The sequence below is a fragment of the Aquamicrobium sp. YD-1-mutant5 genome, from assembly GCF_059509755.1.
The window spans coordinates 1-56479 of record NZ_JCAKKP010000005.1 but is presented as its reverse complement, the minus strand read 5'-3'; the positions used below and the strand labels follow the sequence as shown (position 1 = coordinate 56479).

Genomic DNA, 56479 nt, shown 5'->3' with positions numbered 1-56479 from the left:
GCCGGCGGTTTTGATGCCTTGCAGGATGGCGATGATGCCGTCGGGCTTCACACCAAGGCGATTGAGCCCCGAAACGAGTGTTTGCAGATCGGGGCCGTCAAGCATGGCGACCCGCGCATCGGGCGTGAAGATGCCGATCGCGGTGTCGGGTTCCACTGCCGTGACACCCTTGGAGAAGGGTTCCGGCTGGACGATGCGCGGCGCTTCGGTGATGCGCACGGTCAGCGTTCCGTGGCTGATGGCGACGCGCGAAATGCGCACCTGATTGCCGATGACGATGGTGCCGGTGCGCTCGTCGATCACCACGCGCGCCGGGGTGTCGGACTGGATGACGAGATTTTCGATTTCCGCGTAGAAGCGGGCGACCGATATGTTCTTCGGCTTGCGGATGGAGACGGTGCGGGCATCCTGCTCGGCGGCGACGCGAGCCCCGAAACGCTGGCGCGTATAGGCGTTGATGGCGTCGGCGATGCGCACTGCGGTCGAGAAATCGGGATTGCGCAATTGCAGGGTAAGAATGGCCTGATCGCCGAATTCGGCTGCCACCGAGCGTTCGACGATGGCACCGTTCGGCACGCGGCCGGCGGTCGGAACGCCCTGCGTCACCTGCTCGGCCTGTCCCTGCGCGCTGAAACCGGAGACGATCACCGGACCCTGGCCGACCGCATAGATCTCGCCATCCGCCGCTTTCAGCGGGGTCATGATCAGCGTGCCGCCGGCCAGCGAGGTGGCGTCGCCCATGGACGAGACGGTCACGTCGATGCGCGCGCCGGACTGCACGAAGGGCGGCATGTTGGCCGTGACGATGACGGCGGCGACGTTGCGGGCGCGTGCGCTGCCGCCTTCGGTGGCGATGCCGAGATTTTCCAGCATGGCGCGGATCGACTGCTCGGTGAAGGGCGAGTTGCGCAGCGTGTCGCCCGAGCCGGCAAGGCCGATGACGAGGCCGTAGCCGACGAGCTGGTTGTCGCGGGCGCTCTGCAATTGCGCAACATCCTTGATGCGCGCCGCGATCTGTCCCGGCGGCAGATTGCTGGGAGCGGGGGCGACCTGAAACATGCGGGCGGTTTCGGCCGGATCGTAATCGTCGTCTATCGGTCCGCCTTTCTGGGCGGCGATGGCGCGTTTCTGCTCCCGCGTCAGCCCGTCGGCCATCAGCGGCTGCAACGGCATCAGCACGGCAAGAGCAAGGATGATGGCGCGCTTCATGCGTCCACCCTGACGCTGCCGTCTTCCATCACCGTGCCGGTCAGCACCTTGCCGCTGTCGATGTTGCGCACCTTCACCACATCGCCCGGCGAACCGGGCTGCAAGGTTACCGCGGCGATCGAAATGGTGAGCCCGCCCGCGACGAAGCTCACCTGAACCGTCGCCCCTTGCTCAAGCATCCAGGCGGAGCGCACCGCGGAGACGGGAATGTAGCGGCCGGGCAGCAGGGTGCGACGGGCGACCTTGCCATCGAGCTCGGGAAGCGTGGTGGCAACGGCGGCGGGCTTTATCTTGCCGGGAACCAGCGTCACCTCTTTCAGGGTGCCGGCACTGATCGTTTCGCCCGGATAGATCACGCGGTTCGGGATCAGCACGACCTCCTGCGCCCATGCCGCCGTCCAAGCAGGCACGCAGGCCGCCGTCGCCATGGCGGCGGCGATGACGGTGCGGCGAAGGGCAGACGAGAATGAGCGCGTGGCAGGCATGGCAGCTTACCTGAGATTCCTTGAAACGGTCGAAGCCATTTCGTCGGCGGCCTGAATGACCTTGGAATTCATTTCATAGGCGCGCTGCGCCGAGATCAGTTCCGTGATTTCCTTGACCGGATCGACGTTGGAGCTTTCCAGATGGCCCTGTTCGATGGTGGCGAAGCCCGGATCGCCAGGAACGCCGGTGATGGCCTGCCCCGAAGCGGGCGTTTCCTGAAAGAGGTTTTCGCCCAGCGGCGCCAGACCGGCCTCATTGGCGAAATTGGCGATCTGGAGCTGGCCGAGTTCCTGCAGGGCGGCCGCATCCTCGAACCGGGCAAAGACCTGTCCGGTCTTGTTGACGATGATCTCGACCGCATCCGAAGGCACGTTGATGGCGGGAATGACCGCGGCGCCGTCCAGCGTCACGAGCTGTCCCTCGCCATTGGTGTTGAAGGCGCCGGCGCGGGTGTAGAGCGTGCCGCCGTCGCTGCCTTCGATCTGGAACCAGCCCTTGCCGACGAGCGCGAGGTCGAAATTGTTGCCGGTACTGGTGAGCGGCCCCTGTATGTGAACGTTGCGCACCGCAGCCGTCTTGACGCCGAGGCCGATAGACACGCCTTCCGGCACGATCGAAGCGTTGGCGCGGTTCGGCACGCCGGGCGCGCGGTCGACCTGATAGAGCAGGTCGGAGAACTCGGCGCGGGCGCGCTTGTAGCCGGTGGTGTTGATGTTGGCGATGTTGTTGGCGATGACTTCCAGATTGGTCTGCTGGGCGTTCATTCCGGTGGCGGCGATGGCGAGTGCTTTCACGGTGCGGCTCCTAGATGCTCATCCGGCTGACTTCGAGATAGGCGCTGACGATCTTGTCGCGGATGGCGACGGCGGCCTGCAGCGTCTGCTGGGCGCTCATCACCGCATCGACCACCTGGCGCGTGTCGGCATTGCCCTTCAGTGCCTCGACCGACAGTGCTTCGGCGTTTTCGAGCTTGCCCACGGAACTCGACGCCGCCTTTGCCAGCGCATCGGCGAAGGAAGCGCCGGCGGTCGTGCCGGACTGCGAAAGCGAGGTCGCGGATGTTTCGGAGGTAAGTGCGGGCGTGAGGCGAAGCGCCCCGACAGGACCGAGCATCACGGTGTCCTCATCAGATCGATGGTCATGGAGATGAGGTCGCGGGCCTGACGGATTACCTGAAGATTGGCCTCATAGGAGCGGTTGGCTTCCGTCATGTCGGCCATTTCGATCAGCACGTTGACGTTCGGCAGCTTGACGTAGCCGTTCTCGTCGGCGGCTATGTTGCCGGGCTCGAATTCCAGCCGGAAAGCGCTCGGGTCGCGGTCGATCGCGCCGACATCCACCAGCGATCCGCCGGATGCGCGGTCCATCTCCGAAACGAAGGTGACGGTCTTGCGCTGATAGGGATCGGCACCGGGGAAATTGCCGGTCGACTGCGCGTTGGCGAGGTTTTCCGAAACCACGCGCAGACGCTCCGACTGGGCACCGAGACCCGATGCGGCGATCCTGAGGGTGGCGGTAAGAGGATCCATGTTCGTCAACCTTTCGAGACGGACAGGAGCATGCCGTGGAAGGCTTTGACGATCGCCGTGTTCATTTCAAAGGCGCGGCGCACCTCACCGGCTTTCATCAGCTCGTTTTCGACGACGACGGTGTTCTTCGAGGGCAGGAGCGCGCCGTTGTATTCCTGCGCCTGCGTGCGGAAGGAAGCTTCAGTCGCGCCAAAGCCCATATGGCCGGGCTGGGTCGAGCCCAGCGTCATGCCGGTCCGGTCCAGAACTTTCTCAAATGGCTCGACGTCACGCGCCAGATAGCCCGGCGTGTTGACGTTGGCGATGTTGCCGGCGATCGCGGTCTGACGCACGGCCAGCCATTGCGACTGCCTCGTGGCGAGATCGAACAGGTTGACGGGCTCCATGGGGCTCTCCGGTATTCTTGCCCATGGTAAGCATCCAGTCTTGCGCGGGCCTTGCGCCCGGCGGTCAGTTGGAAAGCTCGATCACCTGGTCCCTGCTGGTCAGCAGGACCCATTTGCCGCTCCGGTTTTCAATGGAAGCGACGCGGCTGGAATCCGGAAGTCGCGAGCCGGTCTGCACCACCCACAGGCCGGCATCGTCCTCGATCATAGCTCGCCCGTTGGCGACGTGGACCAGCCGGAACTCCGTGGCTGCGCCCGGAAATGGCTGCTCATCAGGGCCGGGCGGGTCCGTGATGGCATCGGAGGCGATGGTGGCGGTGCTGAACATGTCGATATCGCCGGGCAGTTCAACGATGTCGCGCAGGGGCACAACGGGGTCGGCGTCGGCGACCAGCCTGCCGGAATTGCTGCCCTGTCCGCCAAGCCTCATGGCCCGGACGCCGAACTGTTCCTGATTGAAGAAAATATACCAGGGAAACAGCGCGCAGGTCAGGCCGAGCGCAGCGCCCAGTGCGGCGATGATGAGGTCGCCGCGCCGGTCGGGCCGCTCGATTCTGGGAAAGGCTGCGGGTGGCGGAGCAGGCCAGCTTTCAGGAATTTTGACAGGCGTTTCAGCCTGTTTCCTGCGCCGTGAGAACAGGCCGTTAAGCAGTGAGGCGCGGCTGGCTTCCGCTTCCTCCTCGGCCCTCGCTTTGGCCAGCAGGTTTTGCAGCAGGGCTTCGGTGCGCTGGCGCTCACTGGGCATGGCTGCCTCTCAGATGGCGCGCCAGATCGGAGAAGGCATCGGCACTGGCCGGATCGGAGGGCGATTGCCGCAGCGCCTCGTAGATCACCGGCACCTGCGTGACGGCGAGGTCCAGTTCCGGATCGGCCCCGGCCTGATAGGCGCCCAGCAGGCGGATATCGCGGGTGTCCTCGAAGCGGGCGATCATGGCCTTCAGCTGCGTCACCAGAACGCGCTGCTCGGGCGTCCATGCCCGCCCGGCAAGCCGCGAGATCGAGCCCAGAGGATCGACGGAGGGCAGGCGGCCCTGTTCGGCGATGGCGCGGTCGAGAACGACATGGCCATCGAGAATGCCGCGCACGGAATCGGCAATGGGGTCGTTGTGATCGTCACCGTCGACCAGCACTGAGATGATCGCGGTGATGGAGCCGGCGCCCTCGGCGCCCGGGCCGGCGCGCTCCAGAAGCCGGGGCAGTTCAGTGAACACGGAGGCGGGATAGCCGCGCGCCACGGGCGGTTCACCTGTACCTGTTGCAACCTCGCGCAAGGCATGGGCGAAACGGGTGATCGAATCCAGAATCAGAAGCACCCGGTCGCCGCGATCGCGGAAATATTCGGCCACGCGCATGGCCGTGTCCGGCGCGCGGCGGCGCATCATGGCGCTTTCGTCGCTGGTGGCGACCACGGCCACGGTCTTGGCCATGTTCGTGGCGCCCAGCGTGTCCTCAAGGAATTCACGCACCTCGCGCCCGCGCTCGCCGATAAGGGCGACGACCACCGTGTCGAAGGCATCGGCGCCGGCCAGCATGGCGAGCAGGGTCGACTTGCCGACGCCGGAGCCGGCGAAGACGCCGAGCCGCTGGCCGAAGCAGAGCGGGGTGAAGATGTCGATGACGCGCACGCCGGTGTGGAAGCCGGTGCCGACACGCTGGCGTTCCATCGCGCCGGGCGTGCGTTCGATACCGCCGGTGTCTTCGGCCCCGCGCAACAGGGGTGCACCGGCATCGATTGGGCGGGCAAGAGCGTCGATCGCGCGTCCCCGCCACGACGGGTCGGGGACGATGGCGAGTGGCCCGCGCCGGAACACTGCGTCGCCGATACCGGCATCCGCGTTGCGCTCGAAGGGGGCGACGACCACCTCGCCGCGCGCGATGTGGACGACCTCGCCCAGTGAACCACCTTTGCGGCCACGATGTTCCACCAGATCGCCGAGCCGGGCCAGTTCGCTCAGGCCGCCGACCTTGTAATGGGTGGACGAGACCTCGCTGATGCGCCCGCCATGGCGGATCAGTTCCGAAGGCTCTTCAAAGCGTTTCCAGATATGTTCGAGCAATGCCAGCCTGTTGACGGGCGAGGGGCCACGTTCGGAAAGCCTGACAAGTGCATGGTCCTGCGTCATGTCCGGTGGCCGCTACTTGGGACCGAGGGCCTTGATCGCCTCATCGACGGAACTGCCCGCCTCGCGGATCATGGCCGACATGTTCTCAAAGGCGCGCTGCACCTGAATGAGACGCATCATTTCCAGCATGGGGTTGACGTTCGACTGTTCCACGAAGCCCTGCGCCACGCCCACATCCTGCCTGTCGACGATGGGCTGCGGTGCTGTGTGAGCGAGGATGCCGGAATTTCCGACACGCTGGAAATCGGGCCCCGGCTCGAAGGCAAACAGGCCAAGCGCTGCCACAAGGCGCCCATCCTGCGTGAGGGTGCCGTCGGCACCGGCTTCGGGCGGCCCGTCATTGGGATCGAGCTGGATGGGCGCGCCACCGGCATCGAGCACCGGATGGCCTTCCACCGTGACCAGCGCACCGGAATTGGCAAGGGTGAAGCGTCCATCGCGGGTCATCACCGTGCCGGCCGGCGTTGCGATGCCGAACCAGGCGTCGCCCTGAATGGCGAAATCCAGCGGATTGCCGGTCTCCACCTTGCTGCCATTGGACGTGGACATGAACGTGGTGCCGGAGGATGCAAAGGAAACAGACCGGGGACCGGTGCCGGAAACGACATCCTCGAACTTCACGCCGGTTGCGCGGAAGCCGACGGTGGAGGCATTGGCGACATTGTCGGCGATGGTGTTGAGCCGCCGCTCCAGTGCAACCTGCGAGGAAAGGGCGACATAGAGGCTGTCCTGCATGGCGTTCTATCTCGACTTCAGCTGTTGCATCGCCATCAGCAGGTCGGTCGAGACGCCGATGGCCGCCGGCTGGGCGAAAAGGATGCTGGCGGCACTGACCGCGGTGGAGGGGTTGGCGGCGTCGTGCAGGCTGGTGAAGCGGGTGAGGAACTTCTCCAGCCTGGCCGGGTTGGCGAAGTCCTCGATGTTCATTCTGGACTCGAACAGCTTCACCTGCCGGTCGATATCGGCCTTGGCGAAGGATTCCGGCAGGCCGAAAGCCGTGCGCACCACGCTTGCCAGCGCCTTGTCGGCCAGCACCTGATACCAGTCGGTGATGTCGCCGGCCTTGCGCTGGAAATAGAGCGCCAGCCGCACGCCTTCATTGCTGTTGCCGGCGTCTTCCTCCAGCGTCTGGCGCAGATATTTGTCGACGACATTCTCCTGCGTCGGCACCCATGTGGTGGCCTTTTCGCCCAGTCCCGCAAAGTCGAACGCGCTGGCAAGGGCAGCGTAGCGCTTGTCTTCCATGGTGTTGGCAAAGCTCGCCGGATCGGACGCGCCGCCTTCCAGGACCTTGCGGATGGTTTCCGGGCTCTCGGTTTCGGGATCGAGCGCATAGGCGCGCAGGGCATAATCGTAGAGCCTTGCATCGGCGAAGAGATCGTCGATCGACTTCACGTCAGCGATCTTGCTCATGTAGTAGTCAGTCTCAGCCTGGACGATCTCCGGATCGACGCTGTCGATGCTGGCCTGAATGGCATAGTTGCCGGTCGTGGCCTGCTGCGCCTTGTTGTAGATCATCGCTGCATCGCCGTGCTTGGCGAAGTTGAAAGTGGAGACGAATTCGGCGTAGCGCTTGTCGGTCAGCTTGTTGGCGAAGCTGTCGGGATCGGTGACGCCTTCCTTCAGCGCCTTGACCATGAAGGCGCGGGCGTAGCTCATGTCCTGAAGGCCGAACGCCTTCATGGCATATTTGAACAGCCGGTCGTCCTTCACGAACTCGTCGATCGAGCTTACCTTGCCGATGTTTTCAAGATAATATTTCGTTTCGCGGTCGACCGTCGGCTGACGCTCGATGCGGTCGATCGCCTTCGGGATGTCCCGCGCAATCAGCTTGTAACTGACGAAAGTGCTCAACACGACATGCCTCCGGCCGAAGCTGCATGGCATGAAGAGTAGGCGCACTTCCTTGCGCGAAGCTGAATCGGCTTTTTCGCCGGTCCGACAGCCCGTGCGTCACGGATTCAAGCCTCACACAAGGCACGCGCGCTAATCAGTGTGCCTGATGTGAGAAGCGGAAGGACGAACCGTGGGCATTCTGATCGGATTTGTGGTCACGCTCGGCTGCGTTCTGGGCGGCTTCATGGCCATGGGCGGTCATCTCCATGTGCTCATGCAGCCGTGGGAGCTGGTCATCATCGGCGGTGCTGCGCTCGGTGCGTTTCTCGTCGCCAATCCCATGAAGACGGTCAAGGACACCGGCCGCGCCATCATGGAAGCCATCCGGCAGTCGGTGCCGAGCGAGCGCGAATATCTGGAGACGCTGGGCGTTCTGCACAGCCTGATGCGCGAGCTGCGCTCGAAGTCGCGCAGCGAGGTCGAGGCTCATATCGACAATCCGGAAGAATCGGCGATCTTCCAGGCATTTCCGACCGTTCTGAAGAACAAGGATCTCACCAATTTCATCTGCGACTATTGCCGCATCATCATCATCGGCAATGCGCGCTCCTACGAAATCGAAGCGCTGATGGACGAGGAAATCCAGACGATCCGCGCCGACAAGCTCAAGGCCTACCATTCCATGGTGGCTGTGGGCGATGCGTTGCCTGCGCTGGGCATCGTCGCTGCCGTTCTGGGCGTGGTGAAGGCGATGGGCGCGCTCGACCAGTCGCCCGAGATTCTGGGCGGGCTGATCGGCGCGGCGCTGGTGGGAACTTTCCTCGGCATCTTCCTCTCCTACGCCGTGGTCGGCCCCGTGGCCTCCAAGATCAAGGTCGTGCGCGAGAAGCAGAACCGCCTTTACATCATCGTCAAGCAGACGCTTCTGGCCTACATGAACGGTTCGCTGCCGCAGGTGGCGATCGAGTTCGGCCGCAAGACGATTTCTTCCTACGACCGCCCCTCCATCGATGCGGTGGAACAGAGCACCATGAATGCTGTCATTGCCGAGAAGAAGGCAGCCTGATGAGCGGCGTTCCGAGCGAGACGGCAACATGAGCAGTCCGGCAAGCCCGGCCGGCACCCGTTCGCTGATCCTGGAACGGCTGCTCGGCGACAGCGGCGACGCCGGGCAGGTCATCGGCGCGGGCCGCTCGATGGCCGAGCGGGCGCTGCCCTTTGTCATGAAGCGGCTGGCCGAGGAGATCGGCGCGCCGGTGACGGTCGATCTGCAATCCGTTGAAGTGGCACGGGTGGCGGAAGCGCGGGCCGTTTCGGGCTCCTGCTACGCCATGACGACGGTGGCGTCGACGATTTCCTCCGATGCCATGACCATGGTGATGGATGCGGCGGCCGTTTCGGTTCTGGTCTGCACCCTGTTCGGTGGCGATCCCGAGCAGCCGGTGGCGACGATCGACAGGGATTTTTCCCCGGTCGAAATCGACGTGGCGACGCTGGTTTTTCAGGAACTGGCCACGGTTCTCAATGGCACCGGACGGCGTTCGCTGGAACTGAAGCTGCCGGTTCCGCGCGCCGTGACGGGGCTGGAAGCGAGCCGGCGGGTGCTGCGCGACGGGCCGGCCGTACGCATCGTGTTTGCGTTGTCGACACCGGCGGAGCGGGGCACGGTTGTCATCACCATTCCGCAGCGGGTGCTGTTGTCGCGCAACCCGGCCGAGGTCGATGCGGAAGACAATTCGCGCTGGCAGGCGCATTTCTCCGAAGAGGTGAAGCGCTCGACCATATCGCTGGAAGCGACGATGCCTCTGGCGCGCCTGACGCTCGGCCAGCTTGCGGGATGGCGCGTCGGCGATGTCATCGAGCTTGGCGACATGGCGCAGACGCAGGCCCGCCTCGCCACCCGCGACCGCACCCTGTTCGTATGCGAGTTCGGCAAGCTCGGGAGCAATTACACGGTGCGCATCAAGCGGCCTCACGACGAGGCGCAGGATTTCATGGATGGGCTCGTGCAGGAGTGATCCGCGCGGGCAGCAGGAGACTATGAGTATGACGAAGGCCAATGCAGAAGCCCTGAACCACGGCCAGAATCCCGGTCAGGACGAGCAGCTCGACCGCGCCATCGAGGAACTGCGCGGGGTGCTTCAGCAGGAGGAGCAGGAACCGCAGGCGGCATCTTCGACGGCCGCTGCTGCCAGCAGTGTCATCATGGATATTCCGGTGGAGGTGCAGATCGTGCTTGGCAGCACCGAAATGTCCGTGTCCGAGCTGATGACGCTGCAGAAGGGTTCCACGGTGGCCCTTGACCGGCGCATCGGCGAGCCGATCGATCTGGTGGTCAATGGTCGCCGCATCGCACGTGGTGAGATCACCGTTCTGGAAAATGATTCCTCGCGTTTCGCCATCCGCCTGACCGAAATCGTCACCACAAAAGGCTCGTGAAGACGGCCATGAGGCATCGCGCCGATAGCAGGCAGGAAGGGACCGCATGACGATGTCGCTGACGCTGACCCGGCCCCAGAAGGCGGCGGCCATACTCGTCGCCATGGGCAAGCCTGCCGCCGGAAAACTGCTGAAATTCTTCAAGCAGGAAGAGCTGAAGTCGCTGATCGATGCCGCGCGCCTTCTGCGCACCATTCCGCAGGCCGACCTCGAAAAGATTGTAGCCGAGTTCGAGGCGGAATTTACCGAAGGTGCCGGCCTGCTCGACTCGGGCGACCAGATGGACACGCTGCTCAACGAGACGCTGTCGCCCGAAGAGGTGAGCGCCATCATGGAAGGCAGGCAGGAGAACAAGCCTGCCGGACCTCTGCCGGTCTGGCCGCAGGTGGAGAAGCTGGACGCCGCGCGCATCGGCGCCTTCCTTGCGGGCGAACATCCACAGACGGGCGCTCTGGTGCTGTCGCGATTGTCGTCGCCGCTCGCCGCACAGGTTCTGCTGACACTGGAAAAGCCGCTGCGCTCGGAGATCATGAAGCGCATGGTCACCATGGCCAGCGCCCCGCAGGCGGCGATGCGGATCGTGGAGAACCAGATACGCGCCCGGCTGCTCGACGGCATGTCCGGCAAGGACACGTCGACCGGACAGGCACGGCTTGCCAGCGTTCTCAACGAGATGGACAAGGCCCAGCTCGACGAGGTGATCCAGGATCTGGAAGCGGCGGGCACGCCCGATCTCGCGGGTGTGAAGGCACGGGTGTTCTCATTCGATGACATGCACCTGCTCACCCAGAAGGCGCGGGTTCTGGTTTTCGACGGATTGTCGAGCGACGTGGTGACGCTGGCTTTGCGCGGCGCGCCGGAAGAGCTGACCGAGGCGGTCCTTTCGTCGATCGGCGCGCGCACCCGGCGCATGATCGAATCCGAGCTTTCAATGGGTTCGGAGGGGATCCCGCTGGCCGACATCATGCAGGCGCGCAAGACGATCGCCTCGGCCACGGTGCGTCTGTCGCGCGAAGGGGCTTTCGAGCTTCCGGCAGCACAGATCCCCGGCGAAGAGACCAGCGGGCAACAGGGATAATCGGCTGAGCCATGGCCGAGGGCGTCGACAAGGATTCCAAAACCGAGGAAGCGACCGAAAAGAAGATCCGCGACACCATCGAAAAGGGCAAGCTGCCCCATTCGAAGGAAACGGCGATCTTCGCATCCTTCGTCGCCATCCTTGCCTTTACCGTGTTCTATGCGCGCGATGCGGCGATGGAACTGGGCATGTTCCTGTCCATGTTTCTGGAAAAGCCGGATGCCTGGCCGCTGGCCACGGAAACGGATGTCATTGAGCTCTATCGCTCCGTGATGATGGAAATCGGCCGTGCGGTGGCCGCACTTCTGGTGCTGCTCGTCGTGGCGGGCATCGTCGCTTCCGTCGGCCAGAACATGCCGCGCTTCGTGGGCGAGCGTATCCGCCCGCAGGCCTCGCGCATTTCGCTCGTGCAGGGCTGGAAGCGGATGTTCGGCGTGCAGGGTTTCGTGGAGTTCCTCAAGTCGGTCGCCAAGGTGGGCTTCGCCATTCTGGTTCTTGTGATCGTGCTCTCCGACAGCGTCAGCCGGATTTTGTCCGGCATGCTCACCAATCCGGTCGAGTTCGCGTCGGTGATCCGCAGCTTTGCCGTCGATATTCTGATCGCCATCGTTTTCGTGATGGGGGCGATCGCTGCCGCCGACTTCATCTGGCAACGCTTCCACTGGAAGCAGGATCTGCGCATGACGCGTCAGGAGGTCAAGGACGAACTGAAGCAGTCCGAAGGCGATCCGATCGTGAAGTCGCGCATCCGTTCGGTGGCGCGCGACCGGGCGCGGCGGCGCATGATGGCGGCCGTGCCACGCGCCACGCTGATCATCGCCAACCCGACCCACTACGCCATTGCGCTGAAATATGTGCGCGAGGAGGATTCCGCTCCTCTGGTTCTGGCCAAGGGGCAGGATCTGGTTGCGCTGAAGATTCGCGAGCTGGCCGAAGCCAACGGGATTCCCGTGTTTGAGGACGTTGCGCTCGCCCGCTCCATGTACAAGCAAGTTTCAGTGGATAGCGTGATCCCGCAGCAATTCTATCAGGCCGTCGCCGAACTGGTGCGGATCGTCTATTCCAACAAGGCCCGACCCCGGCAGGTGACATGATCAGGCAGCCGCACGCAGAAACCCGCGAAAGCATCGTCGCCAGAGCGATCCAGCAGGTCGTCGGCGAACTGCGCCTTGTCGATGTCGCCGACTACATCGCCTTTATCCGGCTGGAACAGTTTGGTTGCGTCTCCGATCTCGTGGATTCGGCTGCCGAACTCTACTTCATGCCCGGGACCCTCAGGCTCGGACACGGCGGCGAAGCCTTTGTCGACTGGAGCGGCAGTCCGCGCATCGTGCTCGATCTGGAGCTCAGGCCGGCCGGGGTGACGGTGTATTTCCAGCTCACGCTTGAAGAAAACCACGCTTCCGTGGTGGTCAACTACGTCGCGTTCGAGACAGCGGCGGAGGATCCGCAGATCAACACGGAAATGCTGCGCAAGGCGGTGGAGCAGGCGCGCATCAGGCCTGCACTCGCGCTCGATTCAGAGGAAAGCCGCTCTATTCGATAAGGCCGAGCCTGAGGGCTTTTGCCACTGCCTGCGTGCGGCTCACGGCATTCAGCTTCTGCGCCGACTGCGTGAGATACTGATTGGTGGTGTGCACCGAAAGCTTGAGAATGCGGGCGATTTCCTCGCTCGTATAGCCGTTGGCGGTGAGCTTGAGGCATTCCAGCTCGCGGCGGGTCATTGCCCGGGTCAGGCTGGCGGAGGCAGGGCGCAGCCGGGTCACTTCCGAAAACAGCGAAAAGCATTTGCTGTGAACTTCGACCAGCAGGTTCTGATCGATATTCGTGCAGGGTCCGGCAAACACCACCAGCCCACACTGGTTCCGCTCGGCGTGGACGGGGAAGGCAATGCCGGAGGTGCCGGCTATGATCGGGTCGATCTGCGTAGCCCAGCAAAGCGCGCCGAGACGTTGCGCGGCCGGGCTTCGCGGCCCTTCGCTCCACCACAGGGGTTCCGTGGAGGTGCGGACATGGCGCACCAGATGATCAATATTGCCGGTCACGCTCTTCGCGAACCCGGCGCCCGGATGATCGGAATCGAGGCAGGGAACCAGCCTGGCCCGCTCCTGCATGAGCGGGGCGAGAAAGACCGCGAATGAGGTGGCATTGATCTCCTGCGCCATCCATCGGCAGCGCCGCACGGCATCGGAAATCGTCAGCGCATGCTCGCCACCCTGCGGCCAGACGATCGCCTGACGCCCGGGCTGGTCGTTAAGAGGCTGTGCGTCGATGTGTGTAAGGGCTGCGTGGATCAAATGATGCCGCTCCTGATCGCGGTTGCGATCGCCATCGCCCGGTTGCTGGCCGAGAATTTCTGAATTGCGTGGGTGATGTAGCTGTTGACCGTGTTGGACGACACGCCAAGAATGACTGCGACTTCATCCGTCGTCTTGCCTTCCGAAACCCAGAACAGGCATTCCCGCTCACGATCGGAAAGAGGGTCCTGTGCCGTGTCGCCGGTCACGAGATGGGCTGCGCGCGACAGCGCATAACAGCATTCCATCTGGGTACGCGCAAGCGCGGCCAGATTGATCTGTCCCGGCTGCTCGGAGGAAAACAGGATGAAAAGGCGCTGGCTGCCCACGTTGAGGGTCAGCGAATAGATTTCCGCGTGACCAAGAACGGTGAGCAGCTTTGCCTCTTCACCGTTGATCAATGCGCCGGTTCCGGGCGCCGCGGCAGAAATCAGGGCCGAAGGGCGCATTCCGGGCGCAGCCGTCCATGGTCCCTGCGCCAGCGTGGCGATAAGCTGCCGGCCGATCAGCTCGATGACGTCGAATTTCCAGTTCGAGGCGACGATGCGGGCCTGATTTCGCGCTTCGCCATGGGAAATCGCTACAAGCATGTAGCTGTCAGCGCCGGTATTGGCGGCGGCATTCATGAGGAAACCGGTCAGTTCCCCGCGCGAGGTGAGGCGGCCTTTCAGCGTGTCGGCTTCCGAAGATGCAGCGGCTTTGTTCATGACAGTCTTCTGGCCAGAATCGGTCGTTCGCCGTGGAGGGACCACGGCGGGCGGATACGCATCACAATCACGTTGGACGCCTGAATTTGGGAACACATGCTGCCGGGAACGCACTGGGCACCGGCAATGCCCGACCGGGCGACTCCGTCGGGGGACGCGAAGGCCATCGCGCCTTGCGGCAGGCATTTCGCCCGCTGCTTCAGACTTCAGATTGCTCGCCCCGCCCCCGCAGGATCGACTGATTCGTGGTTAATCTACCCCCAGTTGAATCCCACATCAAATGGGAATTGACAAAAAGTCGCTTCGGAGTCCTCGTTGCGACTCGCAAGGCCTTCATTTGCGGATTCATACCGTCCGGGAACGTCGGAAAATCGCTTGCCGGGGTGTCTAATGCACCGCCTGACGAGGCCGCTCAACGTTGCCTGCGGAACTTCATCATTCCAGCCTGTAGGGCACCGGTGAGCGCAGATCGTGATCGACGTGCAGGCGCCGTTTGAAGGGCGGGCTGGCGCGCTGGTCGCAACTGGCGCGCTCGCAGATGCGGCAGGAAATGCCGATCGGATCGAAAGCGGCCCGGTTGTTCAGATCGAGGCCGTCCGCATAGACAAAGTCGCCGGCATAAGCGACCTCGCAGCCGAGCGCGATGGCGTAGCGCCTTCGCGACGCGTTGAAGCCGCCGCCGGACTTGGCGATTTCAGTCGCCACGCACAGATAACGCACGCCGTCCGGCGTCTCGGCCAGTTGCCTGATGATGCGGCCGGGCAGCTCGAAGGACTGGTGCACGTTCCACAAGGGGCAGGCGGCGCCAAAGCGGGCGAATTGAAGCTTGGCGGCGCTGTGGCGCTTGGTGATGTTGCCGGCCCGGTCGAAGCGGGCGAAGAAGACGGGCACGCCTTTCATGCCGGGGCGTTGCAGCGTGGAAAGGCGGTGCGCCACCTGTTCGAGGCTCGCGCCGAAACGGGCGGCCAGCAGTTCCAGATCGTGGCGCAACTCGCGCGCGGCGGTGACAAAGCTCTGGTAGGGCAGGGTGACGGCCCCTGCGAAATAGTTGCGCAACCCGATGCGGCAGATCTCGACCGATTCCGGCGAGCGGAATTCGGCGCGGCGCGCGATGGTGTCGATCTCCGTCTTCAGTTCCAGCGAGGCGATCTGGTAGGCCATCTGGAAATGGCGCGTCGACGCGGGCGAATAGGCGTTCAGGTAGAGAAGCCTGGAGGCGGGATCGTAGCGGCGCAGGACTTCCTCGCCTTCCGCCGCCTTGAGAATGCGTACGCCATGGCGCATTTCCAGATGGGCGGCAAGTGCGGCCCCCGTTTCCGCTTCAGGAATGCCGATTGAGTGAGCCAGCTTCTCGCCGGCCATGTCGATCTCGTGGATGTAGTTGTCCATGAAATGGAAGAAGTCCCGCACTTCCTCGTAAGGCGTGGGGTCGGCCAGTCCGCTGGTGCGCGACATCTGGTCGAAACCGGCAAGCTGCTCGCTGTTGCGGCGATAGGCCTGATGGCAGGCGACCAGCGCGTGGGCGAGGCCCGGCGCATTCTGCACCACAAGCTTGAGTTCCTGCATGCCGGGCGAATAGTTTTCAAACAGCGGATCGGCCAGCGCTTCGGAAAGCGCGGACAAAAGCCGGTCGCTGCTGCCGGCCGAAAGCTCCGACATCTCGATCTGGAATTTCTCGGCCAGCGCCAGCAGCACCGTGGCCGAAACCGGGCGCTGGTTGTTCTCGATCTGGTTCAGATAGCTGGTCGAGATGCCCAGCCGTTCGGCGAAGGCGGCTTGCGTGTGGCCGTGGGCGAGGCGGGATTCGCGTACCTTGCGGCCGATATAGAGCTTGCCTGTTGACATGTTCGCATTTTCACAATTCGCAATTTGCAAAATTCTATACTATGCAAATCCACCCGTTCCAGCATTTTCTTGGGGAGCGCCTGGCTCTATCGGAATGGAAACAAAGCCGGCTCAGCCTGCCGGCGAGGGAGAGACCATGCCGACACCGCTTTTCGTGCCTGTTCTCCGCAGCTTTGGGGAGGGCCGCTGATGCGCAACGTTCTCGAGCAACTGGAGGCGCGCCGCGCCGAAGCCCGTCTCGGCGGCGGCCAGCGGCGCATCGATGCCCAGCATGCCAAGGGCAAGCTGACGGCGCGCGAGCGCGTCGAGGTTCTGCTGGACGAGGGCTCCTTCGAGGAGTTCGACATGTATGTCACCCACCGCGCCACCGATTTCGGCATGGCGAGCCAGAGGGTGGCGGGCGACGGCGTGGTGACCGGCTGGGGCACCATCAACGGCCGGCTGGTCTATGTGTTTTCGCAGGACTTCACCGTGCTCGGCGGTTCGCTGTCGGAAACCCATGCGCAGAAGATCTGCAAGATCATGGACATGGCCGTGAAGAACGGCGCGCCGGTGATCGGCCTCAACGATTCCGGCGGCGCGCGCATTCAGGAAGGCGTTGCTTCGCTCGCCGGCTATGCCGACGTGTTCAAGCGCAATGTCGACGCGTCGGGCGTGGTGCCACAGATTTCGGTGATCATGGGCCCATGCGCGGGCGGCGCGGTCTATTCGCCGGCCATGACCGACTTCATCTTCATGGTGCGCGACTCGTCCTACATGTTCGTCACCGGGCCGGACGTGGTGAAGACCGTCACCAACGAGATCGTGACGGCCGAGGAACTGGGCGGCGCGCGAACGCACACGCAGAAATCCTCAGTGGCCGACGGTGCTTTCGAGAACGATGTCGAGGCGCTGGAGGGCGTGCGCAAGCTGTTCGACTACCTGCCGCTCAACAGCCGCGAGAAGCCGCCGGTGCGGCCCTTCCATGACGATCCGGCGCGCATCGACATGAAGCTCGACACGCTGGTGCCGGATTCGGCCAACAAGCCCTACGACATGAAGGAGCTGATCGCGGCGATTGCCGACGAGGGCGACTTCTTCGAGGTTCAGGAAGCGTTCGCGAAGAACATCATCACCTGCCTGATGCGCATCGAGGGGCAGACCGTGGGCGTTGTCGCCAACCAGCCCATGGTGCTGGCCGGCTGCCTCGACATCGATTCCTCGCGCAAGGCCGCACGCTTCGTGCGCTTCTGCGACGCCTTCAACATCCCCCTGCTGACGCTGGTGGACGTGCCCGGCTTCCTGCCCGGCACGGCGCAGGAGTATGGCGGCGTCATCAAGCATGGCGCGAAGCTTCTGTTCGCCTATGCGCAGGCGACCGTGCCGATGGTGACGCTGATCACCCGCAAGGCCTATGGCGGAGCCTATGACGTGATGGCCTCCAAGCATATCGGCGCCGACATCAACTATGCCTGGCCGACGGCCGAGATCGCGGTGATGGGCGCCAAGGGTGCGACCGAGATCCTCTACCGCTCGGAACTGGGCGATGCGGAAAAGATCGCCGCGCGCACGGCCGAATATGAAGAGCGTTTCGCCAATCCGTTCGTGGCAGCCGAGCGCGGCTTCATCGACGAGGTGATCATGCCGCATTCCTCGCGCCGCCGCATCGCGCGTGCCTTTGCAGCACTGCGCAACAAGCGCGTGGAAGGTCCGTGGCGCAAGCATGACACGATGCCTCTGTGAGAGCGGGGCCGGAGGAGCGATGAACAAGCCGAAGCTGACGCCGGAGGCGGCCCGCAAGGACCACTGGCAGATGATGCGCTTCATGGCGCTGAACGCAGCGCTTGGCGCGCTGATCGGGGCGCTGACGGCCATCGCCATCATCTGGCTCGACATCGGCGGCATCGGCGCACGCATAGACCGGGCGGCAAATCCGGTCATCCCGATATTGCTGCTGGTTGCGCCTTTCGCCTTCGTATTTGGGGGTGTGGTCACCGCTTCCGCACTTCTGACGATGCCTTACGAAAAGAAATTCAAAGACTGATTTGGGGACTGGAGACGGGCTGATGTTCAAGAAGATCCTCATTGCCAATCGCGGCGAAATCGCCTGCCGGGTCATCCGTACCGCGAAGAAGCTGGGTATCAAAACCGTCGCTGTCTATTCTGACGCCGACCGCGATGCGCTGCATGTGCGTCAGGCCGATGAGGCGGTGCATATCGGCCCCGCGCCCTCGTCGCAGTCCTACATCGTCATCGACAAAATCCTCGAAGCCATCCGCAAGACAAGCGCTGATGCCGTCCACCCAGGCTATGGCTTCCTGTCGGAAAACGCCGCTTTCGCCGAGGCGCTGGAGCAAGAGGGCGTCGCCTTCATCGGCCCGCCGGTGAAAGCCATCGAGGCGATGGGCGACAAGATCACCTCCAAAAAGCTGGCGGCGGAAGCTGGCGTTTCCACCGTGCCCGGCCATATGGGGCTTATCGAGGATGCGAATGAGGCCGTCCGCATCGCTTCACAGATCGGCTATCCGGTGATGATCAAGGCCTCCGCCGGCGGCGGCGGCAAGGGCATGCGCATTGCGTGGAACGATGCGGAAGCGCGCGAGGGCTTCCAGTCGTCGAAGAACGAGGCCAAATCCTCCTTCGGCGATGACCGCATCTTCATCGAGAAATTCGTCACCCAGCCGCGTCATATCGAGATTCAGGTGCTGGGCGACAAGCACGGCACCATTCTCTATCTGGGCGAACGCGAATGCTCGATCCAGCGCCGCAACCAGAAAGTCATCGAGGAAGCCCCGTCGCCATTCCTCGACGAAGCGACACGCAAGGCCATGGGTGAGCAGGCCGTGGCCCTGTCGCGCGCGGTCGGCTATTTTTCGGCCGGCACGGTCGAGTTCATCGTCGATGGCGACCGCAATTTCTATTTCCTTGAAATGAACACCCGCCTTCAGGTCGAGCATCCGGTGACGGAGCTGATCACCGGCATCGATCTGGTGGAGGAAATGATCCGGGTCGCGGCAGGAGAGAAGCTGCGCATGACGCAGGGCGACGTGACGCTGAACGGCTGGGCCATCGAAAGCCGCCTCTATGCCGAAGACCCCTATCGCAACTTCCTGCCCTCCATCGGCCGGCTGACGCGCTATCGCCCGCCGGCGGAAGGCAGAAGCGACGATGACACCATCATCCGCAACGACACCGGCGTGTTCGAGGGCGGCGAGATTTCCATGCATTACGACCCCATGATCGCAAAGCTGTGCGCGTGGGCACCGGATCGCGTTGGCGCCATCGAGGCCATGGGCCGCGCGCTGGACGATTTCGAGGTCGAGGGCATCGGCCACAATCTGCCGTTCCTGTCGGCGGTGATGGACCAGCAGCGCTTCCGGGACGGGCGGCTGACCACCGCCTATATCGCCGAGGAGTTTCCCGACGGTTTTAGCGGCGTCACGGCAGGCGAGCGTCAGGCGCGCCGGCTGGCGGCGGTCGCGACCTTCATCCATCTGCGGCTTGCGCGCCGCGCGGCGCAGATTTCCGGCGTGCTTGCTAACCATCCCCGCAGCATCGGCGCAGACTGGGTGGCGACGGTTGCCGATCATGAATTCGCGCTCGCCGTGACGGAAGGTGCGGCCAGCGACACGATAGACTTCGCGGATGGCGAGAGCGTCGCGGTTTCGAGCGAGTGGCTGCCCGGCTCCACCCATGCGGTTTTCGTGGTGGATGGCGAGGTGATGGGCGTGAAGATCACGCTCAACGGCTCCTCGATGCGCCTGCGCTGGCGCGGAATTGATGCGAAAGCCTATGTGCGCAGCCCCCGTGTCGCGGAACTGGCTCGGCTGATGCCGGTCAAGCTTCCTCCCGATACGTCGAAGATGCTTCTGTGCCCGATGCCGGGCGTGGTCACCTCCATCGCCGTTCAGGAAGGTGACGAGGTGCAGGAAGGACAGGCGCTGGCCACCGTCGAGGCGATGAAGATGGAAAATGTTCTGCGCGCCGAAAAGGCCGGCAAGGTCAGCCGCGTTGCCGTCGAGCCGGGTGCGAGCCTTGCCGTCGACGAACTGATCCTTGAATTCGAATAGGCAGGGAATTGTGATGAGTGATCCGAAACCCGACCCCAATATCGAGAAATGGCGCGCTCTGGCCGAAAAGGAGGTCAGGCGCGATCCCGACACGCTGGTGTGGAACACGCCGGAAGGCATTCCGGTCAAGCCGCTCTACACGGCCGACGATCTGGAGGGTGTCGGGCATCTCGGCGGCCTGCCGGGCCTGGCGCCCTTCGTGCGCGGTCCGCGCGCCACCATGTATGCCGGGCGTCCATGGACGATCCGCCAGTATGCGGGTTTCTCCACGGCGGAGGAATCCAACGCCTTCTACCGCAAGGCTTTGGCCGCCGGTCAGCAGGGCGTGTCGGTCGCCTTCGACCTTGCCACCCATCGCGGCTATGACAGCGACCATCCGCGTGTTGTCGGCGATGTCGGCAAGGCCGGCGTCGCCATCGATTCCGTCGAGGACATGAAGATCCTGTTCGAGGGCATTCCGCTCGACCAGATCTCGGTGTCAATGACCATGAACGGGGCGGTGATTCCGGTACTCGCCAATTTCATCGTGGCCGGCGAGGAGCAGGGCGTGCCGCGTGAAAAACTGTCGGGCACGATCCAGAACGACATCCTCAAGGAGTTCATGGTCCGCAACACCTACATCTATCCGCCCGAGCCTTCGATGCGGATCATCGCGGACATCATCGAATATACGGCGAAGGAGATGCCGAAGTTCAACTCCATCTCCATCTCCGGCTATCACATGCAGGAGGCGGGCGCGACGCTGGTGCAGGAACTGGCCTTCACGCTGGCCGACGGGCGCGAATATGTGCGGGCGGCGCTGAAGAAGGGCCTCGACGTCGACGAGTTCGCCGGGCGGCTCTCCTTCTTCTTCGCCATCGGCATGAACTTCTTCATGGAAGCGGCCAAGTTGCGCGCCGCGCGCCTGTTGTGGACGCGCATCATGCAGGAGTTCGAGCCGAAGAAGCCGTCCTCGCTGATGCTGCGCACCCATTGCCAGACCTCCGGCGTCTCGCTGCAGGAGCAGGACCCGTACAACAACGTGGTGCGCACCGCCTATGAAGCGCTGGCCGCAGCCCTTGGCGGCACGCAGTCGCTGCACACCAACTCCTTCGACGAGGCGATCGCGCTGCCGACCGAATTTTCGGCGCGCATTGCCCGCAACACCCAGCTCATCCTCCAGCACGAGACGGGCGTGACGAAGGTGGTCGATCCGCTGGCCGGCTCCTACTATGTCGAGAGCCTGACCAATGAGCTTGCCGATGCTGCGTGGAAGTTGATCGAAGAGGTCGAGGCGATGGGCGGCATGACCAGGGCGGTCAATGACGGCTTGCCGAAGCGCCTGATCGAGGAGGCGGCGACCCGCAAGCAGGCGGCCATCGACCGCGGCGACGAGGTGATCGTCGGCGTCAACAAATACCGCCTCGAAACCGAGGACGAGATCGACATTCTCGACATCGACAACAAGGCGGTGCGCGAGGCGCAGATCGCCCGCATCGAGCGCACCAGACGCCAGCGCGACCCGAAGAAGGCCGAGGCAACGCTGGACCGGCTGCGCGAAGTGGCGCGCTCGGGGCAGGGCAACATCCTCGAAGCCGCCGTGGAGGCGGCGCGGGCGCGCGCAACGCTCGGCGAAATTTCCGATGCCATGCGCGATGCCTTCGGCGATCACTCGGCCGTGCCGAAAGTGGTGAGCAAGGTCTACGGCCCCGCCTATGAGGGCGAGCCGGAATATGAGAATCTGGTCGACCGGCTGGATCAGTTCTCGAAGGCGCTGGGCGCTTCACCCCGCATCATGGTCGCCAAGCTCGGGCAGGACGGGCATGATCGCGGCGCCAAGGTCATCGCTTCGGCCTTCGGCGATCTCGGCTTCGAGGTTATCGCCGGCCCGCTCTTCCAGACGCCGGAAGAGGCGGCCGATCTCGCGGTGACGTCGAAGGTGCAGGTCGTTGGCATGTCGTCGCTGGCGGCAGGGCACAAGACGCTGGCCCCGCAACTGGTGGAGGCGCTGAAGGCGCGGGGTGCAAGCGAGGTCATTGTCGTGGTCGGGGGCGTCATCCCGCGTCAGGACTACCAGTACCTGCTCGACCATGGCGTGGCCGCCGTGTTCGGTCCCGGCACCAATGTACTGGATGCCGCGCGCGCCGTGCTCGACCTCATGGAAGGCAAGCGCCGCAACATCTGACCCGACGATACGGGAAAACAGCCGGCGTCAGCTCTTTCGGGCGCGCAGGCGCTTCACCTGCCTGAAGCCGCGGCGAAGGGCGGTGAGGGCGGCGCCTGCGGCAACGATCCAAAGCGCTGCCACCAGCATCTCGTTGCGGCCTTCCCACAGGAATTCAAACACCGAGAGCAGGGCCGCGCCTGTCACCACTGCCATGCGGTGCTGCTTGGCCATGGGGCCGCAGAAGTCGCTGGCCAGGCCATTGGCGCGGCCAAGCTCGCGCACATAGGCGGTGAGCACGGCAAAGGCTGCCGCCGCCCAGCCGAGCGCAGGCGCGCCGATGCCGTAGCCGATGCCGGCGAAGATCATGATGTCGGCGGCGCGGTCCGGGAATTCGTTCCAGAACGGCCCGTCCGCTTCGGCCTTGCCGCCTTCCACCGCGACCATGCCGTCGAACAGGTTGCACAACAGGCGCAACTGGCAAAACAGGGCGGCTGCAAGCAACAGCACGATGCGGCCCGCGCCTTCATGCGCGCCGGAGAAGAAAAAGGCGATGCCGGCCAGCGCGGCCATGACCATGCTGGCCTGCGAGATCGCGTTGGGCGTGATCGACATGTGCACCATGCGCTTTGCCATGGTCTGGGCCCAGCGCGTGTCGCGGCTGGCCAGCGGCCTGCGGTCGCCTTTTTCCATGATGGTCAGTCCTTGCCGGTTGTGGTGTTCCGCGCCGCCTTCATGACAGCGACCACCAGTAGCGCGTGAGGTGGAAGAAGACGGGCGCCGAGAAGACGACCGAATCCAGCCGGTCGATCAGCCCGCCATGCCCGGCGATCAGATGGCCCCAGTCCTTGACGCCGCGATCACGCTTGATCGCCGACATCACCAGCCCGCCGAAGAAGCCCATCATGGCAATGACGAAGGCCATGATGCCGGCCTGCACAGGCGTGAACGGCGTGATCCACCACAGGCCCGCGCCAATCAGAGTTGCCGAGGCGACGCCGCCGACAAACCCCTCGACGGTTTTCGAAGGCGAAAGATTGGGCGCGATCTTCGTGCGGCCGAAGAGCTTGCCCCACACATATTGCAGCACGTCGCTCAATTGCACGACGATGACGAGGAAGGCGATCAGCAGGACGTTGCGGCCCTCGAAGCCCGGAATGTTCAGGGTCAGCAGCGCCGGCACATGCGAGGCGCAGAACACGCAGATCATCAGCGCCCATTGCAGCTCGGCGATGCGGACGAGGAAGTTGTGAGTGTCGCCGCGGATCACCGCGATGATCGGCATCAAAAGGAAGGCATAGACGGGGATGAACACGCTGAAGATGCCGTATTCCTCTTTCCACAACAGGAAATACTGAAGCGGCACGACGACGAAGAAGGCCGTCGCCAGCGCCCAGTGATCGGCGCGTCGGGTGTTGGTCAGCGTCACGAATTCGCGCAGGGCGGCGAAGGAGCAGAAGGCGAACAGCACCAGCACTCCGACGCGTCCGGCGATGAAGGCGATGGCGATGAGGATCGCCATGATCCACCATGCGTTGATGCGCGCGTTCAGGTTCTCGATGGTGCTGTTGGAGCCGTCCGGAGAAAGCCGCCATTGCAGGATGCGCCCGACGAGCGAGGCCAGCAGCAGCACGCTGCCGATGCCGAGCAGCAGCAGGAACATGTCATGCCAGGTGGTGCTCATTGGGCATTGCCCTCCACTTTTGGGCCCTCCGCTTTGGGCGCCAGCGCAAGCAGGGCCGCCTGCGCGCGTTCGATGAAGGCTTCCTTGTCTTCGCCGGCCTGAAGGCGAAGCGGGGCGCCAAAGGTGGTTGTGCAGATCAGCGGAACCGGCACGAACTCGCCCTTGGGCATGACCCGGTTGAGATTGGCGATCCACACCGGCACGAGGTCGACGTCGGGGCGGGCGCTCGCCAGATGAAACAGCCCCGTTTTGAAGGGCAGCAGGGGGAGGTCCGTCTGGTTGCGGGTGCCTTCGGGAAAGAAGATCAGCGAGGCGTGTTCGTCCAGCGCTTGCGCCATCATTTCGATGGGGTCGTTGTCGCGTTCCTCGCGCACGCGCTGAATGAGCACGGCGTTGAAGACATCCTGCCCGATGAAGCGCCTCAGTGGCGACTTCAGCCAGTAGTCTGCGCCGGCGACAGGGCGCACGCGCCGCCGCAGGCGCGGCGGCAGCACCGCCCATATCAGAATGAAATCGCCGTGGCTGGCGTGATTGGCAAAGTAGATCGACTGCCGGCGTGGCGGGCCGTTCTCATCCCAGATCGCCCTGACGGCTGTGATTGCCCTGGCAAACAGCAGAACAACCCCGGCAAAGAGGTCCGCCATGAATGCTTTCATTCTGTTTCCTGCTCGTCGTCCAGGGAAGCGTCTGATGGCGCGGGGGCAACGCCGAAGGAGCAAAACCGGGATCAGCCTCGAATCCGGGTTCGCAACCTATTGCAGAACCCTGCGCCATGCCAAGCGCAAGGGAGGCGTCCTGCACCGGTTTTACGGTTCTTGCCGTCAATGCAGTGGATCTGCAGGCGAGTCTTTTTAACAGCCATCCGTTTTCGCGAGGGCCGGGCTCCGAAACTACGATTGGATTGCAGGATAGCGGATGCGGCACAGTCGGCCACGATCAATGCAAAGCCTGAACACAATGTCCCATATCGCCGCTGCCGAAAACCACAAGCTGAGGCTGTGCCGCGATCCGCGCTGGAAGAGCGCGATCATACTGGCGGCAAGCGTTCTTGCCGCCATCGTGACGGGCCTGCGTCTGCCGCCGGAAATGGCTGTCGCGGCGGGCCTGGGCGTGTTTTGTATCGGCATGTGGGCGACGGCGGCGGTGCCGGAATATCTGCCCGCGCTTGTCTTCTTCGTGGTCGCGATCATCATGCAGGCGGCACCACCACAGGTGGTGCTGGGTGCGTTCCAGTCCTCGACGCTGTGGCTTTTGTTCGGCGGCATGGTGATGGGCAGTTCCATCCGCTTCACCGGGCTCGGGCAGCGCATGGCGTCGCTGCTTGCCGGCATGCTGGGGCGCCGGTACGGCAGCGTGATTGCGGGCGTCGTCACCTTCAGCCTCGTGCTGGCGTTCTTCCTGCCATCCTCGATGGGGCGCATCGTGCTGCTGGTGCCGATCATCCTGTCGCTGGCAGACCACATGGGTTACGGCGAAGGATCGGCGGGGCGGACCGGCATGCTGATGGCGGCGGCTTTCGGAACCTGCATTCCTGCCTACGCCATCCTGCCGGCCAATACGCCCAACATGATCCTCGCCGGCACGGCGGAAAGCCTCTACGGGTTCCGCATCCGCTATTTCGACTATCTGGTGCTGCATTTCCCGGTGCTGGGTGCCGGCAAGGCGGCAGCGCTGGTCGGGCTCATCCTGTGGATGTTTCCCGATCGCGCGCCGCTGCGTACAGCCTCCGAGGGCGGAGTCGCACAGCCGCTGAGCCGGCGTGAACGGCATCTTGCCGTCCTCCTCGTCGTTTCGCTGCTCCTGTGGCTGACCGACGCCTTGCATCATGTGTCGCCGGGCTGGGTCGCGCTGGCGGGAGCAATCTGGTGCCTGTGGCCCGGCAGCGGCCTGACCTCGCCCAAATGCCCCAACGAAGAGATCAATTATGCGACCCTGTTCTTCGTTGCCGGCATCATGGGGTTGGGGGCGGTCATTGCCTCCACCGGGCTTGGCAAAACCATCGTGGCGGCGCTCGGCGAACATGCGGGCTTCGCTCCGGACCAACCATTCCACAACGTCGCCGCCCTTCTGGCGATCTCGTCGCTGGTGGCTGCCGTCACCAATCTGCCGGGCGTGCCGGCGGTGCTCACGCCGGGTGCCGGGCATCTCGCCGCCGTCACCAACCTGCCGCTCGCAACCATCCTGATGACGCAGGTGCTGGCTTTCTCCAGCGTACTGCTGCCGTATCAGGCGCCGCCGCTCGTCACTGCCACCCAGCTCGCCAACCTGGCCCCGCGCGCGGTGACGCGGCTGTGTCTGGCGCTTTTCGCGGTAACGGTGCTGGTGCTGCTGCCGCTCGATCTGGCATGGTGGCATGTGCTGGGGATGTTCCGGCAGGGCTGAACAGCGGTTACGGAGACGTAGGCAGATATGGAGATCCATCAGCTCAAAACTTTCATAGCCGTGGCGCGCGAGGGCAGCATTACCCGCGCATCGGAACGGCTTTATCTGAGCCAGCCTGCCGTCAGCGCTCACATCAAGGCCATCGAGGACACGCTCGGCCTGACGCTCTTCGCCCGCACGCCGCGCGGAATGACGCTGACGCCCGATGGCGAGCGGCTGCTTGCCAGAGCGGAGCAGACCCTGCAGGCACACCGGGAACTGATCGAGGAAGCGACACGCATAAGGGGGCAGCTGAGCGGCAGGCTGCGCATAGGCGGCGGTAGCAATTCGGGCACAGATGCCGTCGGGCGGTTGTTGATGCGGCTATCGGAGCGATACCCCGAAGTCGAGATGGACCTGGAGCATGGCCATTCCCTCGACGTGCTGGAAGGGATTCGAAGCGGCAGGCTGGACGCCGGGTTCTACAACGAGCCGGCAGACCCGCATGAAGATCTGAAAACGATCGAAGTCGGCAGGTTCGCCATTTATCTGGCTGCGCCGGCGGGGCTGTTGCCGGTTTCGGATGAGCCGGACTGGCAGGCCATGGCGGAACTGTCGTGGATATATCCCACCGTCGGCGCATCCTGCTGCGGCCACGCGGCGGAAAGCCTGTTTCGCCGCTATCAGTTCCGGCCGCGCAAGACGATCGGCATCGACAGGGAAAAGGTGACGCGATCGCTGATCGCCGGAGGTGTCGGCATCGGGCTCCTGCATGCCGATACAGCCATGCAGGCGAGGCGGGACGGCGAGGTGGACGTGATCTGTCAGGTGCGTGACGAGGTCAGGGTGATGTTCGCTTTCCTGCAATCACGCGCGCAGGACCCGTTGCTGATCGCCGCGGCAAACCTTCTCGAAGCAGCATGATGGCTTGCGCCGCAGCACAAGCGCACCGCGAGCGCCCTGGTGCTGATTGTCGAAGAAGGTGATCGCCAGACGTAATCCGGCCCCCGACAAGCGCTGCCTGCCAGATGCGCATGGTGAGAAAAACACTCGCCGGATCGGCATCTAATTAGATGCCTGTTCCTTAATCGGGCGCGCGCGCCGGCTATCCTGAGCATGTCACGGAGACGGTCTCCCACCACTCCGTCCACGGACCGAACCGCTCAGGAGACGACAACATGACATCCATTCTCGCTTCCGGCCTGCGCTGGACGAAGCTGGTGACGGCGACCGCGGCACTGGCCACGGCGCTGGTTTCCACCTCCGCCATCGCCGGTCCGACGCTCGACCGCATCAACCAGCGCGGGGCCATCAAGGTCGGCGTCGGCACGACGCCGGGCTTCTTCGCACCGGATTCCAGCGGCCGCTGGCAGGGCTTCTTCATCGACTACGGGCGGGCGCTGTCCATCGCCGTGTTCGGCGATCCGGAAAAGGTCGAGTTCACCTCGTCCTCGCCGCAGCAGCGTCTGCCGGCACTTCAGGCCGGTGAGTTCGACATCCTGCTTTCGGGCGTCACCGTAACCATCACGCGCGCCTTCCAGCTCGGCTTCCATTTCGGCCCGACCATCTTCTATGACGGTCAGGGCCTGCTGGTGCGCAAGGATCTCGGCGTCGAAAAGGCAGCCGATCTCGACGGCGCCACCATCGGCATACAGAGCGGTACGACCGGTGAGCTGAATATCGCCGATTTCTTCCGCAAGACCGGCCATGGCTTCACCCCGGTGACCATCGAAGATACCGGCGAATTCATCGCCGCGCTCGAATCCGGCCGCGTCGACGCGATCACGCAGGACAGTTCCGACCTTGTCGGCAAGCTGACGCAGCTCAAGAAGCCGGACGACTATGTCGTTCTGCCCGAGCGCCTGTCGAAAGAGCCGCTGGCCCCGGCAATTGCGGGTGGCGACGACCGCTGGCTGGAAATCGTCAACTGGACGGTCAATGCAACCATTCAGGCTGAAGAATGGGGCATCACCAGCCAGAATGTCGACGAGTTTCTCAAGAGCGAGGACCCGGCGATCCAGCGCTTCCTGGGCGTTGACAAGTCGCTGGGCGAGGCGATCGGCCTCGATCCCAAATGGGCCTACAACATCATCAAGACGGTGGGTAATTATGGCGAGATCTTCGACCGCCACCTGAAGCCGCTCGGCTGGGAGCGTGGCTATAACAGCCTGTGGACCGACGGCGGCCTGCTCTATTCGCCGCCGTTCCGCTGAGAGCGGCCGAACAGGCGCTCATGGCCACGCATTTCGACATCACACCGGGCCGTCGGCCCGGTGCTTTCAGCAGGCTGGCGGGCTGGTGGGGTCCCCGGCCTCTGGCGCAGGTCGCCGTCATCATCGCGGTCATTGCGTTGTTCTACGGGCTCGGATCGACAATCGCAGCCTCCATGGCGCGCATCGGCGTCAGCCCCGGCTTCGATTTCCTGTGGCGCTCGGCCAATTTCGAGATCGGCGAGCAGGCCATTTCCTTCAAGGCGGGCGACACCTATGCGCGCGCCATGCTGGTGGGCGTTCTCAATACGCTGAAAGTGGCGCTGCTTGGCTGCGTGCTGGCCACCGTGCTCGGCGTCTTTCTCGGCGTTGCCGGTCTTTCCGGCAATCTGCTGCTTGCCGGCATCGTGCGCTGGTACATCGAGCTCGTGCGCAACACACCGCTGCTGCTCCAGCTTTTCTTCTGGATTTCCGTCGCCAAGGCGCTGCCCGCGCCGGGACAGGCGCTGACGCTGTTCGACACCATTTTCCTGAGCGGACGTGGCATTTACGTGCCCGGTCCCGTGGTCGAAGGCGCTTCGGTTTCGACATGGCTCGGCCTTGCCGTCGTGGTGATCGCCTTTGTGGGGTCGCTTGTTGTTTCCGCACGGCATTCGCGGCTCGGTTTGAAACGCGCGCTGCTTGTCATTCCTGGTGCCCTTATCGCTGGGGCGCTTGTGTTCAGGCTCACTGGCTCTGCCGTTCAGTTCGAAGTGCCGAAGCTCGCCGGATTCAACATTCGCGGCGGCTGGAGCCTGTCGCCCGAATTCGCTGCATTGCTGACGGGGCTTACCGTGAAGTTCTCCGCTTCAATCGCCGAAATCGTACGGGCCGGCATCGAATCGGTGAAGCAGGGACAGTGGGAAGCCGCCCGTGCGCTAGGCCTGCATGACGGGCAGATCATGCGTCTGGTGGTGCTGCCGCAGGCGCTACGGGTCATTACGCCGCTGACGACCTCGAACTATCTGGACCTCACCAAGGATTCCAGCCTCGCGGTCGCTATCGGCTATCCCGACCTCGTCAGCGTGGTCAATACTACCGCCAACACCACGGGCCAGGCCTTCGAGGCGCTGATCATCATGATCGCGGTCTATCTGGCGCTCAACCTCGTGCTGTCGGCGCTCATGAATATCTACAACAACCGCGTGGCACTGCGCGGGGGAGGGCCGGCATGAGCGTGATCGAGGCCGAAACGCGATTCGGTGCCGGCCCCGGAACGGTCAGGCCGCCTCTGCGCGCAAGGCTGGCGGACGGGCTGTTCAGCACAAAGCTCAATACGGCGATCACCATCGTGACCACCGCCTTTCTGGTGTGGACGGTTCCCTCCCTGCTGCACTGGACGCTGATCGACGCGACATGGAGCGGCACTTCGGCGGACTGTGCCGCACGCGCCGGGGCCTGCTGGGCCTTCATCGGTACCAAGCTGCGCTTTATCTTCTTCGCCTTCTACCCGCCCGACCTGCACTGGCGGCCGCTGCTCGTCATTCTGCTGCTTCTGGCGCTGGTGACGGCCAGCGTGCTGCCGCGCTTCTGGAACCGGGGTTTGCTGATCGCATGGTTCGGCGCCATCGGCGGCTCGTGGCTTTTGATGAGCGGCTGGCCGGGCGGGCGCTTGGTGCCTTCCAACCAGTGGGGCGGCCTGCCGGTCACGCTGCTGGTGTGGACCGTGTGTTTTGCAGTGGCGATGCCGCTCGCCGTGCTGCTGGCACTGGCGAGGCGCTCGAAGATGGGCGGCCTGCGCACGCTGGCAATCGGCTATATCGAGCTGATGCGCGGCACGCCGATGGTCGCGATCCTCTATGTCGCCATGCTGATCGTGCCGATGGCGCTGCCAGAAGGCATCACCCTCGACAAGACTTTCCGCGCCATGATCATGATCGCGCTGTTCTGGGCCGCCTATCTGGCGGAAGTGGTGCGCGGCGGCTTGCAGACCATCTCGCCCGGCCAGTACGAGGCCGCCACCGCGCTCGGCCTCGGCTACTGGCGCTCGATGCAGCTCGTCATCCTGCCGCAGGCGCTTCGGGTGGTCATTCCAGGCATCGTCAACCTTGCCATCGGCTTCCTGCTCGCAACCTCGCTGCTGGCGGTGATCGGCATCTTCGATCTGCTCAACGCCGCCAAGGCATCCGCCACCGACCCGAAATGGCTGGGCTTCTACGACGAGGCCTATCTGCTGGTGGCGGCAATCTACTTCACCTTCTGCTTCATCGGGTCCCGTTACAGCCGCAGGCTGGAGCGCCGCCTTTCCGGCCGGCCGCAGCATGGCCGTGGGTGATGCGCAGCTACACCATCGAATTCATGCCAAGGAGACGAGAATGACCGTTCACACCACCATTCCAAACCTTCCGGTCGTCGACATCGGGCGCTTTCATGAGGGGCCGGAAGAGCGGGCGAAGTTCATCGACGAGCTGCGCGATATCCTGCACGACCACGGCTTCTTCTACCTCACCGGACATGGCGTTGATACGGACCTGATTTCTGAGGTGGTCGCCACGGCCAAGAAATTCTTCGCGCTGCCGCTGGACGAGAAGCTGAAGATCGAGATGATCCGGTCGCCGCATTTCCGCGGCTACAACCGCGCCGGCAGCGAGCATACGCGCGGCGAGAAGGACTGGCGCGAACAACTCGACATCAACACCGAGGGCGAGGCGGTGGCCAACGTGCCCGAGGACCAGCCATGGCTGCATCTGCGCGGCCCCAACCAGTGGCCGGACCAGGCGCTGCCCGAGCTGAAGCCGCTTCTGCTCGCCTATCAGGCGGAGGTCACGCGCATCGGCATAGACGTCCTCAAGGCCATCGCGGTGACGCTCGGCCAGCCAGAGGACGTGTTCGCGCCGATCTACGAGCCGTCGCCCTCGCAGCTTCTGAAAATCATCCGCTATCCCGGTCGGGATGCGGCCGAGAGCGATCAGGGCGTCGGCGCGCACAAGGATGGTGGTTTCGTCACCGTTCTGCTGCAGGATACAGTTCCGGGCCTGCGGGTGCGCACCGAGGAAGGCGAGTGGATCGAGGCGCCGCCGGTGCCGGGCACCTTCGTCATCAATACGGGTGAATTGCTCGAGCTTGCGACCAACGGCTTCGTGCGCGCCGACGTGCATGACGTGGTGGTGCCGCCGGCCGGCGTCGAACGCTTCTCGGTCGCCTTCTTCCTCGGCGCGCGCTACGATGCCACCATTCCCGTCATTGATCTTCCCGAAGAATTGCAACGCAAGGAGCGCGGCATCAGCGTCGATCCGCTGAACCCGATCTTCCGCGAGGTTGGCATCAACCACCTGAAAAGCCGCCTGCGCTCGCATCCAGATGTGGCTGAGGCGCATCATGCCGCGCTGGTGGAGAAGCTGTTCGGCAAGGCAGGCTGATCGGCACGGCAAGAAAACGGCTTCCACGACAGGGGCTGCGATTAGCAGCTCTTGTCATTGGAGGAGACGATAGGGGGATGGCTGTTCTTTTCCCGGTTCCGGCCGTCCCCGATGATACCAAAATCCGGGGCTCGCGGCGCGACGCCTGTTTCATCGACACCATTGCGGAAGGAGGCATAAATTGGCCCGTCTTTTCCCCATCCTCGATCTTTCCCTCTTCGAATCCGGCCCGGCGGACCGCGCGGCCTTCCTGAGGGACCTGCGCTATGCTGCCCGCGATGTCGGCTTCTTCTATCTCGATGGCCACAACATAACGCTGGATGAAATCGACCGGCTGTTCGAGTTGTCGCGGCGTTTTTTCGATCTGCCGGAACAGGACAAGCTCGGTATCGAGATGGTGAACTCGTCACAGTTCCGCGGCTATACGCGCGTTGCCGGCGAGCGCACCCGCGGGCAGGCCGACTGGCGCGAGCAGCTGGATTTCGGCATCGAACGCGAGCCGGTGAAGCAGAATGGCGGCCAGCCGGCCTGGACGCGGCTGCACGGGCCGAACCAGTGGCCGCAGGCGCTGCCCGAACTGCGGCCGGCCATTCTCGAATGGCAGTCGAAAGTGGCCGAAGTGGCGATCCGGCTGCTCAAGGCCTTTGCCGTTTCGCTGGAACAGCCGCAAGACGTTTTCGAGCCGATCTATGGCGAGGGTGCCAACCACCGCATGAAGATCGTGCGCTATCCGGGGCGCGAGCAGACCGGGGACGATCAGGGCGTGGGCGCGCACAAGGATGGCGGCTTCCTCACGCTGCTGCTGCAGGACAATGTCGGAGGGCTGCAGGTCGAGTATGACGGCAAATGGGTCGAGGTCGAGCCCGTTCCGGGAACGCTGGTGGTCAATATAGGCGAGCTTCTGGAACTGGCATCCAACGGCTATCTGCGCGCGACGCTGCACCGCGTGGTGACGCCGCCGCGCGGCGCGGAGCGCTATTCGGTGCCGTTCTTCTTCGGCGCCCGGCTCGACGCCACCATTCCCCTTCTCGACCTTCCCGAGGATCTCGCCGCCGAGGCGAAAGGGCCTGCCAGCGACCCGGACAATCCCCTGTTTCGCGATGTCGGCGTGAATGTGCTGAAAAGCCGTCTGCGCTCACATCCCGATGTCGCCGCGCGGCATTATCCGGACCTTCTGAAAGCATCCTGAACCACAACGGAAACCACCCCCTTTTCGCACTGGTCATCGGGTGCGGTGTACGTTGAGCCTCCGATGCCCGGCCGGGCCGTTTCAACCTGCGCTGCGACCGGCCCGGCAATGATGGATCATGTTCCGGAATTCTGCCCGGAAATGCCTCGGAATTTCCGATCCATTGCCCCCAAACATACGATTTTTTCTCTTCCGTTGGCGGCCCTAATCTGAAGCAGTCCAGTTACAGGCTGCTGCCCGATGATGTCGCCGGTTGTTTCCACCTTCGCCTCGCGCAAAGCGGGTGCTCTGCCCGAGATCGTCACGGAAAGCCTCGCCGGCGATCATCCGCTTCGGGGGGCCGTTCTCATTCTCGGCAATTTCGATGGCCTGCATGTGGGACATCAGCAACTCGTCCACATGGCCCATGGCATCGCCGGAAAACATCCGGTTTCGGTCATGTCCTGCGAACCCCATCCGCGCAGCTTCTTTGCGACACAGGATGAGCCTTTCCGGTTGGCGACACCGTCCGCCAAGCGATTGCTGATGGCGCCATATGGGGTGGATTTCATCTATTCGCCCCGCTTCAACCGGTCGTTCGCCGGCATGTCGCCTGCCGAATTCGTGGATGATATTCTGGTGGAGGCTCTGGGCGTGCGGCACGTGATTGCCGGTCCCGATTTCCGGTTCGGCAACAAGCGATCCGGGGACATGCGCATGCTGTCGGAGCTGAGCGCGTTGCGCGGCTTCGGTGTCAGCATCGCGCCGGAGGTCGCGCATGCCGGCATTCGGGTCTCTTCGACCCTCATTCGCACTGCGATCCGTTCAGGCGACCTGCGGGGCGCCACGCGGTTTCTGGGAGGGGGGTGGCTGGTCGAAACGAGGCGTCGCGCCGACGGCAGCCTTGAGCTGCATCCCGATCTTTGCAGACCCAGAGCCGGTCGATATGTGGGATTTCCGGAGAGGGCCGGGTACCAGCCGGACAGGATTCGCATTGACATAACGCCGGAGGGCGGCTTCATCCCCCTCAGCCCATACCCTCTCCAAAGTGCGCCCGAGATGTGGCGTCTTGAAACACAGGACTGACCAGCCCCGCCATGACAATGCATTCCAGTGCCGAATTGCGGACCGAGAGAGACATGCTCGGCGCCCGCACCCTTCCTGCCGAATCGCTGTTTGGAATTCATACGCAACGTGCGGTCGAGAATTTCCCGATATCCGGCATCCGCGTCGGTGATTTTCCGGATCTGGTGCGCGCTCTTGCCATGGTGAAGCTGGCTGCTGCGCGGGCCAATCATGATCTCGGCGTTCTGGAAACGGCCAGACTCGATGCGATCGAAGCGGCCTGCCGGCTGCTGATCGGCGGGCAGCATCACGACGCATTCGTCGTCGATATGATCCAGGGTGGGGCGGGAACGTCCACCAACATGAATGCCAATGAGGTGATTGCCAATCTGGGGCTGGACAGGCTGGGCCGCGCCCGTGGCGACTACGCTGCCCTGCATCCGAACGATCATGTGAACAGGTCGCAGTCCACCAATGACGTCTACCCGACAGCGTTGCGCCTCGCCCTTATACTGGCCGCCGATCCGCTGAAGAGCGAGCTTTACCGCCTCATTTCGGCATTGCGTGACAGGGCAACTGCGTTTTCCACTGTGCTCAAGCTTGGCCGCACGCAGCTTCAGGATGCGGTGCCGATGTCGCTGGGTGCGGAATTTTCGGCCTTTGCGACCGGCCTTGTGCAGGAAGCGCGGCAGGTCTCGGCAGCGCTTGAAGAGCTGCATGTCGTCAATCTGGGCGGCACGGCGATCGGTACCGGCATCAACACGCCGGCAGAGTATTCTCCGGCGGCAATCAGCCATCTTGCAGAGATTTCCGGCTTGCCGGTCACGGCTGCCGCCGATTTCATCGATGCATCGTCCGACATGGGGGCGCTCGTTTCCCTTTCGGGCGCGCTGCGCCGTCTGGCGGTCAGGTTGTCGAAGATGTGCAACGATCTGCGCCTGCTGTCGAGCGGACCGCGCGCGGGCATTGGCGAGATCGAACTGCCGGCGGTGCAGGCGGGGTCGTCGATCATGCCGGGCAAGGTCAATCCGGTGATCCCGGAGGTGGTGAGCCAGATCGCCTACAGGGTCATCGGCCATGACGTCACGGTCAGCTTCGCGGCCGAGGCCGGTCAGTTGCAGCTCAACGCAATGGAACCGGTGATCGGCCACAGCCTGCTGGACGCGCTGAAGCTGCTCGCCGCCGGGATGCGTACGCTGACCGATCAGTGCGTGAGCGGCATCGAGGCGCGGCCCGAGCGATGCCGCGCGCTGCTCGACGCCAGCACGGCGATGTGCACGCCCATGGTTCCGGTCATCGGCTATGAACGGGCGGCGGAGCTGGCCGGCGCGACGCTGGCGCAGGGACGCGCTCTGGCGGATCTGGCGGTGGAGGCCGGCTATCTGTCGGCGGAGGAATTCAGCGCGCTCGAAAAGGCAGCCTGTGCCTTGCCGGATGCGGGAAAGGCAAGCCTGTGAGCATCCGCCATCTGCCCGCCAGCGATTACGTGACGCTGCCCTGGAAGAACGGAACCGGATCGACCGACGAAGTGTGCCTGCTTCCCGAAGAGGCGACGCGCGATGCGTTCGAGGTGAGGGTCAGCCGGGCGACCATTGCCGAACCCGGGCTGTTTTCCGCGTTTGCGGGGGTGGAGCGCACCATCACCCTGATCGAGGGAGCTGCGCTGTCGCTCGATTTCGGCACTCACAAGGCGGAGCTGGCGCCCCTGCAGCCCTACACTTTCGATTCCGGCCTTACGCCGCACGGGAATCCGACCCTCGGCCCGGTGCGGGTTCTCAACGTCATGGCTGCGCGGAATGCGTGGAAGCTGGGGCCGGCGCGCATCCTGACGCGGAGCGAGCATATTGAGACCGCGCAGAAGGAGGTGATCGTTCTGTTCGCGGTCAGGGGTGGATGCGAGATCGAAGGGGCGTCGCAAACGGTCTGCCTGCAAGAAGGCGACAGCGCGCTTCTTGATGAGCCTGCTTTCGCCGGTCTTTTACCGGACGCAGCCGTTCTGGCCGTTGCCCTGAAACGCGGACAGTTTCGCGGCTGAGGCCAGAGCATCGGGCCGAAAAGCGGATTGCGGTTTTCGGTTGCTCCCTCACCGATTTGGATTGCTAATCCAGGGGGCCGCCGGAAGCGGGACGTCAGGCTCTATTCGGCCCCGGCGCCATCAGGCGACCGGGGCTTTTTTCATGAAAACCTCGCGGCAGCATTCGATGAAGCGCCGGGCAGGTGCCGACAGCGTTTCCTGCCTGCGATGGGCGATGACGATGGAACTCGGCGTATTCTGGCCCACCAGCGGCCTGACCACCAGTTTCAGCCCGTCATAGGTCATGTCGGAGGCGGGCTTGGTCACCAGCAGCGCGTAGCCGAGCCCATGCCCGACCATGCCCCGCACCATTTCAAACGAGGCAGAGCGATGGGCGATCAGCGGATTGACGCCGGCCGCGCGCATGATCCCGGCGAAGTAGTCGGCGCTCGGTGGCGCGTCGAGCAGCACCATCGGCTCCTCGGCCAGTTCCGTGGGCTCGATTTCCGATTGCGCCGCCAGACGGTGTCCGTCGGGAAGAAGTACGTAGGGATGCAGCTCGTCCACCGGGATCTTCACGAGATCGTCGTCCAGATCCATGTCGTAGAGCAGGCCGATCTCGCTCTCGCCGGCCCGCAGGCTTTCGCTGAGGCGGCGCTGGTCGCCCTCGATCAGGCGGATGCCGATCCCCTCCATCTTCTCGATCAGCCGCGGCATGATGAAGGGACCGAATGTGTGAAAGCATCCGACGGAGAGCTTTGCCCCGGCGTTCATGCGGGCGGCCGCAAGGGATCTCGCGCCGTCGATGCGCGTGGAAGCGCCATAGGCGCGGTTGGCGTAGATCAGCGGCGAACCCGAGCGGGCAATATGCAGATCACGCACCTCGCACAGGAAAATGTAGTGGGTTCCGACTTTTTCCGAAGAGATCAGCCGGCAGTCGAAGGCAACGAGCGGATCGGCAATGCGCGGAGCACCGGAGGGCATGTTCACCCACTCGGTGCACTCGAACTTGTCGCTGACTTCGTCCCGGAAGCGGCCGGCGAAAGTGTCCGAGATATAGGACTGGTCGTCCCTGAGGACGTTGACGCACAACACGCCGTTCTCGACGATCTTCGCCGCTGCGGGGCTCAGGTGATGCACGCATACCCGCGCCATCCAGAAGGCTGCGCACATAGTCGATGAGGGCGAGGTTCGACTGGCGGCTGACGGTCGGAAAGGCAATCAGCCTGTCGAGAATGTCCAGAGTGCGCATCGCGGCGGGTCCGGTAAAGGCGGTGCCGCATGGTGAAACGCGGCACCTGCTTCAGTCAGGGAGTGCACAGCCTGCCGTGCGGTGTGCCGGACCTCAGAGGTCGCCCGGCACGCCATAGCTCGGTGCGACGGAGGGGTTGAGGGCGCGCGAGACATAGGCTTCCATTTCGCCCTTCCAGCGCTCCCACAATTCGGAAAGCTCGCCGATCGGGTCATGATCGGCCCAGTCGACGCGCAGGTCCGCGATCGCCCATGCCTCCTTGCGGACGAGGAGCATGCCGACGGAATGCACGGGACCTTCTTCGCCGCCTGCTTCTTCGGCTGCACGCATCGCGGCCAGCAGGCGATCGCCAATTCCCTGTCCGGCACTGTAGGAAAAGGCCGCCACCATGGCTTCGGGCACGCCCGGATCAGACAGGAGGTTGCCTGCCGCGATGACGCCCGGTGCGGTCGCGACCCGATGGGTTCCAAGCGTGCGCTCGCCGGAAAACGAGGCGGTGCGGCCCTGCGCATCCACCAGCGCAAGCTGGCGATATTCCAGATGCGGGGCTTCGCGCTTCAGCGCTTCCAGCGCATCCGTTTCTGAAAGACCGGAGGCCATGAGGTCCAGCCCTTTCGGCCCCAGCCGCGGGTCGGTGATGTTCTGCGTTGCCACCGTCCCCACGCCGGCCCGGGCATGGGCGCAGCGCGCGGCCACGCAGGGTGATGAGGAGGACACGGCGATGCCAAACATGCCGGTATCGGGACAGTGGGCGGAAATGGAAAAGGTCATTGCGGCATCCCCTTATGCGGCGTCGGGAATGACGGCGGTGACTTCAATCTCGACGACCCATTCCGGCTGCGCCAGAGCGGGAACAACAATGCCGGTGGAGCAGGGATGCACGCCCTTCATCCACTTGCCCATCTCCTGATAGACGGCCTCGCGGTAGCGGATGTCGGTGACATAGACGAGACGATGCGGCAGATATGCGCCATCTCGCTGCCGGCTTCCTCAAGCAGCATCTTGATGTTTTCCATCGTCTTGGCCGTCTGCTTGCCGGCATCGCCGACATGGAGGCACTCACGCGTTTCCAGATCCTGTGAGACCTGACCGCGCAGGAAGACCATGGTGTCGCGGGCGACGACGCCCTGGCTCAGGTCGTTGTCGAGGTTCTGTTCGGGGTAGGTCTTCTTGGTGTTGAAGGGGCGAAGCCGCTTGTGGATCATGTCGTCGTTTCCGTGTCGCTTGAGGCCCGGATGATCCGGGCAATGGGGCTGGGGCCAGGGGATGGGGGAGGACGGCATCCCTGCGGATGCCGTCCGGAGAAGATCATTCCGCGGCTGCGCGCTTTGCGTGGGTGCCGATGTCGGTCGAGAACCAGCTTGAAATCGCGCTGTCGCCTGCGGAGAGGGTGCGTCCGCCCATCACCCGGTCGGACAGGCCTGCGGCATCCTTGACGAAAGCCAGCGGACCATCCCAGTCGAAGTTCCGGTAGACGGCGGCAAGATGGGCGAAGGGCGGAGACTGCGCGAACAACTGGAAGGTGAGCCGGTGGCCGGCATAATCGGAGTTAAGAAGGTCGCGGGCGAAGGCAAGCAGCTTGCGCCGGTCGTCTGCCACCCATTCCTCATTGATGCTGTAATATTTCTCCAGCCATGGCTTCGTGTCGGGATGCTCGAAGGAGGCAGCATCCGGCGTGACGCAGATCTGGCCGCCGCCGAGCTCGCGGGCGATGTGCATCATTTCATTCAGTTGCGAGCAGGCCAGCACGCGGCCCGTGTAGAGCAGGGACTGGTTGGGCATCATCAGGCCGGCGGGCGAACGTTCGCCGAGCGCGATCGCTGCCGTCAGGTGGGCGTTGATCCCTTCACGGTAGACGGCAAGCTGGGCCAGCTTTTCCTGCACGGCCTGCTGCTTGTCGAGGCCGGTCTGACGCGCATTGAAGAGCGCCGCGCCGATCATCATGTCGGCAACCTTGAGGTTGCGCTGGACGAAGGCGAAGGCCGAATAGCGGTGCAGGGTGGCGCGTATGAAGGTCGCCGCCTTGGTGTGGCGATAGAACAGCACGTTCTCCCACGGGATCAGCACGTTGTCGAAAATGACGATCGTGTCGACCTCGTCGAACTTGTTGGCCAGCGGATAGTCCTTTTCGGGAGCACGGCCGGCGAAGCCGGTGCGGCAGATGAACTTCAGGTTCTCGCTGCCGAGATCGCAGATGAAGCCCACGGCGTAGTCGCTGAGGGCGTTGTTGCCCCAGTGGGCAATCGTCGGCTTCGTGAAGGCCTGATTGGCATAGGCGGCCGCCGTCTCGTATTTCGCGCCGCGAACGATGATGCCCGCATCGGTTTCCTTCACCACATGCAGGAGCATGTCGGGATCCTGATCCTGAGGCGCCTTCGAGCGGTCGCCCTTCGGGTCGGTGTTTGCCGAAACGTGGAAGGGGTCTTCCCGCAGAACGCGATGGATGTGGGTCTCGATATTCTTCGAGAATTGCGGGTCGACCTCGTTCAGCACGTCCTGACCGTCGAAGAGGGACCACATCTCGCCCACGGTTTCGTCGCCGACGCGGGTAACGACGCCGCCGATCTCGTTGAGCATATGATCAGTGGCGCGGCGCTTGGCCCACCAGTCGTCCTGCGTGCGGGGCAGGGCGCTGCCGAGCGCGTTGCGCTCTCCGTCCTGCTCCACCGTCATGATGTCGCGATGCGCTTCCTCGTGCTGCATGTCGAAGATGCGGGCGCGGATATCCACCAGCGGCTTGAACTGGGGATGGGTGGTGACGTCGTTGACGCGTTAGCCGTTGACCCAGATCCGCCGGCCGTCGCGGATCGAATCCCTGTATTCCTGACCTGTCCTGATCATCAGTTGTCCTTTGCATTGCTGGGAAGTCGTGGCTGGGAAGGCCCAGGGGGCCTTCGTTCCCGGCCGCTTGCAGGGCGGGGTTCCAGACAGTGGTAACAAGCCGGCGCAGACACCGAAAATAAGGGTTTCCGCAGCCCTGCAGCAGTTTTTCCGATGCCGGAGAAGGCGCTCCGGCATCGGAAGGAGCGGGTTATTTCTTGTGGTCCGTCCAGGCGCCGTCGCGCACTTCCTTGATCTCGATCGAGACCTCTATCCGGGTCTGGCCGTTCTCATCGAAGGTGGTCGTGCCGAGCACGCCGTCATAGCTGATCGCCCGGATGGCCTCGGCCAGCGCCACCTTGTCGTCGATGCCTTTTTCCCGGATCACGGTCAGCAGTATGTTGGTCGCGTCATAGGCGTATTTGGTGTAGGGGCTCGTCGGCTCCGAAAACGCCCTTGCTGCGTAGTCGGCATTCATCTTCTCCAGCTTCGGATTTGACTGCGAGGCCGGATAGCTCACCATCGTGCCTTCCGCGGCCGGTCCGGCCAGGGCAATGAAGTCCGGATCGTAGAAGCCGGAAATGCCGATCATCGGTATGTTCAGCCCCACCTCGGCCATCTGCTTGCGCAGGATGCCCGCCTCGGCGATGACGCCGCCGAAATAGATCGCATCGGGCGACGCATCGCGCAGCTTGGTCAGCGCCGTGCGGAAATCGACCGTTCCGACGGGGAAGAGCTCCTTGGCGACGATCTCGCCGCCGGCCTCGGTGAAGAAGCCGTCGAATGCCTGCGAGTTGGCGGTGCCGTAGTCGCTGGTGTCGGCAAAAATCGCTATTTTCTTTGCGCCGAGCCCGGTCGCCGCCCAGTCCGCCAGCGGATGGTTTTCGGCAACGAGGGTAGGCGTAACGCGCGTGATCTCGGGAAGATTCTGCTGGGTGATCTGCGGGCTGATGGCGCCCCAGACGATCATCGGCATCTGGGACCGGTGAAAGACCGGCATGGTGGCGAGCGCGACGGGGCTGTTCCAGTGACCAATGGCGGCCACGACATCGGGATCGTTGACCAGCTTGAGGGCGGCGCCGACACCCGTTTGCGGGTCCGAGGCATCGTCAAGCGCCACAGGCTCGACCTGATAGGGGTAATCGGCCGCGTTCGCCTGCTCTATCGCGAGCAGGAAGCCGTTGCGGGCGCCCAGACCCTGCTGGGCATTGCCGCCGCTGACGGGGCCGATGAATCCAAGCTTGATATGCGGCTTGTCCTGCGCGGCGGCAGGCATGATGGCCATGGCCGTCGACAGCATCATTAGTCCCGCCAGCACAGTGCGCCGGCGCATAAGTGATGTTCTCATTATTATTCTCCCGTTCGTTCCCTTGTTCCGGCCGTGCCGATCGCTCGGGCATCCGGGCCCGGAACATGCTCATGCGTCAGCCGATGATGCAGGCTGCGGGATCGCCCCTGCGATAGAAAGTCGTAATTTCCGATGGCCTGCTTCGGAAAACCCTAGTCAAAATCTCAGGCTTTTGCTTTGCGCTGGAACAGAAGGCGCTCATAAGCTGGACCATCAGCGCCACATGAAGAGGGAGGATCTTGATGGACGCTCTGCTTATGCAGCACTTGCTCAACTGGCTGGTGCTTGGCAGCATCTACACATTGATCGCGCTTGGCTTCAGCCTGCTTTTCGGCGTCCTGAATGTGATTCACTTTTCGCACGGCGACGTGGCGATGGTCGGTCCCTTCATCGCACTGGCCATTGTTCAGGCGGTTACGGCCATGGCCATGCCGCTCGGGGCGTCGGCAGCACTGCTGGTGGCGATACTGGCGGCCATGGCCGCCATCGGCTTGCTCGGCGTGTTGCTCGACTGGCTTGTGATCCGGCGCTTTCGCACCTCTCCGGCCATGATGGCGCTCGTCGCAACGGTCGCCCTCGGCACCGTCATCCGCGAAATGATCCGCACCCTCTACCCGCAAGGCTCCAATCCCAAGCCGTTTCCGGCAATCGCCACCGGCGTGATCCAGATCGGCGACGTGGTCATTCCCGTGTTCAGCCTGATCGTGATCGGCGTCAGCGTTGCCATGGTCGCGGCCCTGTTCGCGCTGATCAGCCACACGCCGGTCGGCGTGCGCATCCGTGCGGTTGCCGAAGATCTGAGCATTGCACGCCTGATGGCTGTCCGGCCGGACCGCATTTTTGCCGTCACCTTCTTCATCGCCTCGGCGGTGGGTGCGATCGGTGCGGTGTTCTTCGTCAGCCATGCGGGCGTGGTCCGCTTCGATTTCGGCATCCAGCTCGGTCTGATCGGGTTTTCGGCGGCGGTGATCGGCGGCCTCGGCTCGATGAACGGAGCCATTCTAGGCAGCCTGCTGATCGCGGGCGTGGACGTTCTGGTTCAGGTGCTGGTTCCCGATGGCGCGTCCTACAGGCTGGTTTTCATCTTCATGCTGACCATCCTCGTCCTGGTGTTCAAACCATCGGGAATGCTCGGCAAACCCGTTTTCGAGAAGGTGTGATCCATGTCGCAAACCGGTATTCAAGTGGAGGCTCCGGTGGAGCGCTCCGGCACGAGCCTTGATGCCTCCATCGTCGTGGCGGTGGAGCTTGGCAGCGCGGTCCTGCTGGGCGCCTTCCTGCTCAGCGAACAGACCGCAATCGTGGTCCTGCTGCTGGCCGTCATGGGCGCCATCTTCGGCCTCCTGCAATGGCGCCCGGCGTTCGAGGAGCGGATCGTCGCCGCCTTTCATGATCAGCAGCAACTGGCGATCGCGCTGGGAGCCGTGATCGTGATGGTTTATCCCTTCTTCATGCAGGGCAGCAGCTATGCATTGCATCTGCTCATCGTCGCGCAGCTCTATGCCGTGCTGGCGCTGGCGCTGAACTTCCAGCTGGGCAGCGCCAACATTCCCAATTTCGCGACGGGTGCCTCCTACGGCATCGGCGCCTATACCTCGGCGCTTCTGGCCATCAATTTCGGGGTGTCGTTCTGGCTGACACTGCCGGTTGCGGCGGTCGTCGCCACCATATTCGGCTTTCTGCTGGGCTTTCCGTCGATGCGGACGAAGGACAGCTATCTGGCGCTCGTCACCATCGCCTTTGGCATCGTCGTGCATCAGCTTCTCAACAACTTCAGCTGGACAGGAGGCGCGAACGGGCTGGTCGGCATTCCCGCACCGAGCCTTTTCGGCCACTCGTTCACCCGCCCGATCGAGGTGTTGGGGTTCCGCCTGCCGAGCCAGGCGAACTTCTACTACCTGTCGGCGGCGCTCGTCGGCCTGTCGATCATCGCCGCCCGCCGCCTCCACAATAGCCGGGTCGGGCTTGCCTGGAACGCCCTGCGCGCCGACCCGCTGGCGGCACGCTGCCAGGGCATCGACATCGTCTGGTACAAGATGCTGGCCTTCGGCGTGGATGCATTTCTGGCGGCGTTCGCGGGCACCATCTACGCCTTCTATGTCAGCTACATCTCGCCGGATAATTTCACCTTCCTCGTCTCCGTGACCATCATGACCATGGTGATCGTTGGAGGCATGGACAACACGCTGGGTGTCATCATCGGAGCCTTCCTGCTGACCATGCTGCCCGAGAAGCTGCGCATCTTCTCCGACTACAGGCTGCTGTTTGTCGGCGTGGTGGTGATCCTGTTCCTCATCCTGCGCCCGCAGGGACTGTTCCCGCAGCGCGCGCGAAACTACGGAGCCCATCGATGAGCCATCCGCTGCTTGAAGTCCGCGGCCTGTCGATCCGCTTCGGAGGTCTGGTTGCGGTCGCCGAGGTCGACCTTACGCTGAACCATTCCGAGGTGGTCTGCATCATCGGCCCGAACGGGGCGGGAAAGTCGACCCTCTTCAATCTGATCTCCGGCATTTACCGGCCGACCCATGGCAGCATGAAGCTGGAGGGTAAGGACATTACGGGCTGGCCTGCGCATCGCATCGCAGCGGCCGGTATTGCCCGCACCTTCCAGTCCAGCCGCCTGTTCAACGACCTGACCCTTCTGCATAACGTGCTGATAGGCATGCACACCCGCACCAGATCCGGCGTCTTCGACGCCTTGCTGCGTCCCGCCACCGCGCGGGCCGAGCTTGAAGCGGCGGCCGTGCGGGCAGGCGAATTGCTTCATGCGGTCTCGCCGCAACTGCATGCCCGCCGGCACACGCTTGCCGGCGCGCTGCCGCAGGCCGATCGCCGGCGCCTGGAGATCGTGCGGGCGCTGGCCTCGGAGCCCAGGGTCATCATGCTGGACGAGCCGTCCTCCGGCATGGACGACCGCGACACGGACGGGCTGATGGCCGATGTGCGCAGGGTGATGGCCGAGCGCCCCGGTCTCTCCTTCCTGATCATCGAACATGACATGCGCCTCGTCGCGGCGCTGCCCGACCGGGTGGCGGTGATCGACTATGGTCGCAAGATCGCCGATGGCGATTTCTCGCAGGTGCGGCTGATGCCGCGCGTACAGGAAGCCTATCTTGGACAGAAGGCAGCGCATCATGCTTGAGATGAATTCCGTCAGCACGAGTTATGGTTCGGTGCCGATGCTGCGGGACGTCTCGCTGCAGGTGGGGCCGAGCGAGATGGTGTGCCTGCTCGGGCCGAACGGCGCTGGCAAGAGCACCACCTTCAATGCGATCTGCGGCTTGCTGCGCAGCGACAGCGGCTCAATCCGGATTGCCGGACAGGACGTGAAGGAATGCGGCACGGAACGGCTGGCCAGTCTTGGCGCGGGCTTCGTTCCGGAGGGGCGGCGGCTGTTTCCGACGCTGACCGTTCGCGAGAACCTGCGGCTTGCCTTCGATGCGGCGCGCAATCCTGCGCTTGACTTCGAGACGCAGCTCGAACGCATGGCCGATCTCTTCCCGCGCATCCGTGAGCGGCTGGGCCAGAAAGCCGGCACCATGTCCGGTGGCGAGCAGGCCATGGTAGCACTGGCGCGCGCGCTGATCGGCGATCCCAGGCTGGTGGTGATGGATGAGCCGTCGCTCGGACTGTCGCCCAAGCTCATCGACGAATATTTCCAGATCGTTTCCCGTATCCGCGACGAGGGAAAGGCCGTGCTGCTGATCGAGCAGAATGCGGAAACCGCCCTTTCGATCGCCGAAAGGGGCTATCTGCTGATCCGCGGCAAGATCGCGCTGAGCGGCAAGAGCTCGGACCTGTTGCAGGACGATACCATCCGCCACCTCTATCTCTAGGCCGGAGCCTTCAAGGACGGGACACGGTGGGCGCTTCCGGGGAGCAGGCATATGCCGGTGTTCCCGGAGCGGTTTTCGGGAAGCAGTGCCCCTGCGGCAATCGCACCGGCCATCCTTGATGGAACCGGTGCGATCTGTTTTTTAAACTTGACTCGTAATGTTATATAATTACAAAACGCGAACTCCAACCATTCGGTTTTCAGGAGAGTTCCGTGGCCATTGTTCCGCTGCGCAGCGAGAAGCTGCTTGTCGCCACCGCTTTGTCGACGGGTGTCGCGCTTCTATGCGCGATGACCCATGCATCGGCGCAGCAAACTGCGGACGACGCGAACTCCACCCTGCTCGACACCATCGTGGTGCCTGCCGGAAAGCGGGCACGGCTGGGTGCCGAGGACGCCAGGGCGTTGCGCGAGGCGGATTTCCGTGCGTCGTCATCCGTTCGCACGGTGACACGCGAAGAGATAAAGCAGATCGGACCCGGCCGGCCGGACAACATCCTGCAAACGGTTCCCGGCGTGTTCACGCAAGGGCAGGCGCGGATGCCCGGCGTTTCTGTAAACGTACGCGGCATGCAGGATTTCGGCCGCACCAACGTTTCGATCGACGGTGCGCGCCAGACTTTCCAGTACACGACGGCGGGGCCGATGGGCATGGCATTCATCGACCCCGCCCTTGTTCGCGGCGTGTCCATCGCGAAGGGAACGGTCGCGACCGAGGGCGGTGCTGGCTCGCTCGGCGGCATCGTCAATTTTCGGACGCTCGAACTGGACGACATTCTCACCGGCGGCAAGAACTGGGGTGCTGAAGCCAGCACGACTTACGGCACGAACGGCTACAACTGGTCGGGCACGCTGGCCGCAGGTGCGCGCAACGACCGCATCTCCGGGATCGGCGCGCTCAGCTTTCGCGATTCAGGGCGCTACAGGGACGGCAACGGGAAGTACGCCGACCAGACCGGACAGGATCTCATTTCGGGGCTGGCAAAGGTAGGCCTTCAGTTGAGCGATGACCAGACGCTCGATCTCGGCTTCATCCGCTATCACAACGAATTCGCGCTCAACTCCACCGAGTTCGACGCCAATGTCACGACGCTGACGGCGAAGCATCGTTACGATCCCGACAGCGATCTGGTCGATCTGCGCACCAATGCCTACTACAACAAGACCAAGGTCAACCAGTACTGGTTCACCGGCAACCTGATTGCCGGCGAGGACATCGACTACAACAATGACAGCTTCGGCTTCGATGTCAGCAACGTCTCGCGCTTCTCGGCGGGCGATGTCGCTCTGGCCCTGAAATACGGGATGGAGGGCACATGGGACCGGGTTCGCACCGAAGAAACCGGCCCCGACACACATCAGACCTCATCCGGCTGGACGCCGTCCGGCAATCGCAGCATCGTTTCCGGTTTTGCCGAGATGACCGCGACCAAGGGTATGTTCGACCTGACGGCAGCCGCGCGCATCGATCACTTCTCGCTGTCGGGCTCAGGCAACAACCCGACCACCGGAACGGGAGGCATGCCGGCTGTGCCGGCCGGCCCGTTCTCGGTCGACAAATCCGAGACGGCGGTGAGCCCGAAGGTAAAGCTGGCCGCGCGGCCGGCATCGTGGCTTTCCGTCTACGGAAGCTATGGGCTCGGCTTCCGGCCGCCGGCGATCACGGAAACGCTGATGGCCAACCGTCATCCGGGTTTCGTCGGGAATTTCGTGCGCTTCTATCCCAATCCCTTCCTTGAGCCCGAGCGCTCGAAGGGATGGGAGGCCGGTGCCAATCTGGTTTTCGACAATGTGCTGCGGGCGGGCGACGGCCTGCGCCTCAAGGGCAGCTACTATTCCAGCGAGATCGACGATTACATCGTCTCCATGCAGGGAAGCTGCGTGGCCGCGACCTGCTTCTATTTCGACAATGTGGCTGGTACCAGCAAGGTGAAAGGGTTTGAGCTGGACGCAGCCTATGATGCCGGTTTCGCCTTTGCCGGCCTCGGCTATCACCACATCACGGCGGACCTGCCGGTGCCGTCGGCTGGTCTCGGCGTCTTCGCCGGGCCGCCGAAACAGGTCTGGACGCTGACGGCCGGGGTTCGGCTGTTCGAGGACCGGCTCACTCTTGGCGGGCGCGTGCGCAGCGTTTCGGAGAGCGTCTATGGCGGGCAGGCCTCGACGGGAACGCCGCCTTCCGGCGTCGAACCCTACCGGCTTTACGATGCGTTCGCCTCCTACAAGGTCAGCGACAATCTCGATCTCAATTTCACCGCAGAAAACCTGACTGATAAGGTATACAAGCCGGGAATGACCGCGGATTCGATGAACGGTCCGGGCCGCACGCTGAAATTCAGCATCGCGGCGCGGTTCTGACCGCAAAGACAGGAGATCGATGATGGACCAGCCCGCAACATCCAGAACGATCGACACGCAATGCGTGGTCGCCGGCTCCGGTCCCGGCGGGCTCATGCTCGGCATGCTCCTGGCGCGGGCAGGGGTCGATGTCACCGTGGTGGAGAAGCACGCCGATTTTCTGCGCGACTTCAGGGGCGACACGGTGCATCCCTCAACGCTCGACATCATCGACCAGCTCGGGCTGCTGGACGAACTGCTGAAGGTGCCCCACACGCAGGCGCCGCGGCTGCATGCCGAGATCGGCGGCAGGGACGTCACCATCGCCGATTTCTCGCGCCTGCCGACGAAATGCCGCTTCATCGCCTTCATGCCGCAGTGGGATTTCCTCGACTTTCTCGCGCGTGAAGCGAGGAAACTGCCGAATTTCCACATCGTCATGTCGGCCGAGGTCACCGACCTGATCGAGGACGGCGGGCGCATTGCCGGGCTTGTCGCCCGCACGCCGGACGGTTCCGTCGAAATCCGGGCGCCGCTGGTTGTCGGTGCGGATGGCCGCAATTCCATCGTGCGGGCAAAGGCCGGGCTGGAAGTCGAAAGCTTCGGCGCGCCGAGCGACGTCTTGTGGATGAAGCTCTCCCACCAGCCGGACGATCCCCCCTACACGATGGGGCACGGCGGGCCGCGTCAGGGGTTCGTGATGGTGGATCGCGGCGATTACTGGCAGTGCGGCTATGTGGTGCGCAAGGGCAGCTTCGCCGAGGTGAAGGAAAAGGGCATCGAGGCGTTCCGCGAAGCGGTTGCGGCCGTCTCGCCGCTGCCGGCCGACCGTGTCGCGGAAATCAGGTCATGGGATGACGTTCACCTGCTTTCGATCCGCATCGACCGGCTGAAAAGCTGGTGGCGGCCGGGGCTGCTGTGCATTGGGGACGCCGCGCACGCCATGTCGCCCATCGGCGGCTTCGGCGTGAACCTCGCCATTCAGGATGCCGTGGCGGCGGCCAACATATTGTCCGTGCCGCTGCGCGAGGGCAGGCTGGCCGACCGCCATCTTGCGGCGGTGGAAAAGCGCCGTGTCTTCCCGACCAAAGCCACGCAGAAACTTCAGCTCATGATGCAGTCGAGCAGCAAAAAGCGTCAGGAAAGTGCGGTGAAACGCAGCGGCCCGCCTTCCTTCGTGAAGGGCATTGCCCGCTGGCCGTTTCTCGCCCATCTGACCGGGCGCCTCGTCGGACTGGGCATCCGTTCGGAGAAGGTGAACATGGCGGCGCTGAAGGCGCGCTGACCTGTCTTCGCCGGCGGCCTACAGTTCCGCGCTTCCGGGCAGGGCTGCCGCCAGAGCATCGATGGCAAGGCGCACCCGCAATGGAAGATGCGGGGTTTCGGGCCACAGCGCGTGAGTGCGAAACACCAGACGCGGCACGTCCTGCAGGAGCGGAAACAGGCGTCCGTTGTGAACACGCTCGCGGATGAGCCAGCAGGGCAGCCATGCCAGCCCATGGCCGGCCTCCGCGGCATCGGCGATGGCTTCCAGATCGTCGAACCTCATCCGGCTGGCCGGCGTGACCTCCAGCATTCCATTTTCGGAGGTCGGGAACTGCCATGTCCGGATGCGGCCGGCGCGGCCATAGGTGATGGCGCGATGTGCCATCAGATCGTCGAGCGTTTGGGGCGTGCCATGTCTGGCGACGTAGTCGGGCGATGCGCATACGGTCATGCGCTGAAGACTGATCGTGCGTGTCATCAGTCCGGCGCCATCTCCCGTATCGCCATTGCGGATTGCGAGGTCGAAGCCGTCCTCGGTGAGATCCACCGGGCGGTCACTGAAGGAGAGATCGATTTCCAGCCTTGGATGGCTGGCCGCCAGACCGGCGAGAACCGGCGCCACGCAGCGCCGCCCGAACAGCACGGGCATCGATACGCGCAGTCTGCCTGAGGCCTCGCGGCGGCCGGTTTCCAGCGCGGCCTCGCCCATGCGCAGTTCTTCAAGCGCCCTTGAGCAGCGTTCGTAATAGACCTGTCCGTCCTCGGTGAGGCTCTGGCTGCGCGTGGTGCGATGGAAAAGGCGCACCTCCAGCCGTGCCTCGATGCGGGCGATGGTCTTGGCCACCGCCGAGCGCGTGAGGTGAAGCTGCTCGGCCGCAGCGGCGAAGCTGCCACATTCCACCGCCGCCACGAAAACATCCACGCCATTGAGATGATCGCTCATCGATTGTCATCCTCAACTATCCGATCAGTGGAATAAATATCACCACTGGATAGGATATGGAAACGATATGGTCCCGTTCTAAACATCGGGACAAGGACCGGATGATGAAAGAGACGATGAAGCGCTGGGAAATGGATGGCATCGGCCGCGACAGGCTTGAGCTGCGCGAGGTTCCGGTGCCCCGCCCGCAGGCTGGTGAAGTTCTCGTGAAGGTGAACGCGGCCTCTCTCAACTATCGCGACAGGCTGGTGATCGATGGCGGCATGGGCTTGCCGCTTGCCTTTCCTTTCACGCCCGGTTCCGACCTCGCGGGAGAGGTGGCTGCCGTCGGAGAAGGCACCAGCCGCTTCGGCATCGGCGACAGGGTGATATCGAACTTTGCGCCGGACTGGATCGACGGGGCGCCGAAAGGGGATGCGCGCACGCCACCCTACCGCACGCTTGGCGGGGTCTATCAGGGCGTGCTGGCGGAATATGTGGCATTTCCGGAGGAATGGCTCGTGCGGGCACCCGCAACGCTGTCCGATGCGGAAGCGAGTACGCTGCCTTGCGCGGGGTTGACCGCATGGTTTTCCCTTGTGGAAAAGGGCAGGGTCCGGGCTGGCGAGACTGTGCTCGTGGAGGGAACCGGGGGCGTTGCCCTGTTTGGACTTCAGATCGCGAAGGCGCATGGGGCCCGTGTGGTCGTGATTTCAGGCAGCGCGGAAAAGCTGGAACGGGCACGGCTGCTCGGGGCCGATCACGGCATCGACCGCACGGCGCAGGACTGGACAGAGGCCGTGCTGCGCATCACGCAGGATCATGGTGCCGATCATGTTCTGGAACTGGTGGGCGGACCGCATCTCGGCAAGGCGGTGCAGGCCGCGGCCATAGACGGGCGCATCTATCAGATCGGCGTTATGGAAGGTTTCGACATTGCCGCTCCCGCCGGGCCGCTGATGCTGAAGAACGTGGTCGTTCACGGCATCGGCGTCGGACATCGCAGAGCGCTGGAAGACCTTGTCGCCGCAGTCGACCAGACAGGCATCAAACCCGTCATCGACACGCGCTATCCCTTCGCCGATCTGCCTGCCGCCCTCGACAGGCTGGACCGCGGCGCGTTCGGCAAGCTCGTCATCGACGTGGGGTGACGTCGGGGCGCGTATGCGCTTTCATGTGTTGATCTTGGGGACCAAAGGCATGACGGCTTGTCTCTGTCTGCAGCAGGGCAGAGACAAGCAGATATTCATTCTCCGCGGCATTTGCTGTTTTCGGGTGGCGGCACATGCGGCATGTTTTGAGGCCGCAATCCCGCTGCCAGTCGTTTTCCGCACTCTTGTAAGCGGAACCGTCACCGGACACTGCTCTTCACTTTCTCGCATGCGGCGTTGCCATAAACCGCTTTTTCAGTCTTGCTATTTGGTGTGTGATGCATCATGTTTTTTGATGTGCCGATATCTGTTTCGGTCAAAGTGTTGATGACAGGATGGGAGCGGCATGCAGCCAGACTTCAGCCTCGCGGTGCTGGAAAAGGAAAACCTTGGCGAGACGGTTTACAACCGGCTGGCGGAGGCCCTGATGAAAGGCCGCTTCGCGCCGGATGCACGCCTCACCATTCGTGATCTGGCGCAGTCGCTCGGCACCAGCGTCACGCCGGTGCGTGATGCCATTCTGCGACTTATTCAGGATGATGCCCTTGTGCAGAAATCGGCGCGCGAGGTGCGCGTGCCGGTGATCACGCCGGACCGCTACCGCGAAATCCGCATGATCCGGCTGAAGCTTGAAGGACTGGCGGCACGGGAGACGGCGTTGCGTGCCGTGCCGGAAGATGTTGTGCGGCTGCGCAATCTTGTCGGGCGCAATGAGCAGGCGCTGGCTGCGTGCGACTGGGCGGCGGCGCTTGAATTGAACCAGACCTTCCATTTTGCGCTCGCGGACATTGCCGGACTGCCACTGCTGCGCGGCATTCTTCATCGTCTGTGGCTTCAGATGGGGCCGCTGATAGCGGAGGCCTATCAGCCGGGCGGGCGGGTGATGATCGATCATCACCATGAGCTTGTGAAGGCCGTGGAGACAGGCGATCCGGATGCCGCGGAGCGCGCGATCGAAAGCGATATAGGCGACGCGGGCAGCATCATTCTGGACAGGCTGACGGCGCGTTCCAAATCCAATGCGGGCCAACTTTGATGGATGAAGTCGATTGCATCGTTGCCGGTGCTGGTGTCGTTGGTCTTGCCGTGGCGCGGGAACTGGCTTTGAGCGGACGGGACGTCCTCATCCTCGAAGCTGCCGATGCGATTGGCACGGCCACGAGTTCGCGCAATTCCGAGGTCATCCATGCCGGGCTATACTATGCGCCCGGATCGCTGAAGGCCGGGCTTTGTGTGTCCGGTCGCGATAGCCTTTACGAATATTGTGCAGAGCGTGGCATTCCGCATGAGCGTTGCGGTAAGGTGATCGTGGCCACCAGCGCGGGGCAGGAGGCGGCGCTGGATGCCATTGCCGACAATGCCGGAAAAAGCGGGGCCGGCGCCTTGCAGAAACTGACTGCGGCCGAGGCGAAGGAACTGGAGCCGGCGCTCGCCTGCACCGCCGCCTTGCTCTCGCCCGACACCGGCATCGTCGACAGCCATGCGTTGATGCTGTCTCTGCTGGGCGATGCCGAAGCGGCCGGAGCCATGCTCGGCCTCAACACCGAAATCTCCGGCGGCCGTGTGGAAGGCGCACGTGTCGTGCTGACGACGCGCGACACCCAAAGCGGCGACACGTTCGAGATCGCCACCCGCCATTTCGTCAATGCGGCCGGGCTTGGGGCAACGGCTCTGGCCGGTGCGCTCGAAGGGCTTGATCCGCGTTTCGTTCCGCAGCAGCGCCTCGCCAAGGGCAATTACTTCTCGGTCACCGGCCGCGCTCCCTTCTCGCGCCTCATCTATCCAGTGCCGGAGCCGGGCGGGCTCGGCATCCACCTGACGCTGGACCTGAACGGCATCGCACGCTTCGGCCCCGATGTGGAATGGGTGGACGGGCTCGATTATCGGGTCGATCCGGCCCGCGCGCAGCGCTTTTACGGCGCGATCCGCACCTATTGGCCCGAGCTGGCGGATGACGGCCTGCAACCGGCCTACAGCGGCATCCGTCCCAAGCTTTCGGGCCGCGGCGAAGCCAACGCCGATTTCGTCATTCAGGGGCCTGATGCCCACGGCATTGCAGGTCTCGTGAACCTGTTCGGCATCGAAAGCCCCGGCCTCACCTCATGTCTCGCCATCGCCCGGCACGTCGCGCAGGCGCTCACCCGCTCTGATGGCTGATATCCGGAAACAGAATATGCGCGACAGGAATTGTGCCTTCGACCTCGCCATGAAGGAGTGTCTGGGCGAACGAGGATGGCTGACACGTCCTGAAGACAAAGCCGCTCATGCGCGCGACTGGCTGGACCGTTATGGCGAAGTCCCGCGTGGCATTGCCCGGCCTGCAAGCACTGCGGAGGTGTCGGCCATCGTCCGGCTTTGCGCTGAGCATGGGATCTCCATTGTTCCACAGGGTGGAAACACCAGCCTCAACGGGGGCAGCGTGGCAATCAGCCCGGCCAGCGTGATCCTCTCGATGGCGCGGATGAACCGCATCCACACGATCGATGCTGTGGACTTTACCGCGACCGTGGAAGCAGGGGTCGTTCTGGCGCTTCTTCATGAGAAGCTCACCGCACACAACCTTGCCTTTCCGCTGCATCTGGGGGCTGAAGGCAGCGCCCAGATCGGGGGATTGATTGGCACCAATGCCGGTGGCAGCCATGCCATGCGCTACGGAATGATGCAGGATCTGGTGCTCGGCCTTGAGGTCGTTCTTGCCGATGGCACCGTCTGGGATGGCTCGCGTGCCCTGATCAAGGACAATGCCGGTTATCAGTTGCGCCGGCTGTTTTGCGGATCGGAGGGAACGCTCGGCATTGTCACCAAAGCTGTGTTGCGGCTGTTTCCGGCGCCGGTCGCGCGCGCGACAGCCCTGCTTGCCCTGCCGGATCTCGATGCTGCCCTGCGCATCGGAGCGTTGCTTCGTGCATTGACGGGCGAGTTTCTGGCGGCCGTGGAGTTCTTCAATGAGCCTGGCCTCTCGCTGCTCCTGAAGCATGTCCCCCACATCTCCCGACCGCTTGAGATACCGGGTCCGGTCTATCTGCTGGTCGAGATCGCGACCTCCATTCCTGAAATCGTGCTGCCCGACATTCTGGATCGTGCCTTGAGTGCGGCTTTCGAAACAGGGGACGTGCTTGATGGGACGATTGCGACCAGCGAAGCCCAGCGTGCCGCTCTCTGGAGAATTCGGGAAGAATTGCCTGAAGGGCAGCGTCTGGAAGGCAGGCAGATCAAGCACGATGTCTCGGTGCCTGTAGCACGGCTTGCGGCATTCGTGGGTGAAGCATCATCCGGGGCAGAAAGGGTTCTGGCGGGCGTGCACGTCAATCCGTTCGGTCATCTCGGTGACGGCAATGTGCATTTCAATCTTTCACCACCCGAAGGCTGCGCTGACTTCGAGGGGCGCGAAATGCAGCTTTCACAGGCCGTTTACGAGGCTGCCGTTCGCCATGGCGGATCGATTGCCGCCGAGCATGGTCTGGGGCAGGCGAAGGTGGAGCTTGCGGATCGCTTTCGCAGCACAACGGAGCGCTCGCTGATGCGGCGGCTGAAATCCACACTGGACCCACATGGTATCATGAACCCGGGCAAGGTGGTGTGAGGCCTACCGGACGGCTTAAGCGGACCGCGCCGCGGACAACTCCCGTTCCCGCTCCCCGGCAAGCGCCCCGCGCAACAAGAGCACTTCGCCGCCGCTGAGGATGTCGTCCTGAATCGCCTTTCGTGCTGCCGGCCCATCGGCAAGCCTTATGGATTCCAGCACGCTGTAGTGATGGTCTATCATCACACGTCCGCCGGCATCGTATCCGGAGGCGATCAGCGGACCCATCTGCAGCCAAAGGTTCTCAAGCACGCCGCGCAGCGTCGGCATCTCTCCGATCTCGGGCAATGCGAGATGAAATTTCTGGTTCATTCGCAGCGAGCGCAGATGGTCGTCCATCGCCATCGCCTCTTCATTCTCGGCCAGAATGTCTTCGAGGTATGCGATGTCGCTGGATTTGGCGAACTGGGCGGCGCGCTCTGCGGCGAGACCTTCCAGTTCGACCCTGATCATGCGGATCTCCAGATAGCGGGAGCGTTCGAGAAATGGCACGCGGATATCGCGCGGACTTTGAAAAAGAAGGCCGCCATTGTTTACAAGCCGCAGCACTGCGTCGCGAACGGGGGTTACGCTCACGCCAATCTTGTCCGCGAGGTCACGGATCTTAAGCCGGGTTCCTGCAGGCAGGGCACCCGACATCAGATCATAGGCAAGCTGGTCGTAGACCTCAGCGGCAAGGCTGCTCTTGTCACCAGTGGTATCGTTCAATCTTGCGCCTCCTTTTAGGTCCGGTCAGGCACCTGACTGCAATTCGCGAAGGAAGCCCTCAAGGCATGCGCCTATGACCGAAACCTGATACCCACCTTCCTGCACGACCAGCACGGGGATGTTCAGGTCTCCCAGCTTCCCGCCTGCGGCAGAAAAGGCTTCTGTCGTAACCTTTACCATGCTCAGCGGATCTTCCACATGGGTGTCGTAGCCAAGGGCAAGAACGAGAGCTTCTGCACCATATGTCTTGACGGCGTCGATGCCCCGCTGAACTCCATCCAGGAAGGTGTCGTTACCGCTGTGGGGGGCAAGCGGGATGTTGAGGTTGTATCCTTCGCCATCCCCATGGCCGGTCTCGTGCACACGGCCGGTGAAGAACGGGTTGTAGTGATCGGGATCGATATGGACAGAGACGGTCAGAACATCGCGACGCCGGTAGAATATTTCCTGCGTGCCATCCCCATGATGCGCATCGATGTCCAGAACAGCGACCTTCGCGAACTTCTCACGCAGGCGCTGGGCGGCGATGGCGGAATTGTTCATATAGCAGAAGCCGGAAGCACGATCGACGCGGCAGTGATGGCCGGACGGGCGGCACAGGGCATAGGCAAGCGTTTCCCCGTCGAGCAGGGCGTCAGCGCCGGCCGTGGCTGTATGGCTTGATCGCAGAACCGATTGCCAGGTGTGTTCGCCGATCGGAACCGCAAGATCACCAAGATAGTACCCCGTTTGCGCCAGAAGCTGATCGGTGGGGCAGGGCGGGCGCATATCTCTGGAAGGATCGCCGTTCCAGTAGGGGAAGGTGTTGGGGAGCACTTCCGGGCCATGCTCCGGCAGGTCGAGCCAGCGCCCATAGGCTGTTTCCAGATAATCGAGGTAATGGACGGCATGAATTTTTTCGGCCGGGCCACGGCCGTAATCCTGTGGTTGCTCGGGCTCGATCCCGATCCGTGCAAGCGCCTTCAGCAGTTCCTCGGTGCGCGCCGGCACGTCGTTCGCTTCGCAGATGCGGCCATAGCGCATGAATTGCAGCGGATTATGTATCGCCTGATCCGGATGATAGAAAGCACGCATAGGATGGTTCCTTTCAGAGCCTAGGCTCAGGACCTATTAATTTGGTTTGATCTGTGATTCACGGTCTTTGCTGAAGGAGGCCGTGATGGGTGATTTGTTTCTGCTGAGCGAGTGCCAGATGGCGCGCATATCGCCGTACTTCCCGTTGTGGCACGG

General features: G+C 63.4%; 53 protein-coding genes and 2 pseudogenes (1 of these 55 cut by a window edge). 30 read left to right on the top strand and 25 right to left on the bottom strand.

Annotated features, from left to right (window positions below):
- The 10 genes from AC5XE7_RS10180 to AC5XE7_RS10135 form a co-directional block, all read right to left on the bottom strand.
- A protein-coding gene (locus tag AC5XE7_RS10180) for a flagellar basal body P-ring protein FlgI (RefSeq protein ID WP_239799410.1) crosses the window boundary here: on the bottom strand, positions 1-1209 show its 5' portion. Its footprint begins 30 nt before the window's first position; 1209 of the gene's 1239 nt are visible here — the first part of the coding sequence; it begins with the start codon at positions 1207-1209; its stop codon lies off the left edge, out of view.
- Positions 1206-1694 carry a flagellar basal body P-ring formation chaperone FlgA gene (flgA, locus tag AC5XE7_RS10175; protein WP_495365935.1) on the bottom strand — a complete coding sequence of 163 codons (489 nt, stop codon included), beginning with the start codon at positions 1692-1694 and terminating at the stop codon, positions 1206-1208. Before flgA ends, AC5XE7_RS10180 begins: the two co-directional genes overlap by 4 nt.
- 6 nt (positions 1695-1700) lie before the next feature.
- Positions 1701-2489: a flagellar basal-body rod protein FlgG gene (gene flgG, locus AC5XE7_RS10170; RefSeq protein ID WP_495365934.1), complete on the bottom strand. Its 789-nt coding sequence runs from the start codon at positions 2487-2489 to the stop codon at positions 1701-1703.
- A 10-nt stretch (positions 2490-2499) separates the two neighbouring features.
- Positions 2500-2808, bottom strand: coding sequence for a flagellar hook-basal body complex protein FliE (fliE, locus tag AC5XE7_RS10165; protein WP_239799408.1), 309 nt, complete (start codon positions 2806-2808; stop codon positions 2500-2502).
- Positions 2808-3224, bottom strand: coding sequence for a flagellar basal body rod protein FlgC (gene flgC, locus AC5XE7_RS10160; RefSeq protein ID WP_495365933.1), 417 nt, complete (start codon positions 3222-3224; stop codon positions 2808-2810). Before flgC ends, fliE begins: the two co-directional genes overlap by 1 nt.
- Positions 3225-3229: 5 nt before the next feature.
- The gene (flgB, locus tag AC5XE7_RS10155; protein ID WP_183831781.1) at positions 3230-3610 is read right to left on the bottom strand and encodes a flagellar basal body rod protein FlgB; all 381 of its coding nucleotides are present in this window, start codon (positions 3608-3610) and stop codon (positions 3230-3232) included.
- Between the two features lie 64 nt (positions 3611-3674).
- On the bottom strand, positions 3675-4355 hold the full coding sequence (locus AC5XE7_RS10150) for a hypothetical protein (protein WP_495365932.1): 681 nt from the start codon (positions 4353-4355) through the stop codon (positions 3675-3677).
- Positions 4345-5733 (bottom strand): flagellar protein export ATPase FliI, encoded by a 1389-nt coding sequence (fliI, locus tag AC5XE7_RS10145; RefSeq protein WP_495365931.1) that lies wholly within the window; start codon positions 5731-5733, stop codon positions 4345-4347. Before fliI ends, AC5XE7_RS10150 begins: the two co-directional genes overlap by 11 nt.
- A 12-nt stretch (positions 5734-5745) precedes the next feature.
- Positions 5746-6468 (bottom strand): flagellar basal-body rod protein FlgF, encoded by a 723-nt coding sequence (gene flgF, locus AC5XE7_RS10140; RefSeq protein ID WP_495365930.1) that lies wholly within the window; start codon positions 6466-6468, stop codon positions 5746-5748.
- A gap of 6 nt (positions 6469-6474) precedes the next feature.
- Positions 6475-7590 (bottom strand): DUF1217 domain-containing protein, encoded by a 1116-nt coding sequence (locus AC5XE7_RS10135; RefSeq protein WP_287945004.1) that lies wholly within the window; start codon positions 7588-7590, stop codon positions 6475-6477.
- A gap of 169 nt (positions 7591-7759) precedes the next feature.
- Between AC5XE7_RS10135 and motA the strand changes: the two genes are divergently transcribed.
- Genes motA through AC5XE7_RS10105 form a run of 6 tightly spaced genes read left to right on the top strand, consistent with a single transcriptional unit; the run spans position 7760 to position 12632 of the window.
- On the top strand, positions 7760-8635 hold the full coding sequence (motA, locus tag AC5XE7_RS10130) for a flagellar motor stator protein MotA (RefSeq protein ID WP_183831776.1): 876 nt from the start codon (positions 7760-7762) through the stop codon (positions 8633-8635).
- 28 nt (positions 8636-8663) lie between these two features.
- Positions 8664-9587: a FliM/FliN family flagellar motor switch protein gene (locus AC5XE7_RS10125; protein ID WP_495365929.1), complete on the top strand. Its 924-nt coding sequence runs from the start codon at positions 8664-8666 to the stop codon at positions 9585-9587.
- Between the two features lie 22 nt (positions 9588-9609).
- Complete coding sequence (fliN, locus tag AC5XE7_RS10120) at positions 9610-10008, top strand: flagellar motor switch protein FliN (protein ID WP_183831774.1); 399 nt, start codon at positions 9610-9612, stop codon at positions 10006-10008.
- A gap of 46 nt (positions 10009-10054) precedes the next feature.
- Positions 10055-11086: a flagellar motor switch protein FliG gene (locus AC5XE7_RS10115; protein ID WP_495365928.1), complete on the top strand. Its 1032-nt coding sequence runs from the start codon at positions 10055-10057 to the stop codon at positions 11084-11086.
- Between the two features lie 11 nt (positions 11087-11097).
- Positions 11098-12180, top strand: a complete 1083-nt coding sequence (flhB, locus tag AC5XE7_RS10110) for a flagellar biosynthesis protein FlhB (RefSeq protein ID WP_495365927.1) — start codon at positions 11098-11100, stop codon at positions 12178-12180.
- Positions 12177-12632: a BspJ family T4SS effector nucleomodulin gene (locus AC5XE7_RS10105; RefSeq protein WP_495365926.1), complete on the top strand. Its 456-nt coding sequence runs from the start codon at positions 12177-12179 to the stop codon at positions 12630-12632. The genes flhB and AC5XE7_RS10105 overlap by 4 nt, the downstream gene beginning before the upstream one ends.
- Here the strand turns inward: AC5XE7_RS10105 and AC5XE7_RS10100 are convergent.
- The 3 genes from AC5XE7_RS10100 to AC5XE7_RS10090 form a co-directional block, all read right to left on the bottom strand.
- Positions 12622-13383 carry a helix-turn-helix transcriptional regulator gene (locus tag AC5XE7_RS10100; protein ID WP_495365925.1) on the bottom strand — a complete coding sequence of 254 codons (762 nt, stop codon included), beginning with the start codon at positions 13381-13383 and terminating at the stop codon, positions 12622-12624. The two genes, AC5XE7_RS10105 and AC5XE7_RS10100, sit on opposite strands and share 11 nt — an antisense overlap.
- On the bottom strand, positions 13380-14090 hold the full coding sequence (locus tag AC5XE7_RS10095) for a helix-turn-helix transcriptional regulator (RefSeq protein WP_495365924.1): 711 nt from the start codon (positions 14088-14090) through the stop codon (positions 13380-13382). Before AC5XE7_RS10095 ends, AC5XE7_RS10100 begins: the two co-directional genes overlap by 4 nt.
- 435 nt (positions 14091-14525) lie before the next feature.
- Positions 14526-15935, bottom strand: coding sequence for a helix-turn-helix domain-containing protein (locus AC5XE7_RS10090; RefSeq protein ID WP_183831769.1), 1410 nt, complete (start codon positions 15933-15935; stop codon positions 14526-14528).
- 189 nt (positions 15936-16124) lie between these two features.
- On the opposite strand from AC5XE7_RS10090, the gene AC5XE7_RS10085 reads away from it, so the two are divergent.
- Genes AC5XE7_RS10085 through scpA form a run of 4 tightly spaced genes read left to right on the top strand, consistent with a single transcriptional unit; the run spans position 16125 to position 22148 of the window.
- Complete coding sequence (locus AC5XE7_RS10085; protein WP_495365923.1) at positions 16125-17657, top strand: acyl-CoA carboxylase subunit beta; 1533 nt, start codon at positions 16125-16127, stop codon at positions 17655-17657.
- A gap of 19 nt (positions 17658-17676) precedes the next feature.
- Positions 17677-17958 (top strand): hypothetical protein, encoded by a 282-nt coding sequence (locus AC5XE7_RS10080; protein ID WP_495365922.1) that lies wholly within the window; start codon positions 17677-17679, stop codon positions 17956-17958.
- Between the two features lie 22 nt (positions 17959-17980).
- Positions 17981-19984, top strand: coding sequence for an acetyl-CoA carboxylase biotin carboxylase subunit (locus tag AC5XE7_RS10075; protein ID WP_495365921.1), 2004 nt, complete (start codon positions 17981-17983; stop codon positions 19982-19984).
- A 13-nt stretch (positions 19985-19997) separates the two neighbouring features.
- Positions 19998-22148, top strand: coding sequence for a methylmalonyl-CoA mutase (gene scpA, locus AC5XE7_RS10070; protein WP_495365920.1), 2151 nt, complete (start codon positions 19998-20000; stop codon positions 22146-22148).
- Between the two features lie 27 nt (positions 22149-22175).
- Here scpA and AC5XE7_RS10065 read toward each other — a convergent pair whose 3' ends face one another.
- From AC5XE7_RS10065 to AC5XE7_RS10055, 3 genes are read right to left on the bottom strand one after another with little or no spacing between them, the layout of a single operon-like run.
- Entirely contained in the window at positions 22176-22823 is a 648-nt protein-coding gene (locus AC5XE7_RS10065) for a CDP-alcohol phosphatidyltransferase family protein (protein ID WP_495366049.1), read from the bottom strand.
- Positions 22824-22860: 37 nt separating this feature from the next.
- Entirely contained in the window at positions 22861-23811 is a 951-nt protein-coding gene (locus tag AC5XE7_RS10060) for a phosphatidate cytidylyltransferase (protein WP_495365919.1), read from the bottom strand.
- On the bottom strand, positions 23808-24467 hold the full coding sequence (locus tag AC5XE7_RS10055; protein WP_495365918.1) for a lysophospholipid acyltransferase family protein: 660 nt from the start codon (positions 24465-24467) through the stop codon (positions 23808-23810). The genes AC5XE7_RS10060 and AC5XE7_RS10055 overlap by 4 nt, the downstream gene beginning before the upstream one ends.
- A gap of 301 nt (positions 24468-24768) precedes the next feature.
- Here AC5XE7_RS10055 and AC5XE7_RS10050 point away from each other — a divergent pair, with 301 nt between their 5' ends.
- From AC5XE7_RS10050 to AC5XE7_RS10005, 10 genes are all read left to right on the top strand, one after another.
- Complete coding sequence (locus tag AC5XE7_RS10050; RefSeq protein WP_495365917.1) at positions 24769-26193, top strand: SLC13 family permease; 1425 nt, start codon at positions 24769-24771, stop codon at positions 26191-26193.
- 27 nt (positions 26194-26220) lie between these two features.
- Complete coding sequence (locus AC5XE7_RS10045; RefSeq protein WP_495365916.1) at positions 26221-27096, top strand: LysR family transcriptional regulator; 876 nt, start codon at positions 26221-26223, stop codon at positions 27094-27096.
- Between the two features lie 254 nt (positions 27097-27350).
- Positions 27351-28385, top strand: coding sequence for an amino acid ABC transporter substrate-binding protein (locus AC5XE7_RS10040; protein WP_495365915.1), 1035 nt, complete (start codon positions 27351-27353; stop codon positions 28383-28385).
- 20 nt (positions 28386-28405) lie between these two features.
- Complete coding sequence (locus tag AC5XE7_RS10035; RefSeq protein ID WP_495365914.1) at positions 28406-29596, top strand: amino acid ABC transporter permease; 1191 nt, start codon at positions 28406-28408, stop codon at positions 29594-29596.
- Positions 29593-30696 carry an amino acid ABC transporter permease gene (locus AC5XE7_RS10030; RefSeq protein ID WP_495365913.1) on the top strand — a complete coding sequence of 368 codons (1104 nt, stop codon included), beginning with the start codon at positions 29593-29595 and terminating at the stop codon, positions 30694-30696. Before AC5XE7_RS10035 ends, AC5XE7_RS10030 begins: the two co-directional genes overlap by 4 nt.
- A 40-nt stretch (positions 30697-30736) precedes the next feature.
- Positions 30737-31780, top strand: a complete 1044-nt coding sequence (locus AC5XE7_RS10025; protein WP_495365912.1) for an isopenicillin N synthase family dioxygenase — start codon at positions 30737-30739, stop codon at positions 31778-31780.
- 181 nt (positions 31781-31961) lie between these two features.
- The gene (locus AC5XE7_RS10020; protein ID WP_239799385.1) at positions 31962-32969 is read left to right on the top strand and encodes an isopenicillin N synthase family dioxygenase; all 1008 of its coding nucleotides are present in this window, start codon (positions 31962-31964) and stop codon (positions 32967-32969) included.
- A 240-nt stretch (positions 32970-33209) separates the two neighbouring features.
- Positions 33210-34034 carry a hypothetical protein gene (locus AC5XE7_RS10015; RefSeq protein ID WP_495365911.1) on the top strand — a complete coding sequence of 275 codons (825 nt, stop codon included), beginning with the start codon at positions 33210-33212 and terminating at the stop codon, positions 34032-34034.
- A gap of 11 nt (positions 34035-34045) precedes the next feature.
- On the top strand, positions 34046-35470 hold the full coding sequence (locus tag AC5XE7_RS10010) for an aspartate ammonia-lyase (RefSeq protein WP_495365910.1): 1425 nt from the start codon (positions 34046-34048) through the stop codon (positions 35468-35470).
- Entirely contained in the window at positions 35467-36048 is a 582-nt protein-coding gene (locus AC5XE7_RS10005; RefSeq protein ID WP_495365909.1) for a HutD/Ves family protein, read from the top strand. The genes AC5XE7_RS10010 and AC5XE7_RS10005 overlap by 4 nt, the downstream gene beginning before the upstream one ends.
- Before the next feature lie 120 nt (positions 36049-36168).
- On the opposite strand, the gene AC5XE7_RS10000 is transcribed toward AC5XE7_RS10005, so the two are convergent.
- The 6 genes and pseudogenes from AC5XE7_RS10000 to AC5XE7_RS09975 form a co-directional block, all read right to left on the bottom strand.
- On the bottom strand, positions 36169-37182 hold the full coding sequence (locus AC5XE7_RS10000; RefSeq protein WP_495365908.1) for a LysR substrate-binding domain-containing protein: 1014 nt from the start codon (positions 37180-37182) through the stop codon (positions 36169-36171).
- Positions 37183-37372: 190 nt separating this feature from the next.
- On the bottom strand, positions 37373-38050 hold the full coding sequence (locus tag AC5XE7_RS09995) for a DUF1028 domain-containing protein (RefSeq protein WP_495365907.1): 678 nt from the start codon (positions 38048-38050) through the stop codon (positions 37373-37375).
- 12 nt (positions 38051-38062) lie between these two features.
- Positions 38063-38484, bottom strand: a pseudogene (locus tag AC5XE7_RS09990) (RidA family protein).
- A 103-nt stretch (positions 38485-38587) separates the two neighbouring features.
- A complete protein-coding gene (locus tag AC5XE7_RS09985; RefSeq protein WP_495366048.1) occupies positions 38588-39325 on the bottom strand; it encodes a 4-hydroxyphenylacetate 3-hydroxylase C-terminal domain-containing protein in 738 nt (245 codons plus the stop codon).
- Between the two features lie 6 nt (positions 39326-39331).
- Positions 39332-40039 (bottom strand): annotated as a pseudogene (locus AC5XE7_RS09980) (4-hydroxyphenylacetate 3-hydroxylase N-terminal domain-containing protein); the annotation flags it as partial.
- Between the two features lie 271 nt (positions 40040-40310).
- A complete protein-coding gene (locus AC5XE7_RS09975) occupies positions 40311-41447 on the bottom strand; it encodes a branched-chain amino acid ABC transporter substrate-binding protein (RefSeq protein ID WP_183831747.1) in 1137 nt (378 codons plus the stop codon).
- A gap of 242 nt (positions 41448-41689) precedes the next feature.
- On the opposite strand from AC5XE7_RS09975, the gene AC5XE7_RS09970 reads away from it, so the two are divergent.
- From AC5XE7_RS09970 to AC5XE7_RS09945, 6 genes are all read left to right on the top strand, one after another.
- Positions 41690-42607 (top strand): branched-chain amino acid ABC transporter permease, encoded by a 918-nt coding sequence (locus AC5XE7_RS09970; RefSeq protein ID WP_183831746.1) that lies wholly within the window; start codon positions 41690-41692, stop codon positions 42605-42607.
- Between the two features lie 3 nt (positions 42608-42610).
- Positions 42611-43801: a branched-chain amino acid ABC transporter permease gene (locus AC5XE7_RS09965; protein WP_495365906.1), complete on the top strand. Its 1191-nt coding sequence runs from the start codon at positions 42611-42613 to the stop codon at positions 43799-43801.
- Entirely contained in the window at positions 43798-44589 is a 792-nt protein-coding gene (locus tag AC5XE7_RS09960; protein ID WP_495365905.1) for an ABC transporter ATP-binding protein, read from the top strand. Before AC5XE7_RS09965 ends, AC5XE7_RS09960 begins: the two co-directional genes overlap by 4 nt.
- Entirely contained in the window at positions 44561-45283 is a 723-nt protein-coding gene (locus AC5XE7_RS09955) for an ABC transporter ATP-binding protein (protein ID WP_495365904.1), read from the top strand. The genes AC5XE7_RS09960 and AC5XE7_RS09955 overlap by 29 nt, the downstream gene beginning before the upstream one ends.
- A gap of 212 nt (positions 45284-45495) precedes the next feature.
- Positions 45496-47640 (top strand): TonB-dependent receptor domain-containing protein, encoded by a 2145-nt coding sequence (locus AC5XE7_RS09950; RefSeq protein ID WP_495365903.1) that lies wholly within the window; start codon positions 45496-45498, stop codon positions 47638-47640.
- Positions 47641-47662: 22 nt separating this feature from the next.
- On the top strand, positions 47663-48904 hold the full coding sequence (locus AC5XE7_RS09945; protein ID WP_495366047.1) for an FAD-dependent oxidoreductase: 1242 nt from the start codon (positions 47663-47665) through the stop codon (positions 48902-48904).
- A gap of 18 nt (positions 48905-48922) precedes the next feature.
- Here the strand turns inward: AC5XE7_RS09945 and AC5XE7_RS09940 are convergent, their stop codons facing one another.
- Positions 48923-49828, bottom strand: a complete 906-nt coding sequence (locus AC5XE7_RS09940; RefSeq protein ID WP_495365902.1) for a LysR family transcriptional regulator — start codon at positions 49826-49828, stop codon at positions 48923-48925.
- Positions 49829-49932: 104 nt separating this feature from the next.
- Between AC5XE7_RS09940 and AC5XE7_RS09935 the strand changes: the two genes are divergently transcribed.
- The 4 genes from AC5XE7_RS09935 to AC5XE7_RS09920 all read left to right on the top strand — a co-directional run bounded on the left by AC5XE7_RS09935 (position 49933) and on the right by AC5XE7_RS09920 (position 54541).
- Entirely contained in the window at positions 49933-50958 is a 1026-nt protein-coding gene (locus AC5XE7_RS09935; protein WP_495366046.1) for a zinc-dependent alcohol dehydrogenase family protein, read from the top strand.
- Positions 50959-51304: 346 nt separating this feature from the next.
- Complete coding sequence (locus AC5XE7_RS09930; protein WP_495365901.1) at positions 51305-51994, top strand: GntR family transcriptional regulator; 690 nt, start codon at positions 51305-51307, stop codon at positions 51992-51994.
- Positions 51994-53115, top strand: a complete 1122-nt coding sequence (locus tag AC5XE7_RS09925) for an NAD(P)/FAD-dependent oxidoreductase (protein ID WP_495365900.1) — start codon at positions 51994-51996, stop codon at positions 53113-53115. Before AC5XE7_RS09930 ends, AC5XE7_RS09925 begins: the two co-directional genes overlap by 1 nt.
- Positions 53116-53131: 16 nt before the next feature.
- A complete protein-coding gene (locus AC5XE7_RS09920) occupies positions 53132-54541 on the top strand; it encodes an FAD-binding oxidoreductase (protein WP_495365899.1) in 1410 nt (469 codons plus the stop codon).
- Positions 54542-54556: 15 nt separating this feature from the next.
- Here AC5XE7_RS09920 and AC5XE7_RS09915 read toward each other — a convergent pair whose 3' ends face one another.
- Positions 54557-55249, bottom strand: a complete 693-nt coding sequence (locus AC5XE7_RS09915) for a GntR family transcriptional regulator (RefSeq protein ID WP_280198070.1) — start codon at positions 55247-55249, stop codon at positions 54557-54559.
- A gap of 24 nt (positions 55250-55273) precedes the next feature.
- A complete protein-coding gene (locus AC5XE7_RS09910; RefSeq protein ID WP_495365898.1) occupies positions 55274-56323 on the bottom strand; it encodes a histone deacetylase family protein in 1050 nt (349 codons plus the stop codon).
- Positions 56324-56479 lie beyond the last annotated feature (156 nt).

Bases quoted from the DNA above. Each gene is read 5' to 3' on its own strand.
- flgA (WP_495365935.1), bottom strand. From the start codon at position 1,694: ATGCCTGCCACGCGCTCATTCTCGTCTGCCCTTCGCCGCACCGTCATC.
- fliE (WP_239799408.1), bottom strand. From the start codon at position 2,808: ATGCTCGGTCCTGTCGGGGCGCTTCGCCTCACGCCCGCACTTACCTCC.
- flgC (WP_495365933.1), bottom strand. From the start codon at position 3,224: ATGGATCCTCTTACCGCCACCCTCAGGATCGCCGCATCGGGTCTCGGT.
- flgB (WP_183831781.1), bottom strand. From the start codon at position 3,610: ATGGAGCCCGTCAACCTGTTCGATCTCGCCACGAGGCAGTCGCAATGG.
- AC5XE7_RS10150 (WP_495365932.1), bottom strand. From the start codon at position 4,355: ATGCCCAGTGAGCGCCAGCGCACCGAAGCCCTGCTGCAAAACCTGCTG.
- fliI (WP_495365931.1), bottom strand. From the start codon at position 5,733: ATGACGCAGGACCATGCACTTGTCAGGCTTTCCGAACGTGGCCCCTCG.
- flgF (WP_495365930.1), bottom strand. From the start codon at position 6,468: ATGCAGGACAGCCTCTATGTCGCCCTTTCCTCGCAGGTTGCACTGGAG.
- AC5XE7_RS10125 (WP_495365929.1), top strand. From the start codon at position 8,664: ATGAGCAGTCCGGCAAGCCCGGCCGGCACCCGTTCGCTGATCCTGGAA.
- fliN (WP_183831774.1), top strand. From the start codon at position 9,610: ATGAGTATGACGAAGGCCAATGCAGAAGCCCTGAACCACGGCCAGAAT.
- AC5XE7_RS10115 (WP_495365928.1), top strand. From the start codon at position 10,055: ATGACGATGTCGCTGACGCTGACCCGGCCCCAGAAGGCGGCGGCCATA.
- flhB (WP_495365927.1), top strand. From the start codon at position 11,098: ATGGCCGAGGGCGTCGACAAGGATTCCAAAACCGAGGAAGCGACCGAA.
- AC5XE7_RS10105 (WP_495365926.1), top strand. From the start codon at position 12,177: ATGATCAGGCAGCCGCACGCAGAAACCCGCGAAAGCATCGTCGCCAGA.
- AC5XE7_RS10095 (WP_495365924.1), bottom strand. From the start codon at position 14,090: ATGAACAAAGCCGCTGCATCTTCGGAAGCCGACACGCTGAAAGGCCGC.
- AC5XE7_RS10090 (WP_183831769.1), bottom strand. From the start codon at position 15,935: ATGTCAACAGGCAAGCTCTATATCGGCCGCAAGGTACGCGAATCCCGC.
- AC5XE7_RS10085 (WP_495365923.1), top strand. From the start codon at position 16,125: ATGCGCAACGTTCTCGAGCAACTGGAGGCGCGCCGCGCCGAAGCCCGT.
- AC5XE7_RS10080 (WP_495365922.1), top strand. From the start codon at position 17,677: ATGAACAAGCCGAAGCTGACGCCGGAGGCGGCCCGCAAGGACCACTGG.
- AC5XE7_RS10075 (WP_495365921.1), top strand. From the start codon at position 17,981: ATGTTCAAGAAGATCCTCATTGCCAATCGCGGCGAAATCGCCTGCCGG.
- scpA (WP_495365920.1), top strand. From the start codon at position 19,998: ATGAGTGATCCGAAACCCGACCCCAATATCGAGAAATGGCGCGCTCTG.
- AC5XE7_RS10060 (WP_495365919.1), bottom strand. From the start codon at position 23,811: ATGAGCACCACCTGGCATGACATGTTCCTGCTGCTGCTCGGCATCGGC.
- AC5XE7_RS10055 (WP_495365918.1), bottom strand. From the start codon at position 24,467: ATGAAAGCATTCATGGCGGACCTCTTTGCCGGGGTTGTTCTGCTGTTT.
- AC5XE7_RS10050 (WP_495365917.1), top strand. From the start codon at position 24,769: ATGTCCCATATCGCCGCTGCCGAAAACCACAAGCTGAGGCTGTGCCGC.
- AC5XE7_RS10045 (WP_495365916.1), top strand. From the start codon at position 26,221: ATGGAGATCCATCAGCTCAAAACTTTCATAGCCGTGGCGCGCGAGGGC.
- AC5XE7_RS10040 (WP_495365915.1), top strand. From the start codon at position 27,351: ATGACATCCATTCTCGCTTCCGGCCTGCGCTGGACGAAGCTGGTGACG.
- AC5XE7_RS10035 (WP_495365914.1), top strand. From the start codon at position 28,406: ATGGCCACGCATTTCGACATCACACCGGGCCGTCGGCCCGGTGCTTTC.
- AC5XE7_RS10030 (WP_495365913.1), top strand. From the start codon at position 29,593: ATGAGCGTGATCGAGGCCGAAACGCGATTCGGTGCCGGCCCCGGAACG.
- AC5XE7_RS10025 (WP_495365912.1), top strand. From the start codon at position 30,737: ATGACCGTTCACACCACCATTCCAAACCTTCCGGTCGTCGACATCGGG.
- AC5XE7_RS10015 (WP_495365911.1), top strand. From the start codon at position 33,210: ATGATGTCGCCGGTTGTTTCCACCTTCGCCTCGCGCAAAGCGGGTGCT.
- AC5XE7_RS10010 (WP_495365910.1), top strand. From the start codon at position 34,046: ATGACAATGCATTCCAGTGCCGAATTGCGGACCGAGAGAGACATGCTC.
- AC5XE7_RS10000 (WP_495365908.1), bottom strand. From the start codon at position 37,182: ATGGCGCGGGTATGCGTGCATCACCTGAGCCCCGCAGCGGCGAAGATC.
- AC5XE7_RS09995 (WP_495365907.1), bottom strand. From the start codon at position 38,050: ATGACCTTTTCCATTTCCGCCCACTGTCCCGATACCGGCATGTTTGGC.
- AC5XE7_RS09975 (WP_183831747.1), bottom strand. From the start codon at position 41,447: ATGAGAACATCACTTATGCGCCGGCGCACTGTGCTGGCGGGACTAATG.
- AC5XE7_RS09970 (WP_183831746.1), top strand. From the start codon at position 41,690: ATGGACGCTCTGCTTATGCAGCACTTGCTCAACTGGCTGGTGCTTGGC.
- AC5XE7_RS09965 (WP_495365906.1), top strand. From the start codon at position 42,611: ATGTCGCAAACCGGTATTCAAGTGGAGGCTCCGGTGGAGCGCTCCGGC.
- AC5XE7_RS09960 (WP_495365905.1), top strand. From the start codon at position 43,798: ATGAGCCATCCGCTGCTTGAAGTCCGCGGCCTGTCGATCCGCTTCGGA.
- AC5XE7_RS09945 (WP_495366047.1), top strand. From the start codon at position 47,663: ATGGACCAGCCCGCAACATCCAGAACGATCGACACGCAATGCGTGGTC.
- AC5XE7_RS09940 (WP_495365902.1), bottom strand. From the start codon at position 49,828: ATGAGCGATCATCTCAATGGCGTGGATGTTTTCGTGGCGGCGGTGGAA.
- AC5XE7_RS09935 (WP_495366046.1), top strand. From the start codon at position 49,933: ATGAAAGAGACGATGAAGCGCTGGGAAATGGATGGCATCGGCCGCGAC.
- AC5XE7_RS09930 (WP_495365901.1), top strand. From the start codon at position 51,305: ATGCAGCCAGACTTCAGCCTCGCGGTGCTGGAAAAGGAAAACCTTGGC.
- AC5XE7_RS09925 (WP_495365900.1), top strand. From the start codon at position 51,994: ATGGATGAAGTCGATTGCATCGTTGCCGGTGCTGGTGTCGTTGGTCTT.
- AC5XE7_RS09920 (WP_495365899.1), top strand. From the start codon at position 53,132: ATGCGCGACAGGAATTGTGCCTTCGACCTCGCCATGAAGGAGTGTCTG.
- AC5XE7_RS09910 (WP_495365898.1), bottom strand. From the start codon at position 56,323: ATGCGTGCTTTCTATCATCCGGATCAGGCGATACATAATCCGCTGCAA.